Source organism: Pseudomonas sp. K2I15, from assembly GCF_002204795.1.
Taxonomy (GTDB): domain Bacteria; phylum Pseudomonadota; class Gammaproteobacteria; order Pseudomonadales; family Pseudomonadaceae; genus Aquipseudomonas.
In genome coordinates this window covers 56,954-99,932 of the sequence record NZ_NIXO01000020.1, presented here as the reverse complement: position 1 = coordinate 99,932, position 42,979 = coordinate 56,954, and the positions used below count along the sequence as shown (strand labels likewise).

Below are 42,979 nucleotides of genomic sequence, written 5' to 3'. Positions count from 1 at the left end.
GTCAATATTTCTGGCGACTGACACACCGCATTCGCGAGCAAGCCCGCTCCCACATTTTGACTGTATTCCAAATTCGAGCCGTATTTCGCTCGGCAATCGCTGAACGTTTCTCCCTCCCCGCACGTCATACCTTTCCTTGAGCTAGTGTAGGAAACACCTACCACTCGGCCCTGCGATTAGTCCTCAAACCCCTATCCATGTTTAACTTGACTGTTCGTTCAAGTTAAATCGGTGGTTCGCTGCCCGCTCACAACAGGAGGCTTACCTTTGCTGAGTCCGTTTTTTACAGCCACATCCCACACCCTTGAGGTGCGCCCTTCATGAGTGCATCGTCCACACCTTCCAGCGGTCAGGTCCGCATGAATCCGCCGGTGTTTTACTTCGCCGCGAGCTTCATCCTGCTGTTTGGCCTGACCGTCATCGCTATCCCCGAACAAGCCGGCGCCTGGCTGCTGGCGGCACAAAACTGGGCGGCCAATACGGTCGGCTGGTACTACATGCTGGCGATGACCCTGTATCTGGTCTTCGTGGTGGTCACCGCGTTATCGGGCTACGGCAAGATCAAACTCGGTGCCGACCACGACGAGCCCGAATTCAGTTACCTGTCCTGGGCTGGCATGCTGTTCGCCGCCGGGATCAGCATCACGCTGTTCTTCTTCTGCGTTTCCGAGCCGCTGACGCACCTGGTGCAGCCGCCCCAGGGCGAGGCTTTGAACGGTGATGCTGCGCGTCAGGCCATGCAGATCCTGTTTCTGCACTGGGGCCTGCATGGCTGGGGCGTGTTCGCCTTCGTCGGCATGGCCCTGGCGTACTTCGCCTACCGGCATAACCTGCCTCTGGCGTTGCGCTCGGCGCTGTACCCGCTGATCGGCAAGCGCATCAACGGCCCCATCGGGTATGCGGTGGATGGCTTCGGCATCATCGCCACGGTGTTCGGCCTTGGTGCCGACATGGGCTTTGGCGTGTTGCACCTCAACTCCGGGCTGGACTACCTGTTCGGCGTGGCCCACACCCAGTGGATCCAGGTCGGCCTCATCACCTTGATGATGGGCGCGGCGATCCTGGTGGCCGTCTCCGGCGTCGACAAGGGCGTGCGGGTGATGTCCGACATCAACATGCTGCTGGCCTGTGCGCTGCTGCTGTTCGTGTTGTTTGCCGGGCCCACCCAGCACTTGCTCAACACCCTGATCCAGAACATCGGCGACTACCTCGGCGCCTTGCCGACCAAGAGTTTCGACCTCTACGCCTACGACAAACCCAGCGACTGGCTGGGTGGTTGGACCGTGTTTTATTGGGCCTGGTGGATCGCATGGTCGCCGTTCGTGGGCCTGTTTATCGCACGTATTTCCCGCGGCCGTACCATCCGTGAATTCGTCTTTGGCGTGCTGTTGATCCCGCTCGGCTTCACCCTGGCGTGGATGTCGATCTTCGGCAACAGCGCCATCGACCAGGTGCTCAACCACGGCCTCACGGCGCTCGGCCAGTCGGCCATCGATGATCCTTCGATGAGCCTCTACCTGCTGCTGGAAACCTACCCGTGGAGCAAGACGGTCATCGCGGTCACGGTGTTTATCAGCTTCGTGTTCTTCGTTACGTCTGCCGACTCCGGCACCGTGGTGCTCTCGACCTTGTCGGCCAAAGGCGGCAACGCCGATGAAGACGGGCCGAAGTGGCTACGGGTGTTCTGGGGCGCGATGACGGCGTTGGTGACCAGCGCGCTGCTGTTTGCCGGCAGCATCGACTCGCTCAAATCCGCCGTGGTGCTGACCTCGCTGCCGTTCTCGATGATTTTGCTGCTGATGATGTGGGGGCTGCACAAGGCGTTCTACCTTGAGTCGCAGAAGCAGATCGCGCAGCTGCATTCCCTCGCGCCGGTGTCGGGCTCACGCAAGGGCACAGGCGGTTGGCGCCAGCGCTTGAGCCAGGCGGTGCATTTCCCGTCACGGGATGAGGTGTACCGTTTCCTTGAGACCACGGTGCGCCCGGCCATTGAAGAAGTGACGGCGGTATTCGTCGAGAAGGGCCTGAACGTGGTCGCCCAGCCGGACCCGGCCAACGACAGCGTCAGCCTGGAGATCGGCCACGGCGAACAGCATCCGTTCGTGTACCAGGTGCAGATGCGTGGCTATTTCACCCCGTCATTTGCACGGGGCGGCATGGGCTCCAAGCAGCTCAACAACCGCCGCTACTACCGCGCGGAAGTGCACTTGAGTGAGGGCAGCCAGGACTACGACCTGGTGGGCTACACCAAGGAGCAGATCATCAACGACATCCTCGACCAGTACGAACGGCACATGCAGTTCCTGCACCTGGTTCGCTAAACGGCTCAGGCCCTGTTCAATACCTCGAACAGGGCCTTTTTCGCTCCTTGTCTCTCCTGCGAACCCATCCGCCATTGGCGAGCTGAAGTGCTCGCCAACGCCCGCTAACCCCCGTGCTTGAGGGGTTTCTTAAACTTAATTTCATCCGGGTAAAGGGTGTTTTGACTCCGAACTGTCACATGGCCATCGCCTAATTGTGTGAAGCGTTTGACGCTTTCATTTCAGAACAGTGACGGAGACCGGTACCAATGAAGACGTTATTAAGCCCCATGGTGGGTGCCGCCATGGCGAGCTTTATGCTGTCCGCCCACGCCGATTTTATCGATGACAGCCACGCCGATGTGACCCTGCTGAACCGCTACCTCAATCAGCAGGGGCGCGATGTGGTGAACAGCAATGCCAAGGCCCACAGCATTCGTGATTGGGGCCAGGGTTTCGAGTTCAACTTCAAGTCTGGCTACACCGATGGCCCGGTGGGCTTTGGCCTGGACTTGCAGGCGTTCTACGGTTTGAAACTGGATTCCGGCGGCGACCTGGGCGACAAGGATCACCAGGGTCGCTACCCCGGCAGCATGTTCCCGCTGGATGACGGCAAGTCCGCCGACCAGTTCGGCGTGCTCAGCCCGACCTTCAAGATGCGCTTCGCCCAGGATGAATTGCGCGTTGGTACGCTGTACGGCAACAACCCGGTCCTGGCCAACACCGACGGCCGCCTGTACCAGCAGACCAACACCGGCGTGCAACTGGTTTCCAAGGACTTGACCGACTTCACCTTTACCGCCGGTGACATCCTCAAGACCAAGATCCGCAACGAAACCGGCGACCAGGGCATGATCACCGCCGGCGGCACCAAAGAGAGCGATCGCTTCCTCTACGGCGGCGCGGACTACAAGGGTTTGCCGGACACCACCGTCAGCCTGTGGTATTCGAACCTCGAGGATTACTACCAGCAGTTCTTCCTCGGTGCCAAGCGCCATGACGCCTTGCCTGTTGGCGCGATCGACACCGACGTGCGCCTGTACCGCAGCCTGGGCGTGGGTGAAAACGCCTCCGGTGACAAAGACTATTCCGCCGCCGGCCTGTACGGCGACGGCACCTCCAAGGGCCGCATCAACCAGTCCACCGTCAGCCTGCTGGAAAGCTACAGCCTGGATGGCCATACCGTCGGCCTGGGCATCCAGAAAAACAGCGGCGACAGCGACTTTCCGTATTTGGATTCCGGCCTGAACAGCGGTGCCAGCAACCAGGGACCGGGCTCAGGCGCCGACACCCCGGCACTCACCAACATGCAACTGAACAAGTTCCAGCACGCCGGCGAGCGTACGTGGCTGGCGCAGTACAAATATGACTTCGGCAAGCTCGGTCTCAATGGCCTGACGTTCGCCACTTCCTACGCACACGGTGATGACATCCGCACAACGCAGGGCACTACCAGCGAATGGGAACGTAACATCACCCTGGCCTACCAGGTACCGACCGGCACCCTCAAAGGCCTCGGCGTAACATGGCGAAATGCCCACGCCAGCCCGGACATTACCGGTGCCACTGTGCAAGATGAAAACCGCCTCTATGTGAGCTACATCGTTCCACTCTGGTAGGACTTTGCTGTAAAAGGGAAAGGCAGACTTAAGCGATTCAGCTGCTTAAAAGGCCCGGGAATATGCTTATTCCCGGGCCTTATTTGCCCCAAGTCCAAGAGAGGATTCGATGACTTACATTGCTGCCGAAAACCGCTATGAATCTATTCCTTATCGCCGCGTAGGTCGCAGCGGATTAGTGCTGCCGGCACTCTCCCTGGGGCTGTGGCACAACTTTGGCGACAGCACCCCGATCGACACCCAGCGCGCCCTGCTGCGCACCGCGTTCGACCTGGGTATCAACCACTTCGACCTGGCCAACAACTATGGCCCTCCGTACGGCAGCGCCGAGATCAACTTCGGCCGTTTGCTGCGCGAAGATTTCAAGCATTACCGCGATGAACTGATCATCTCCAGCAAGGCCGGCTGGGACATGTGGCCAGGCCCTTACGGCCAGGGCGGCGGTTCGCGCAAGTACGTACTGGCGAGCCTCGACCAAAGCCTGCAACGCCTGGGCGTCGACTACGTGGATATCTTCTATTCCCACCGTTTTGATGCCGACACCCCACTGGAAGAAACCGCCAGCGCGCTGGCCACCGCCGTGCAACAGGGCAAGGCGTTGTACATCGGCATTTCGTCCTATTCCGGCGTGAAAACCCGGGAGATTGCCGCGCTGCTTCAAGAGTGGAAAGTCCCGTTGCTGATCCACCAGCCGGCCTACAACCTGCTCAATCGCTGGGTGGAAAAAGACCTGCTGGACACCACCGAAGAACTCGGTGCCGGGGTGATTGCGTTCACGCCATTGGCGCAGGGTTTGCTGACCGACAAATACCTCAACGGCGTACCGGCTGATGCACGGGTGAACCGCCCGGGTGGTGGTTCGTTGCAGGCCAAGCATTTGTCCGAGGCCAACATCGCCCACGCACGTGCGCTGAATGAAATTGCCAAGCGTCGTGGCCAGAGCCTGGCGCAGATGGCGTTGGCGTGGACGTTGCGTGATCCGCGGGTCACCAGTGCCCTGATCGGTGCGAGCCGGCCGGAGCAGATCATTGAAAACGTCGGGGCGTTGCAGAATTTGAGCTTCAGTGCGCAGGAACTGGCGGAGATTGACGGGTTTGCCCGTGAAGGCGGGATTAACTTGTGGGAAAAGCCGTCTACGGCTGAGTAAACACCAACAAATGTGGGAGCGGGCTTGCTCCCACATTTGATCTGTGGCGGTCTTTCTAAAACGGCACATCCCCCAAAATCGTCGCCCGATGCATCACCCGCCGTTGCGGCCGGTAATCATCCACCGCGTAATGCTGGGTCACACGGTTATCCCAAAACGCCACGTCATTTTCCTGCCAGCGCCATCGAATGGTGAATTCCGGCCGGGTGGCATGGGCAAACAACAGTTTCAACACCGCCTCGCTTTCCGCCGGTTCCAGTTCGTTGATCTTGCTGGTGAACCCATCACTGACGAACAGCGACTTACGCCCACTCACCGGATGCGTACGAATCACCGGATGGGACAGTGGCGGGTTCTTGCGCCGGGCTTCTTCCCAGCGTACCAAGTCTTCCGGCGTGTTGCCGTAACGCTCCAGGGGAAATGAGCGCGTGAAGTCATGGGTCGCCGTCAAACCCTCCAACAATTTTTTAAACGGCTCCGACAACGCCTCATACGCCGCAATCCCGCTGGCCCACAACGTATCGCCGCCGAACTCCGGCAACAGCTTGGCGCTGAGTACCGCGCCGAGGGCTGGCGTTGGCAGGAAGGTCACGTCGGTATGCCAGATGGCGTTGTCGCGCACGTCGGTCACGGCGGTGTCGAGGATCAGCACTTCAGGCTGTTCCGGCACGTTGGGGTAGATCGGGTGAATGTGCAGGTCGCCGAAATTCGCCGCGAACCGCGCCTGTTGCTGCGGGTTGATCGGCTGGTTGCGGAAGAACAACACCGAATGCTTGAGCAGCGCCTGTTCGATGGCGTCGCGGTGTTCGATGTTCAGCGGTTGGGTAATGTCGACGCCACTGATCTGGGCGCCAAGGGCGGTGCTGAGAGGCGTAACGGTCAGGCTGGTCATACAGTTCTCGTCGAAGAGGTGCTTAGTGTGCCTGGCCATGCCAAGGCACCAATTTGCGCTGCAGGGCACGCAAGCCCATTTCCATGGCGAAGGCGATCAGCGCGATCACCAGAATCCCCAGTACCACCACGTCGGTGACCAGGAACTGCGCGGCGGACTGCACCATAAAGCCCAGGCCGCTGGTGGCGGCGATCAATTCTGCGGCCACCAGGGTCGACCAACCGACACCCAGGCCAATCCGCACGCCGGTGAGGATGTCGGGCAGGGCGCTCGGCAGGATCACATGGCGAATCAGCTGGGCACGGGTTGCGCCCAAGGACTGCGCGGCACGCAATTTGGCCGGGTCGACGGTGCGTACGCCGGTGGCGGTAGCGATGGCGATCGGTGCAAAAATCGCCAGGTAGATCAGCAGCACCTTGGACAGCTCGCCGATGCCGCACCAGATCACGATCAGCGGCAGGTATGCCAAGGGCGGAATCGGCCGGTAGAACTCGATCAGCGGATCGAGAATGCCCCGGGCGATGCGATTGGAGCCGATGGCAATGCCCACCGGCACGGCCGTCAGCACGGCAAAGCCCAGGCCCAGGCCGATACGCTTGAGGCTCGCGGCCAAGTGCTGCCACAGGGTGGAGTCCATGTAGCCGGTGGTCGCCAGCAGCCAACCTTTTTGCAGTACGGCCGAAGGCGGTGGCAGGAACAGCGGCTCGATCAGTCCGCTGGCGGTCACGGCCCACCAAATAGCGACCAGGGTGAGCAGGGTCAACACGCTGATCCAGCGGGTGCTCAGGCTGCGGCGCACCGGCACCACCGGGGTTTGCGCGGTACGGGTGGCCGGTAATTCGTAACTGCTCATGCGGACACCTGCCGTTGGGAGAACACCTTGCCCAGTACGTGTTCGCGGGTTTCGATAAAGCGCGGGTCGGACTTGATCGCCCGTGCCGACTCACCAGCGGCATAGCGCTGGCCGAAGTCCAGGCTCAGGCGCTCGACGATCTGCCCGGGGTTGGGCGCCAGCAGAATCAGATCCGTGGCGAGAAATACGGCTTCTTCAATGTCGTGGGTAATCAGGAAGACTGGTTTGGCCGTGCGCCGCCAGACTTGCAGCAACAGCTCCTGCATCTGTTCGCGGGTGAAGGCATCGAGGGCGCCGAAGGGTTCGTCCATCAGCAATACGCGTGGGTCGGCGGCCAACGCACGGGCCAGGCCCACGCGTTGCTTCTGGCCACCGGAGAGCTGCCAGATGCGGCGACTGTCGAAACCGGCGAGGTCCACCAGGGCGAGCATTTCCCGGGCGCGGATTTCGCGCTTGGCCTTGGGCACGCCCGCCAACTCCAGGCCGAAGCCGACGTTGGCCAGTACATCTTGCCAGGGCAGCAGGGCGTCGTCCTGGAACACCACGCCGCGTTCGGCGCTCGGTCCTTTCACCGGCACACCGTCGAGGGTGATGCGCCCGGCGCTGGGTTCGACAAAACCGGCAATCAGGTTCAACAGCGAGGTCTTGCCACTGCCGGAAGGGCCGAGGGCCACCAGCAATTGCTGGGGCCCAAGGCTCAGGGAAATATCTGCCAGTACTGGCTCCGGGCTGCCTGGGTACTGTGCGCTGATGCGCTCCAGTTGTAGCAAGGCCATCGCGGTTAACTCCTGGTATCAGTTAGTGATGAACTTCGGGCTGACGTACGGGGCGTAGTCCGGCAGTACGGCGTCGACCTTGCCTTGCTCCTTGAGGAACGCGGCGGTGTCGGTGACGGCCTTGGTGGTTGGTGCGCCGAGCAAGGTGACCTGGTCAGCCGCCAGCGGGTAGACGTTGCCTTGCAGCAGCAGCGGAATATCGCTGGCCTTGGCCCCGGAGAGCTTCACCAGTTTGTCGACATTGCCTTTGTCAGCCAGCCAGGCTTGTGGGTCTTTGCGGTAAGCGGCGTAGGCATCCAGGGTGACTTTGGCAAAAGCCGTGACGATTTCCGGGTGCTTCTCGGCAAAATCCTTACGCACGATCCAGGCATCGAACGTCGGTGCGCCAAACTTGGCCAGTTCGCCGGAGGTGATCAGCACCTTGCCGTTTTCCTTGGCTACACCCAGGGCTGGGTCCCACACGTAAGTGGCGTCGATATCACCACGCTTCCAGGCGGCGATGATGGCCGGCGGCGCGAGGTTCAGGATGGTCACTTTCGAAGGGTCGATGTTCCAGTGCTTCAACGCGGCCAGCAGGCTGTAGTGGCCGGTGGAAACGAACGGCACGGCGACTTTCTTGCCGATCAGGTCCTGCGGGCTGTTGATCCCGGAACCGTTGCGCGCCACCAGGGCTTCGGCGCCGCCGATCTGGGTGGCGATCAGGAAGGTTTCCACCGGGACCTTGCGGGTAACCGCAGCGGTCAGCGGGCTGGAACCAAGGTAGCCGATCTGCACGTCGCCGGAAGCGATGGCGGCGATGATGTCGGCCCCGTTGTCGAATTTGCGCCAGTCGATCTTGGCGTGGGTGGCTTTTTCGTATGCGCCGTCGGCCTGGGCGACTTTCGCCGGGTCCACGGTGGTCTGGTAAGCGATGGTGACGTCGGCGGCCTGGGCAAACAGGCTGGCACCGGCCAGGGACAACGCCGCCAAGAGGCGAAGGGGGAAGTGCAGTTTCAAGGGGGAAGTCCTCATCAGGCGGCCGGAGGTCGGCGTTTGAGAAGACTAAATGATCTAAGAATCCGAAAATAAATAACATTTTCGAATTAGCTTATGTAGGAGCGAGCTTGCTCGCGAAAAACGTCAACGGTAACGCGTGCTGTCTGGATGCACGCGTTGTTCTCAGGTTTTTCGCGAGCAAGCTCACTCCTACACCAGGTTGCGATTTGTTAGTTACTGATCGCCAGAATACTCGCCTGGTACGACCCGACAAACACGTCAAAATCGCCCACTTCGTTCTGTTCCAGTTCCGCCTGCTGCGCCAGCGAATTGCGCGCCAGCTCCTCAAAGCGTGCCTGTTCCTCAGCCTTTAACGGCTCGCTGCGGAAGTACTCGGCATGCACCTGGCTCTGATGCAGGGAGAACTGTGCAAAGCTCTCTTTACGCTCGCTCATCGCCGCCAACACCTGGGCTGACGGGGTCAGGGACGAATCCTTGACCTTCGCCAACTGGGCGTCCAGCGCCTGGCTGTGTTCAGTGATGCCCTGGCTCTGATCCAGCAGGGCTGCCAGCGGAGCAATCTGCTCCAGCAACTCGGCGGCCCATTCCTTCATGTCCACCGACTCGCCACGGCGCTGCAATTGCAGGCCCGGGCGACGACCTTCCTTGACCACACTGAGGAAGTTGGAGGTGGCGTTGCCGCACTCGTTGTTGGCGAACAGCGGGCTGTCATTCAGCGCGCAATACAGCAGGAACGCGTCGAGGAAGCGCGACTCTTGCAAGTCGATGCCCATCGGCAGGAACGGGTTGATGTCCAGGCAGCGCACTTCGATGTACTGAATGCCACGGGCCACCAGCGCCTGGATCGGCCGTTCGCCGGTGTAGGTCACACGCTTGGGACGGATGTTGGAGTAGTACTCGTTTTCGATCTGCAGGATGTTGGTGTTGAGCTGTACCCATTCACCGTCCTTATGGGTGCCGACTTCGACATACGGCGCGTAGGGCGTCGCCACCGCTTCGCGCAGGCTGTCGGTGTAGCTCGCCAGGTCGTTGTAGCACGGCGTCAGGCCGGCCTGGGCGTTGCTCTGGTAACCCAGGTCGCTCATGCGCAGGCTGGTGGCGTACGGCAGGTACAGGGTGTCGGCGTCCAGCACTTCGAGTTGGTGCGAGCGACCACGCAGGAAGCCCGCGTCCAGCGCTGGCGAGGCGCCGAACAGGTACATCAGCAGCCAGCTGTAACGGCGAAAGTTACGGATCAGCGCGATATAGGCCGTGGACTGGTAATCCCGGTCGGTGCCCACGAAGCCTTCGGCTTCCTTGAGCAGCGGCCATAGCGCTTCCGGCAGGGAAAAGTTGTAGTGGATCCCGGCGATGCACTGCATGGTCTTGCCGTAACGCAGGGCCAGACCCTTGCGATACACGTACTTGAGCTGTCCGATGTTGGAGGTGCCGTAGTAGGCAATCGGAATATCTTCCTCGGCCGGCAACGGGCACGGCATCGATGGACTCCACAGGTACTCGTTGCCGAGCTTGCTGTAGGCAAAACGATGGATCTTGTCGAGGCTGCTCAGGGTTTCTGCCGGGTCAGGCAGGGCCGGCGTGATGAACTCAAGCAGCGACTCGGAATAGTCGGTGGTGATTTGTTCGTGGGTCAGTGCAGCGCCCAACGCCTCGGGATGCGGCGTTTGTGCCAGTCGGCCCTCATCGGTGACGCGCAGGCATTCGCGCTCGATGCCGTGCAGGCATTGCTCGAGCAAAGAGAGGTGTTCGTGCTTGCCGAGCAAGGCCAGGCGGCGGTTGAGAAGTTCGCTCAAGTTGGATTCCTTCACGCGTCAGTCGCCCCAATATGGGGGTGGTCAGGACGGTCTACAAGGGTGAAGTGGAAACTGGCGTTATCGCCTGGTTTTTGAGCCGGATTGACCCACTCTGAAACAGCCGCCCTCGTCCCTGATTCTGGCCGTCGCGCACGAAGAAAAGTTCGGCGCAACTTTCGAAGCGCCGAAATTAACTCAAATCGATGACAGGGAGCTATAGGACAGCGAAGGTGCCTTGTGCTTTTGCGACCAGTTTTTCGTCCTGGTACACGTCAGCCTCGACCACCAACGTGCGCCGGCCGGGGTGAATCACCCGGGCCGTGCACAGCACATCGCCGTCGGAAACGGCGCGGATGTAGTTGATTTTGCATTCGATGGTCGCGCTCTGCTGGTCGAAACCATGGGAGCTGGAACAGGCCAGCCCCATGGCAATGTCCACCAGGCTGAAGATCGCCCCGCCATGGAGCTTGCCAGCGCGGTTGCGCAGTTGCGGTTCCAGGGTCATGGCCACCTCGGCAACACCGGTTTCCAGGCGTTGCAGGCGGCAGCCAATGAGTTCGCTGAAAGCGCTGTGGGTCAAACCGGCTGGCAGTTCCATTAACGTTTCTTCAGTTGTTTGGCGTTGGCGAACAGCGAAGCCATGGCGTTATTGGCCGGGGCTGGGGCTGCGGTTTCCTTGCGCGGTGCAGAACCTTGCGACTGGCGTGGCGCCGAGCCTGGGCGTGCGCCGCGGGCACCGTCGATTTTCTCGCCGGGGGTGTCGCTCATGCGCATCGACAGGCCGACGCGTTTGCGCGGGATGTCGATTTCCATGACCTTGACCTTGACCACGTCACCGGCTTTCACCGCTTCGCGGGGGTCCTTGATGAACTTCTCCGAAAGCGCAGAGATGTGCACCAAACCGTCCTGATGCACGCCGATATCCACAAACGCGCCGAAGTTGGTCACGTTGGTCACCACGCCTTCGAGGATCATGCCCAGTTGCAGGTCCTTGAGGTCTTCGACGCCTTCCTGGAACTCGGCGGTCTTGAACTCGGGGCGCGGGTCGCGGCCAGGTTTTTCCAGCTCTTGCAGGATATCGGTGATGGTCGGCACGCCGAAGGTTTCGTCGGTGTACTTTTTCGGGTCCAGGCGCTTGAGGAACGCGGCGTCGCCGATCAGCGAGCGGATGTCGCGGTCGGTTTCAGCGGCAATGCGTTGCACCAGCGGGTAGGCTTCCGGGTGAACAGCCGAGGAGTCCAGCGGGTTGTCGCCATTCATTACGCGTAGGAAGCCGGCGGCTTGTTCGAAGGTTTTTTCGCCAAGGCGTGCGACTTTTTTCAGCGCTGCACGGGTCTTGAACGCACCGTTTTCGTCGCGGTGGGTCACGATGTTCTGCGCCAGGGTGGCGTTGAGGCCGGAGATCCGGGCCAGCAGCGCGACCGAGGCGGTGTTCACGTCAACGCCGACCTTGTTCACGCAGTCTTCAACGACCGCATCCAGGCCGCGCGCCAGTTTCAACTGCGACACGTCATGCTGGTACTGGCCGACACCGATGGATTTCGGATCGATCTTCACCAGTTCGGCCAGTGGATCCTGCAGGCGGCGAGCAATGGACACGGCGCCACGGATCGACACGTCGAGGTCCGGGAATTCCTTGGAAGCCAGTTCAGACGCGGAGTACACCGAAGCGCCAGCCTCGGAGACCATCACCTTGGTCATCTGCATGCCTGGGTATTTTTTGATCAGCTCAGCCGCCAGCTTGTCGGTTTCACGGCTGGCGGTGCCGTTGCCGATGGCGATCAGGTCTACCGAGTGCTTGGCGCACAGGGCCGCCAGGATCGCGATGGTCTGGTCCCATTTGTTGTGCGGCACGTGCGGGTAAACCGTGGCGTGGTCGAGCATCTTGCCGGTGGCGTCGACCACGGCAACCTTGCAGCCGGTACGCAGGCCCGGGTCGAGGCCCAGGGTAGCGCGTGGGCCGGCCGGTGCGGCCAGCAGCAGGTCGTGCAGGTTATGCGCGAAAACGCTGATGGCTTCGGTTTCGGCGCCGTCGCGCAGTTCGCCCAGCAGGTCGGTTTCGAGGTGGGTGTAGAGCTTGACCTTCCAGGTCCAGCGCACGACTTCACTGAGCCACTTGTCCGCAGGACGATTCTGATTCTGGATGCCGAATTGTTGACCGATCATGCCTTCGCACGGGTGCATGGTGCCCGGCAGCTCGTCGCCGACCTTCAGCGCGGAGCTCAGAATACCTTCGTTGCGACCACGGAAAATCGCGAGTGCGCGGTGGGACGGCATGCTTTTCAGCGGCTCGTCGTGCTCGAAGTAATCGCGGAACTTGGCGCCTTCCTCTTCCTTGCCGGCGATTACACGGGCACTCAGAGTGGCTTCCTGTTTCAGGTAGCTGCGCAGTTTTTCCAACAGGTTGGCGTTTTCGGCGAAGCGCTCCATGAGGATGTACTTGGCGCCTTCGAGGGCCGCCTTGACGTCGGCGACGCCTTTTTCGGCATCGACAAAGCGTGCAGCTTCGCTTTCCGGGGTCAGGGACGGGTCGTTGAACAGGCCGTCGGCCAGCTCGCCGAGGCCGGCTTCCAGGGCGATCTGGCCCTTGGTGCGGCGCTTCTGCTTGTACGGCAGGTACAAGTCTTCGAGGCGGGTCTTGGTGTCGGCGAGCTTGATGTCGCGTTCCAATTGCGGGGTCAGCTTGCCTTGCTCTTCGATGCTGGCGAGGATGCTGATACGCCGTTCGTCGAGTTCTCGCAGGTAGCGCAGGCGCTCTTCCAGATGCCGCAACTGGATATCATCGAGGCTGCCGGTGACTTCTTTACGGTAACGGGCGATGAAGGGCACCGTGGAGCCTTCATCCAGTAGAGCGACGGCCGCTTCGACCTGTTGTGGGCGTACACCGAGTTCCTCGGCGATGCGGCTGTTGATGCTGTCCATAAAACCACCTGAAATTCTGAAAGCAGGCTCGCAGGCCCGGAAAACAAGGCTTGCGAGGCTGGTTGAGCGGCCCGACTGGCGCCGCTGCCTGGGTCAAGAGGCAGCCTATTGACCCTCGAAATCGAAAAAGTCACTACAAGCGGGTGAAAAAAATCCCCTGGCAGTAAACGGTAACGAACTAACGTTGCCCTGCACAAAGGCGCCGCATTATAACCAGCGTTCCGCGCTTGGGGGGATTGCGCCAATGGTTGTAGGGCGCGGGTTCGCTGGCGGTAGAGGAAAAATCTGCTAACAATGCACACGGTGCGTATAACGGCAGCTACGCCATAATGCGCGCCGAGATAAGAGGAGCATCTAATGAGCAGCACTGCACAAACTGCTGAAGGCGAAAAAATTCTCATCGTTGATGACGATCCGGGGCTGAGCAGCCTGCTGGAGCGTTTCTTCAACTCCAAGGGCTACCGTGCCCGCGCGGTGCCAAACACCGAACAGATGGACCGCCTGTTGGGACGTGAAGTCTTCAACCTGGTGGTGCTGGACCTGATGCTGCCCGGCGAAGACGGCCTGACCGCCTGCAAACGCCTGCGCGGTGCCAACAATCAGATCCCGATCATCATGCTGACCGCCAAGGGCGATGAGCTGAGCCGCATCAAGGGCCTGGAACTGGGCGCCGACGATTACCTGGCCAAGCCGTTCAACCCCGATGAGCTGATGGCGCGGGTCAAGGCCGTACTGCGTCGCCAGGCCGCCCCGGTACCGGGCGCTCCAGGCAGCGAAGACGAAAGCGTGACCTTCGGTGACTACGAGCTGTCTCTGGCCACCCGTGAGCTAAAGCGTGGCGATGAAGTGCACATGCTGACCACCGGCGAATTCGCCGTGCTCAAGGCACTGGTGATGAACGCTCGCCAGCCGCTGACCCGCGACAAGCTGATGAACCTGGCCCGTGGCCGCGAGTGGGACGCCCTTGAGCGCTCCATCGACGTACAGATCTCCCGTCTGCGCCGGATGATCGAGCCCGATCCATCCAAGCCACGTTATATCCAGACGGTGTGGGGCGTGGGTTACGTGTTTGTGCCGGATGGCACTGCAACCAAGTGACCGATGATTTGCAGAAGCGGGCCTGCCGGTGTTGACTCGATAAGAGTCAGCCGGTTGCCCGGCGTTTGCAATTCTGCGAGCCTCGCTCGCTCCTGCAAGGTGTCTAGCTGTCTTCTATGAAAACCCCGTTGTGGTTCCCACAGAGTTTCTTCTCACGCACCCTTTGGTTGGTGCTCATCGTCGTACTGTTTTCCAAGGCCCTGACACTGGTTTATCTGTTGATGAACGAAGACGTGCTGGTGGACCGACAGTACAGCCACGGTGTCGCCCTGACCTTGCGCGCCTATTGGGCCGCAGACCCCGAGAACCGCGAGAAGATCGCCAAGGCCGCCACCCTGGTCCGGGTCGCGGGCGCAGGCGTGCCCGAGGGCGAGCAACATTGGCCCTACAGCGAAATCTACCAACGCCAGATGCAAGCCGAGCTGGGTGAAGACACCGAGGTGCGGCTGCGTATGCATGTGTCGCCGGCGCTGTGGGTGCGCGCGCCCAGCCTGGGCGAGGACTGGCTGAAAGTGCCGCTGTACCCGCATCCGCTGCGGGGGCAGAAGATCTGGAACGTACTGGGCTGGTTCCTGGCGATTGGTTTGCTTTCCACCGCGTCTGCCTGGATTTTCGTGCGCCAACTCAACCAGCCACTTAAACGGCTGGTGTTTGCTGCACGGCAACTGGGTCAAGGCCGCAGCGTGCGCCTGCCCATCAGCGACACACCGAGTGAAATGACCGAGGTGTACAGCGCGTTCAACCAGATGGCCGAGGATGTTGAACAGGCGGGCCGCGAGCGCGAGCTGATGCTGGCGGGAGTGTCCCATGACCTGCGCACGCCGCTGACGCGCTTGCGGCTGTCCCTGGAGCTGATGGGCAACCACACCGACCTTACCGACGACATGGTGCGCGACATCGAGGACATGGACGCGATTCTCGACCAGTTCCTGGCGTTTATCCGCGATGGTCGGGACGAAGTGGTGGAAGAGGTCGACCTGACAGACCTGGTGCGTGAGGTGGTCGCGCCCTACAACCAGAACGGCGAGCAGGTGCGCATGCGCCTGGAGCCTATCCAGCCGTTCGCGTTGCGTCGGGTGTCGATGAAGCGCTTGCTGAACAACCTGATTGGCAACGCCTTGCATCATGCCGGTTCCGATGTGGAAGTGGCGGCGTATGTCTCCGGGGATACCAGTGCGCCTTACGTGGTGCTGAGTGTCATAGACCGTGGCGCAGGTATCGATCCGGCGGAGCTGGAAGGCATCTTCAACCCGTTCACCCGTGGCGATCGTGCCCGGGGTGGCAAGGGCACCGGCCTGGGGCTGGCGATTGTGCGGCGGATTGCTTCAATGCATGGCGGCAATGTCGAATTGCGCAACCGCCCAGATGGTGGGCTGGAAGCGCGAGTGCGCTTGCCGTTGGGGCTGATGTTGCCTAGAGACGCGGTCTAATGTGGGAGCGGGCTTGCTCGCGAAGGCGGTGGGTCAGTCCATAGAAATGTCGACTGATTCACCGCCTTCGCGAGCAAGCCCGCTCCCACACTAGTTTTGCGGTGCTTTATAGGTCGGGTGTATTCAACCCTTGCCTTTGGTGCGCGTCATATTCGGCCCACCACTCTTCTCCAAATGCTGAATGATGATCCCCGCCACATCCTTGCCGGTGGTGGTCTCAATTCCTTCCAGGCCTGGTGACGAGTTCACCTCCATCACCAGCGGCCCGTGGTTGGAGCGCAAGATATCCACACCCGCCACACTCAACCCCATGACCTTGGCCGCCCGAAGGGCCGTCATGCGTTCTTCCGGGGTGATCTTGATCAGGCTGGCGCTGCCGCCACGGTGCAGGTTGGAGCGAAACTCCCCCGGCTTGGCCTGGCGCTTCATCGCGGCAATCACCTTGTCGCCCACCACGAAGCAGCGGATATCCGCACCGCCGGCTTCCTTGATGTACTCCTGCACCATGATGTTTTGCTTGAGGCCCATGAACGCCTCGATCACCGACTCGGCCGCTGTCGCGGTCTCGCACAGCACCACGCCGATGCCCTGGGTGCCTTCCAGCACCTTGATCACCAGCGGCGCGCCGTTGACCATCTCGATCAGGTCGGGAATGTCGTCCGGGGAGTGCGCAAAGCCGGTCACCGGCAAGCCAATGCCCCGGCGCGACAGCAACTGCAGAGAGCGCAGCTTGTCCCGCGAACGGGCGATGGCCACCGATTCATTGAGGGGGAACACCCCCATCATTTCAAACTGGCGCAACACCGCGCAGCCATAAAACGTCACCGAAGCACCAATACGCGGGATCACCGCATCGAAGCCTTCCAGCGGTTTGCCCCGGTAGTGGATCTGCGGCTTATGACTGGCAATGTTCATATAGGCGCGCAACGTATCGATCACCACCATCTCATGGCCACGTTCGGTGCCGGCCTCGACCAGGCGACGGGTGGAATACAGACGCGGGTTACGCGACAGCACAGCGATCTTCATGCAACACCTGTGGCAGAGGTAGTAGAGACCGGGAACACCGGCTTGTCTTGAACGTATTTGAGGCCGGGATTGACCACCAGTTGGCCGTCAATCAGAGCTTTGGAACCCAGCAACAGGCGGTAACGCATGGCCTTGCGGCAGGCGAGGGTGAACTCCACCCGCCATACCCGATCACCCAGGGCCAGGGTGGTGCTGATCACGTACCGCACCTGGGCCTGGCCGTTGGAGCTCTTAATGGTTTTCATCGCCACCAGCGGTGCTTCACAGCGCCGGTGACGCAGTTGCACCACGCTGCCCAGGTGCGCAGTGAAGCGCACCCACTTTGCACCGTCGCGCTCAAATGGCTCGATCTCGGTGGCATGCAGGCTTGAGGTACTGGCGCCGGTGTCGATCTTTGCGCGCAGGCCCGCCACTCCCAAGTCGGGCAGTGCCACCCACTCACGCAGACCCACAACGGTCAAATGGTCAAATGTCTTCAATATGAATAACCAGCAATTAAGTCGCCCAGGCGTCGGGTGATACCTCGGCCAGGGCTTTGAATGCAGGCTTGGCGAACCAGTAGCCCTGCATCAGAAATATTCCACAGTCGGCGAGAAAGTCCCGCTCACCGGCACTTTCGATGCCCTCGGCGATGACAGTAACGCCCAACTGCTCACAGATTGTGACAATCCCCCGGACGATCACCTGACGGACACGATCACGGTCGACATCGCGGATCAGCGCCATGTCGAGTTTGATCAAGTCAGGTTGGAAATCGGCCAGCAGATTCAGCCCAGAATAGCCCGCCCCGAAATCGTCGATGGCGGTCTTGAAGCCGAATTCGCGGTATTCACGCAGAATATTCGTCAAATGGCGATAGTTATCTACGTGCTCGCTTTCCAGTGTCTCGAAAATCAGCCGATCCAGCGGAAAATTGTGCGCGCGGGCCGCTTCCAGGGTGCTGCGAATGCACAGTTCAGGCCGGTAGACCGCGTTGGGCATGAAGTTGATTGAAAGATGCGTCTGCATGCCCAGTGTCGAGGCGGTGGCAATCGCCTGAGTTCTGCAGCGCTGGTCAAAGCGATAGCGGTTGCTGTGGTTGACCTGATCAAGCACCGACAGCGCGCCTTCACCATTGACGCCGCGTACCAAGGCTTCATGGGCAAAGATCGACTGGTCCCGCAGGTCTACGATAGGTTGATAGGCGAAGGCAAACTCAAAACCCAGCGGTTCGCTTTGCTGACAACCCTCACAGCCTTGTTTGGGTGAGGTGAGTGAAACAGGAAAGTCGGTCACACGTTAACCTCGCGAAAACAGGATGCTACCTGGCGTATCTTAGGTGAGCTCAAGGGTTTATGCGTTGAAGGGTTTCAACGGTAAAGTTGCGACATTTGTCAGAGCGAGGAATTCAAGTGGCTCAGAAGCAGGAAGAGGAAGAAAAAGTCCGTTTGGACAAGTGGCTGTGGGCGGCGCGCTTCTTCAAGACCCGTGCCTTGGCCAAGGCGGCTATCGAGAGTGGCAAGGTGCATTGGCGTGGCGAGCGTTGCAAGCCCGGCAAGGAGCCTCGCATTGGCGATGAGTTCCAGATTCGTGTCGGCTTTGATGAACGAACCGTGGTGGTGCAGGCACTTTCAATTGTGCGAAAAGGTGCCCCCGAGGCACAGGCGCTGTATGCCGAAACCGAAGCCAGCATCGCCAAGCGCGAAAACGCGGCGACGATGCGCAAGGCCGGCTCCCTGGGCATGACCACCGACGGCAAGCCGAGTAAGAAACAGCGTCGCGACCTGTTCAAGTTTCGCGGCAGTGGCAACGACGATTGAGTCCACCGGTAATCGCCCAGCGTGCGGACTGGCTTGGAACAAACCGGGATTGTTCATAAACTGTTGCATCTTTGCGTTAAAACTCCCCAATTTCAGATACCCAGACCTATGACTGATCTACCGGATACCGACTTCACCCAACGCTTCATCTTCGACGACAGCGACGCCCGCGGCGAACTGGTCGCGCTGGAGCGAAGCTATGCCGAGGTCCTCGCCAAGCACCCCTACCCGGAGCCGGTTGCGCAATTGCTCGGCGAGCTGATGGCCGCCGCCTCGCTGCTGGTGGGCACCCTGAAGTTCGATGGCTTGCTGATCCTGCAGGCCCGTTCCGAAGGCCCGATCCCGCTGCTGATGATCGAGTGCTCCAGCGACCGCGAAATCCGTGGCCTGGCCCGTTACGACGCCGACCGGATCGCCCCCGACGCGACCCTGGCCGACCTGATGCCCGACGGCGTGCTGGCGCTGACTGTCGACCCGACCGTAGGCCAGCGTTACCAGGGCATCGTCGACCTCGACGGCGAAACCCTGTCTGACTGCTTCACCAACTATTTCGTGATGTCCCAGCAAGTGGGCACCCGCTTCTGGCTCAACGCCGACGGCAAGCGCGCCCGTGGCCTGCTGCTGCAACAACTGCCGGCCGACCGCATCAAGGATGAAGAAGATCGCGCCGAGAGCTGGGCACACATCACCGCTTTGGCTGGCACCTTGAAAGCCGAAGAACTGCTGGGCCTGGACAACGAAACCATCTTGCACCGCCTTTACCACGAAGATGCCGTGCGCCTGTTCGACGTGCAATCCCTGCGCTTCAACTGCAGTTGCTCCCGCGAGCGCTCGGCCACAGCCCTTGTCAGCCTGGGCCTGGAAGACGCGCAGGATCTGGTGGTGGAACACGGTGGCAACATCGAGATCGACTGCCAGTTCTGCAACCAGCGCTACCTGTTCGACGCCGCCGATATTGCTCAATTATTCGCCGGCGCAGGCGTAGATACCCCATCGGGCACCCGCCACTAAAACGTTTAAGCACAGGTAAATCACCTGACAAACGCCGGATTTCCGCCGTTCTGACCGGAGGGCCCTACTCTTTTTGGGCTTTTCTGGCATAATCCGCCCCACTTTTTTCGCGGTAGTAGTGCGCAACTTTCTACTACAAAACGTTTGGAGCACTCGGCCACTGGCCGACGGGGAACCTCATGACGCAAGCCAATAACGCCGTATACACCGACCTGAGTGTTGACGATCTGGTCAAAGAAGCCCTGCAGCGCGGTGAAGGCGAGCTTGCCGATACTGGCGCGCTGGTCGTACGTACCGGTCACCGTACCGGCCGTTCGCCGGTCGACCGTTTCATCGTTGAAGAGCCTTCCACCCAGGCAGCCATTGCCTGGGGCCCGATCAACCGCAAGTTCCCGGCCGACAAGTTCGACGCCCTGTGGAACCGCGTTGAAGCCTTCATCGGCGAGCGCGAGCGTTTTGTATCCCACGTTCACGTAGGCTCCGATCCAGCGCACTACCTGCCGGTCAAAATGACCACCGGTACCGCCTGGCACAACCTGTTCGGCCGCTGCCTGTTCATCAACCCGGAAGCTGGCCAGTACAACGCCGGCGGCAAGGGCGAGTGGCAAATCCTCAACGTTCCGGAGTTCGTCTGCGAACCTGAGCGTGACGGCACCAACTCCGACGGCACCGTGATCATCAACTTCGCGGCCAAAAAAGTGCTGATTGCTGGCATGCGCTACGCCGGCGAAATGAAAAAAGCCCTGTTCTCCGTACAGAACTTCCTGCTGCCGGCGGCCGACGTGCTGCCAATGCACTGCGCCGCCAACATGGGCGAAGAGGGCGACGTCACGTTGTTCTTCGGCCTGTCGGGCACCGGTAAAACCACCCTGTCCGCCGACGAAAGCCGCTACCTGATTGGCGACGACGAACACGGCTGGGGCGTGGGCGTGGTGTTCAACATCGAAGGCGGTTGCTATGCCAAGTGCATCGACCTGTCCGAGAAAAACGAGCCGGTCATCTGGAAAGCCATCCAACATGGCGCAGTGTTAGAAAACGTCGTACTTGATGCCGACAAAAAGGCCGACTACGCCGACGACAGCCTGACCCAGAACAGCCGCGCGGCTTACCCGCGTGAACTGATCGAAAAACGCGCACCGAAAAACCTCGGTGGCGAGCCAAACGCCGTGATCTTCCTGACCTGCGACCTGACCGGCGTACTGCCGCCAGTCTCGATCCTCAGCGAAGAACAAGCGGCCTACCACTTCCTGTCCGGCTACACCGCACTGGTGGGCTCGACCGAAATGGGTTCGGGCGCCGGCATCAAGTCGACCTTCTCTACCTGCTTCGGCGCACCGTTCTTCCCGCGCCCGGCTGGCGAATACGCAGAGCTGCTGATCAAGCGCATCCGCGGCTTTGGCTCCAAGGTCTACCTGGTCAACACCGGCTGGACCGGCGGCGGCTACGGCGTTGGCAAGCGCTTCAACATCCCGACCACGCGTGGCGTGATTGCAGCGATCCAGAGCGGTGCGTTGATTGATGCTGAGACTGAGCACCTCGACACCATCAACCTGGACGTGCCGTTGGCTGTGCCGGGCGTTGATACTGGCCTGTTGAACCCACGTAACACCTGGGCTGACAAGGCTGCTTACGATGAAGCGGCGAAAGCGCTGGCGGGTCTGTTTGTTGAGAACTTCAAGAAGTTTGAAGTGAGCGACGCGATCAAGGCTGCGGGTCCGAAGTTGTAAGATTCGGCAGTTATGAAAAAGCCGCCCCTTGTGGGCGGCTTTTTTGTGGGCGAAGGATTAGTCGACGAGGTGCAAAACCACGGCGCCTACTAAAACCAGCACCACGCCGGTTATTTGCACCGCTGACAGGCGTTCTTTGAAAAACACGAACCCTAGAATCGCGGCGATCCCGCCGGATAAGGTACTGATCACGGTTACTACCGAAACCGACCCTGCCATTGCGCCCCACGAGAATGCCGAGAACCCGCCAAGGTTCATCAGGCTGGCTCCGGTCAGCGTTGCGCAGTTTTTCAGCGGTGGGATTTTCAGGCCGTCTTTGACTTTAAGTACCATCAATACCAGCACGCACAGGCCGACCAAATACCCAAGCCAAAGCATCGTGACGGGGCCCAGTGTCGGCAGGGTGTAGCGGCCTTGCACCCAAAAGCTGGTTCCGTACAAAAGTGCAGCGAGCATCGCGTAGGCGATCGAGCGACTGGAGCTGTTGTGAGGCACGCCGTTGTACTTGTGGATGCTGGAGAGGATCACACCCATCACGCATAGAGCGATGCAGCCGAGTTGGATCAAGCTGATGTGTTCGCCGCTGGCCCATGACAGCAACGTAGTGACGACGCCGTAGGACGTCACCAGAGGCGCGACGATGGCTGCTTTACCCAATGCGAAGGCCTTGGACAGTGCGAGTGCGCCAGAGACGGTCAGCAGCGCTGCTGCGGCTCCCAGGAGCCACACACTCAAAGGCGCTGCGAGGGATTTGACGAGGAAGGTCGGGAATATGAGCAGCAGCAGGGTCATGATCAGGAAGCCCAAGGCCTGGCCGAAGTACACCGCGCGTTTTACGCCGACGGCTCGGGCGTTGAGGCCCACGAGGAAGTCCGTGCCGCCCCAGAGCAGGGCGGCCAACAGGCCCATTAGTACGTCCATGTAAGGTCCTTGTTATTTTTGATGGCTGCGGTGTATCAGGTCATAGATGTATCGACTGCTTGGGCCTCATCGCGAGCAAGCTCGGCTCCCACATTGATCTTCAGCGTGTTTGAGGGCTGTGTTCGCTCGGGATTTCCAGGGCTTGCGTGTCCCAGCGTTGGGCCTTGATAGCCAGGTAGAGCATGCCGATGGTCAGCGGGATTTTATCGCCGCGACCTTTGGCTCGGCGTTTCAGGAACACATCGAAGACCGGAGGCTGGAAGTAACGATAAGCGTCGTAGTCGTTCAAGTCGACGGCGAAGTCTTGTTCCAGCGCCTCCATGAATTGCTTGGCCTCGGTGCCGTCACAGCCCAAGTCCAGGTTGATTGAGGTTTCGAGGCGGATGGTTTTGTGTTTGGGCAAGCCGATTTCGTCGTGCAGCAGTTGCAGGAGTTGCTGCATGGCGGCGTCTTCGGGGAAGTGGGGGGCCAGGTTCATGGTGGGGGCACGCTGGAGTGGGTGAGGAGGGCGGTTACGTTTCCGGCGGAATTTATTTCGTGTGATGAACAGTGCCAAGCCTATCAAGAACAGGGCGATAGGGAGGAGTTGAATGCTGAGAATGATGGCCACGTAGGGTAGCCAGAAAGTCAGGATTAGCGCCGTCGTTAGAAAGATGAGGGCAAATCGCGTTCTGATTGTGGCGTCGGTGATTTGGTAGTGCAGCAGCAGGTAAGCGGCGAAAAAGCACGCTGCTTGTAAGTAGAGCATCTGACTATGACTCATTTGAGTACACGTGCATTGAGGACGTAGAGTGTTGAGGGCCGATTCCGCCTTTAACTTGAGCGTCTATACCGATGATGATGTCTGCGCTATGGAAATTACGAAGCTTGCGAAATATCAAATCGCTGACGGCATTCTCCACCATCGATTTTGCGTGTTCAGAAATGATCCCCATGGGTGCTGCGACAGCCCCTGAAACCGTTTGCTTGATCAGATTATTTCGACTGTTTAAATATTCTGCCTGTTTCCGGGTCAACGGTTTTGAAATCGCTACGGTCATCAGGCACGGCAGATCCCGAGCCAGCATTTTTTCGTACAGGTTTTGTAGTCGAAGGCGAACCTCCATAGCAGAGGTTTGTGCGTCAATCAGGCACAGAGTGGCGAGTTTGTGTCGGTTATGGGGTGTTACGGTAAATCGGATCACGGTGAACGTGACGCCATAGTGGCCGATGTATTGAGTCCTTTCGAGGTTCACGGGGTTTTTGCCGAGTAGATGACGGAGCGCTAGTTTCGGTCAGGCTGCGGTGAGTTCTATAGAGGGATTGGCTGGTGCGGGAAGCAGTTTGGGAAGGATATGGCATGGCGCTCGGCGTTTTCTTACGGCCTTATCCTGGATTTGCAGTGGATTGATACTTCGCAGGCGACTGAATCAAAAGTGGAGGCCGGGCTTGCCCGCGATGGCGGTGTGTCAGTGGTAGAAGTGTTGTCTGACACTCTGCTATCACAGGCAAGCCAGCTCCCACATTTTTAGCTCTGCGACTGCTCAGATGGCGTTCGCTTTACGGCGTCGGTGGTGGTGAGTTGCATCATGCCGGTTTGGGCGGCTTCCAGCAGGTCGCAACCGTCTTGGACGAGCAGGTACAAGGCGTTGGTGATATGGGAAATGTCTTTGAGGTCGGCCTGTTCGAAGGTCAGGCAGGAGAAGGTTTCGAGCAGATCGGCTGCAGCGCGGATGCGTTGGTGGGCTGCGGACTGGATATCTTCGGCGGCGGCTTCGGTGTCGATGAGCAGGGGGTGGGTATCGGTGAAGTTGGTGCCAAGTGGAAGGTAGCGGTTTATCGCTTCAGGTGTTTGCATTTGAAGGTACTCGGTTTGCTGTTAAGTAACCATCATCACCGTGGCCAAACGATGGGTGGCGGACTGTGCGCAGGTTGGCCAACCGGAAACAGCAATCCGGCACGTCCGAGGACGTCCCACACACAGCCGCCATAACATTGCGCTGAGAAGACGATAGACGTCCGCCAGACAAGTGATGGCACTTATGTGTGCTGTTTTCGAGTGACCAAACCCGGTCGCTGAATTTGCAACGACGGGGCGAACCTTGGCGGGAGTGCGGGGCGAGAGCAATAAACAGATCGTTACCAGCTTTAACGATCAGGGGCTAGCGCGGGGTGCTGATACACCGTTCGAAAATCGCCTCCAACCCCCGGTAATCACACGCCACCGCATCGATGTTCGCCGGTATCCACGCTGCGTTCTTCACCAGCCACCAGTTCACTGAAAACCCGGCATTCACGATGATCTGCTCGAACAGAATCCGTTGCGCCCGGCCATTCCCTTCGCGAAACGGGTGGATCACGTTGAGGTCGCCATAAGCCTCGGCGATTTGCCTCACCAACTCTGCCTGCGTCAACCCGATAAACCAGTTGGCCTGTGCCATGTGCTGGATGATCTTGGCCGCCTCGGGCGGAATACGCTCCGGCGTGCAAAACAATGTGTCGCCCTTCTGAATGTTGACCGTACGCAGCTCGCCGGCCCATTCGTAGATGTCCCCGAACAGGGTGCGGTGGATGTGTTGCAGGCGTTCAAGGTCGTAGGGCGGGGGATACAGCGGAAGGCTGCCTACGGCAATTTCAGACAATTCCCGCTCGGCCTGGTGCAGGCGCTCTTCATCGAACAAATCGAGGCGGTTACGCAGGACGCTGCTACCGGGGTAGCAGTACGGGTCCTGGCCCACGCCGTATTTGTCGAGCATCAGCGTTCAGTGTTGCGGTACTTGGCGAGGACGGCTTCGCGGGTCGGCAGGGGTTTGTCGACGTCGGCGGGCTGGGTGTCGAACCCTTCCAGGCGCAGGCTGGCCAGGTAGTTGGAACGGCGGATCTTGTCGTAGTGATCCTGCTTTTGCTCAAACGTCAGTTCGCTCATGACAGCGTTCTCCTGGGTGGCAAGGCTAGATTGTAGCGCAATGCGTCTGGGCGTAGGCAGGATAAAACCCACGTCACATTTTGCATAAATTTTCGGCAAAACCCCTGAATTCAGCGTATGTTCCACCGCGAAATCTTACAGGACGTTTCGGTCCGTATCTTAAAGGGAGTTAAACATGGGTTTGCTTCGTGTCGCCTCGGCGATGTCATTGTGTGTGGCTGCGTTTTCGGTTCAGGCTGAGCAATTGCCGATCGAAGTGTTGAGCGCCGTGGTCAAGGACCAGAAGATTGCCGACGCCGAAGTGCTGCTGCAACGCAACGGCGCACAGAACGTGGTGGGCCGCACCAACGCCCAGGGTCAAGTCACCCTGACCAGCGAAGCCGCCGATGACGCCAGCAACCTGCTGATCATCAAAAAACCAGGCTACTCCAACCTGGTGGTCAAGTGCCCGTGCAAGGGCATGACCTACGCCGTAAGCCCGGTGATGGAAAACCTCGACGGCCTCCGTGTAGTGCTGACCTGGGGCCGCACGCCATCCGACCTCGACTCCCACATGATCTTCCCGGGCAACAACATCTACTTCCAAAGCAAGACCGGCACCGACGCCGAGCTGGATGTGGACGACACCGACAGCTACGGCCCGGAAACCATCACGCTGCAGAAGAAACATTACGGTGAAAGCTACGTCTACGCCGTGCATGACTTCACCAACCGTGGCAACCCGGGCTCGCGTGAACTCTCCGACAGCGAAGCCAAGGTGTTTGTGTACATGGGCCAGTCGCTGGTGCGCACCTACTATGTGCCGCAAAACCGCAGCGGTAACCTGTGGACCGTGTTCCGTATGACCGGCAATGGCGACTTCCAGGATATCAACACTTTCGCCGGCGTGAATGTCGAAGCCAAGAACGTGCTGAACGAAGTCAAGCCGCTGCTGGATGACAGTGTGGCGGTCGATGCAGTAGTGGTGAGCTCCGCCTCTCAAAGCGATGCGAAGAAACTGAACATCAAGGGCGAAGCTGCCTACCAGGCCGGTAACCTGGATCAGGCGATTGCCTACTTCCGCCAGGCTATCGACCTGGACAACGCCTTCGGCAAAGCCTACGGCAACCTCGGCCTTGCCTATCAGAAGGCCGGCAACACCGCTGAATCGATCTGGGCCAACCGTAAGGCGATCGCCTTGGCGAGCGGGCCGACGGCGGCCACCGTACGTGCAGGCTCGTACTACAACATTGCACGCATCTATGAAGCGGCAGGCCAATTCTCCGATGCGCTGCGTCACTACCAGTTGGCCAAGGAACAGAAGGCTAACCCGGTGTACGACACCGCAATCGAGCGCGTACAGAACCGCTGATTCAGCAACACCTCTTGGTACCCACAACGCGCCTTTTGGCGCGTTGTTCATTTCTGACCCGGCTCATTTCCTATTCCCACAACACCCGTCGAATAATGCTGAATCGGCCCTGGGCCATCCCGTACCCTGTGTATCATCCTGTCTCTTTTTTCCTTGCGACCTTTCTCGATTCGCTGAGTGCGCTGGTCTATGTTTTGGGCTCGTTCAGCGGTCAATGGAGTGACAGCTTATGCACAACACCCTCCAACAGGTCTTTGGTTATCCACAGTTTCGTTTGGGCCAGGAGGCGGCGATCAGCGCTGTGCTGGCCGGCCGTTCGGCGGCGGCGATTTTCCCCACCGGCTCCGGCAAGTCCCTTTGCTATCAACTGTCCGCCGTGTTGCTGCCGCACCTGACGCTGGTGGTGTCGCCGTTGCTGGCGTTGATGCAGGACCAGTTGGGTTTCTTGCAGCGCCACGGCATTTCCGCGGGCAGCATCGACTCGGCCCAAAGCCGCGATGACGCCAACGACGTCATGGCCCGGGCGCGTTCGGGCGAGCTGAAAATCCTGATGGTTTCCGTGGAGCGCTTGAAGAACGAGCGCTTCCGCAATTTCCTGCAAAGCGTGCCGATCTCGCTGCTGGTGGTGGACGAGGCTCACTGTATTTCCGAATGGGGCCACAACTTTCGCCCGGATTACCTGAAGCTGCCGGACTACCAACGCCAGTTCCGCATCCCCCAGGCGCTGCTGTTGACCGCTACGGCCAAGCCCAAGGTGATCGCCGACATGCAGGCCAAGTTCGCCATTGCGCCGGACGATGTGATCACCACAGGCTTCTACCGCGCCAACCTCAACCTGCTGGTGGAGCCCGTCGCCGGCCAGGACAAGCGTCGGCGCCTGGTGGCGTGGATGAACGAGCGGGCCAATCAGCCGAGCATCGTCTACGTCACCCTGCAGAAAACCGCCGAACATATTGCCGAGCATTTGAATCGCAACGGCATCCAGGCCGAGGCGTATCACGCGGGCTTGGCCCACGATAAGCGGGAGGGTATCCAGAAGCGATTTATGGGCGGCCAGTCCAATTGCATCGTTGCCACCATTGCCTTTGGCATGGGCATCGACAAGAGCGATATCCGCAACGTGGTGCACTTCGACCTGCCCAAATCCATCGAGAACTACAGCCAGGAAATCGGTCGCGCCGGGCGTGATGGGCAGCCGTCTGACTGTCTGGTTTTGGCTAACCGCGACAGCCTGAATGTTCTGGAAAACTTTGTGTACGGCGACACGCCGGAGCAGGAAGGTATTCGCCGTGTCCTGGATGAAATACAGGCGGTTCGTGGTGATGGGCAATGGGAGTTTTTGCTTCGGTCACTGTCGGACCACAGCAATATCCGTGAACTGCCGCTGAAGACTTTGCTGGTGCAACTTGAGCTCAAGGGTGTGATCGCGCCGCGCTACGCGTTTTACGCCGAATACCGCTTCAAATACCTGATTGAACCTGAAGCATTGCTGGCGCGTTTTTCCGGCGAGCGGCAGCAGTTTGTCGCGGCGATTATCCAGGTCTGCAAAAGGGCAAAAACCTGGGCGACGGTGGATTTCGACGCGCTGTATCAACAGCATCAGGCCGAGCGCAGCCGAGTGGTGAAGGCCCTGGATTACTTCCAGGAACAGGGCCTGATCGAGATGGAAAGCAAGCAGATGACCGAGGTCTACGGCCTGCTGAATCCCGACTTTGATCCACAGGCGCTGAGTGCGCAGTTATACACAGGCTTCAAGCAGCATGAGGTGACGGAGGTGGCGCGGATTCACGCCATGCTGGATTTGTTCGCTACAGTGGAGTGCCTGGGTTACCGCCTGGCGCATTATTTCGGCGACGAAAACGCGCCCCGGCAATGCGGGCATTGTTCGGTGTGCCACGGTAACGTCGCGCACTTGCCGGCGCCGCCAAGCTTGCCGCCGCTTGTGGATAAAAACTTCCAGGCGCTGTGCGGTGAATTTATCCACAGGCATCATGAGTACAACGGCCACGTGCCGGGCGCTGAACGTCTGACGCGGTTTTTAGGCGGGATCAGCGTGCCGTTGTTTACCAAACTGAAGGCGCGAGCCATACCTGGCTTCGCAGCGCTTGAGGAATATCCCTACGCCGAAGTGCGGGAATGGGCTGAAGCTCATTTGAGCGACCTGTAAATTCACTTACCCGAGATTTGTCCATGTCTGACTCTATGCCGCAGCGCGTCGATTACCGTCACTTCCAGCCGATCATCACGCGCTGGCACGACAACGATGTGTATGGCCATGTGAACAACGTCACCTACTACAGCTTCTTCGATACGGCGGTGAATACCTACCTGATCGAGCAGGGCGGGTTGGATATTCATGACGGCGAAGTGGTGGGGTTTGTGGTGAGTTCGGCGTGCGACTACTTTGCCTCGATTGCCTTTCCGGACCGCATTGAGATCGGCCTGCGGGTGGGCAAGTTGGGCAACAGTTCGGTGCAGTATGAGTTGGCGGTGTTCAAGGCTGGCGAAGAAGACGCCTGTGCCGCGGGGAGGTTTGTGCACGTGTTCGTGGATCGGGCGTCGAACCAGCCGGTGACGATTCCAGAAGCGCTGCGGGGTGCGTTGCAGCGCTTGGTACTGTAGGAGCGAGCTTGCTCGCGAAAAATCTGAGGGCACAGCGGGGGGTCAGGTTTCCATCGTCATCGTTGACGACCCTCGCGAGCAAGCTCGCTCCTACAGAAGCGGGGCCTTAGCGGTCGCGATAGTGATGCTTATTCTTGCGATGCCCATAAGCATGCCCGCGCCCGCGATGATCATCGCGGTCATAACGGCGGTTATCGCCCCCACGGTAACGACGATCATCGTTATCGCTCTTGTTGCCCATGTAGTTGCCCAGCGCGCCACCGGCACCGCCGCCGGCTGCTGCGCCGATCAGGCTGCCGGTGCTGCCGCCAACACTGCGGCCCACCACGTTGCCGCCGGCTGCGCCCAATGCGCCGCCAATGGCTGCTTCGCCACGGCTGCGTTTGTCTGCGCCGACCGCACTGCCGCCTGCGCCACCGAGGGCCGCACCGATAGTCGAACCGGTGTTACCGCCCAACTGCTGACCTACGACCGAACCTAAAACCCCGCCCAATGCGCCGCCCACACCGGCTTCGGTGGTGCCACCGGCCATGGCTGCGCCACTGACCAGGCCAAGGGACAACAAGAGAATCGAGGAGAACTTCATAGAGGAACCTCAAGAGGATGACGGCGCGATCCTGAGGTTGTATCGAGACGGTGACAATCGAAACCCGACCAGTGGTATAGGTTGTATACAATTATCTAAGTTGCTGTTTTTTATACGGAACTTAAGTCGATTTTTCGAGTCTTTAGTTACTTGGGAACGGCCGCTTTTATGCAAAAGCGGCCTTTTTTGTGTCTGTGAAAAAGCTTGGGGTGCTTCCTGTGGCGAGAGAGCTTGCTCCCGTTGGGCTGCGCAGCGGCCCCAAAATTTTTACGGGCGCTACGCACCCGAACGGGAGCAAGCTCCCTCGCCACAATGAGGTGTTGCTTAGGCCGACTTCGCCATGATCAACCCGGTCGCACTCGCTGCCTCCAACCGAATCGCCACGAATTTCGAGGTTGGCGTATGGCTGCCATCACCAGTGCTCTCCAGCGGCACCAGCGGGTTCACTTCCGGGTAATACGCCGCAGCCTGCCCAGCCGGAATATCAAACGCCAGCAAGGTAAAGCCCTTCACCCGACGCTCGCGCCCGTCATCCCAGATCGACACGATATCGGCCTTCTGCCCCGGCTTGAAGCCCAGACGGATGATGTCGGCTTCGTTGACGAACAGCACATCGCGCTGGCCCTTGACCCCACGATAGCGGTCATCCAGGCCATAAATGGTGGTGTTGTACTGATCGTGAGAACGCATCGACTGCATGATCAGGTCCGGCAACTGCCCGGTGTTGCGGGTGCGTTCGTGCACCAGGTCTTTGGGCAGGATGTTCGCACGGAAGTTGGCGCGGCCCGACGGTGTGTTCCAGCGACGTGCACCGGCTGAGTTGCCGAGGTAGAAACCGCCCGGGTTTTTCAGGCGTTCGTTGAAGTCCTTGAAGCCCGGGATGGTGTCGGCGATCAGGTCGCGAATGCGGTCGTAATCGGCCATCAGCCAGTTCCAGTCCACCGGCTTGCTACCCAAGGTCGCAGCGGCAATACCGGCCACAATCGCAGGCTCGGATTTCATCTGCTTCGACAGCGGCTGCAGCTGGCCATTGGACGCGTGGACCATGCTGAACGAGTCTTCCACGGTCACTGCTTGCGGGCCTTCGGCCTGGATGTCGATGTCGGTACGGCCCAGGCACGGCAGGATCAGTGCGTCCTTGCCGTGCATCAGGTGGCTGCGGTTGAGCTTGGTGCTGATCTGCACGGTCAGGTCGCAATTGCGCAGGGCTTCAAAGGTGCGCGGGCTGTCCGGTGTGGCTTGGGCGAAGTTGCCACCCAGGCCGATAAACACTTTGGAGCGGCCTTCGAGCATGGCGTGAATTGCTTCCACCACGTTGTGGCCATTGTCGCGCGGTACCTGGAACTGGAAGCGACGCTCCAGGGAATCGAGGAACGCCACTGGTGGCCGTTCGTTGATGCCCATGGTGCGGTCGCCCTGCACGTTACTGTGGCCACGCACGGGGCACAGGCCTGCGCCTGGGCGGCCGATGTTGCCGCGCAGCAGCATCAGGTTGGCGATTTCCTGGATGGTCGGCACCGAATGGCGATGCTGGGTGATGCCCATCGCCCAGCACATGATCACGTTTTTGCCTTTGGCGTACATGCGCGCCGCTTGCTCGATCTCCACCAGGGTCAGGCCGGACTGCTCGACGATTTCATCCCATGAGGTGTCGTCGATCTTGCCCAGGTAATCCAGCACGTTGGCGGTGTGTTCGTTGAGGAAGTCGTGGTCGAACACGGCTTCTTTCCCTTCAGCCTGGGCCTGGCGTTCCCACAGCAGCAGGAATTTGGCCATGCCGCGCAGGATGGCCATGTCGCCACCCAGTGCCGGGCGGAAGTAGGCGGTGTTGGTCGGCTTGTCGCCGTTGGTGAGCATTTCCAGCGGGTGTTGCGGGTGCTGGAAACGTTCCAGGCCACGCTCTTTCAGCGGGTTGATGCACACCACCTGGGCGCCGCGTTTCACGGCTTCGCGCAGTGGCTCCAGCATCCGTGGGTGGTTGGTGCCGGGGTTTTGGCCCCAGACGAAAATTGCGTCTGCATGCTCGAAGTCATCGAACGTCACGGTGCCTTTACCCACACCCACGCTTTGCGCCAGGGCGACGCCGCTGGCTTCGTGGCACATGTTCGAGCAGTCCGGGAAGTTGTTGGTGCCGTAGGAGCGCACGAACAGTTGATACAGGTAAGCCGCCTCGTTGCTGGCCCGGCCCGAGGTATAGAACTCGGCCATGTCCGGGTTTGGCAGTGCGTTGAGGTGCTTGCCGATCAGGTCGAAAGCCGACTCCCAGCTAATGGGCTTGTAGCGGTCGGTTTCGGCGTCGTAGCTCATCGGCTCGGTCAGGCGGCCCTGATATTCCAGCCAGTAGTCGCTCTGCTCCAGCAGCGCGCTGACGCTGTGCTTGGCGAAGAATGCCGCGTCGACCCGGCGCTTGGTGGCTTCCCAGTTGACCGCCTTGGCGCCGTTCTCGCAGAACTTGACCATGCCGCTTTCCGGCGAGTCGCCCCAGGCGCAGCCCGGGCAGTCGAAGCCGCCGTTCTGGTTGGTCTTGAGCATCATGCGGATGTTTTTCAGCGCGTTGTCGCTGGTCAGCCAGGCTTGCGCCACGCTGATCAGTGCACCCCAGCCACCGGCCGGGCCTTTGTAGGGCTTGTAGCGCGGGGTTGGTTTGTCGTCGGCTTGGTGATGAGTGCTCACGCTTGATTCTCCATCGCAGGGCTATAGACCCGCGGCGCACTTTTCTGCGGCAGGTGGATGAGATTGAGGTTGTGCCGGCGGGCCCATTGCAGGGCCAGGCCGGTGGGTGACGACAGGCTGACCAGGGTCTGGATGCCGGCGCGCAGTACTTTCTGGATCAGTTCGAGGCTGCAGCGACTGGTGACAATCGCCAGGCCGCCGTCGGTCGGAATCTTTTGGCGGATCAGCGCGCCGATCAGCTTGTCGAGGGCGTTATGCCGGCCAATGTCTTCACGGCCCAGCAGCAATTCGCCCTGATTGTTCATGAACACCGCCGCATGCACCGCGCCGCTGTATTGGCCCAAGGGCTGGAACGCGCTGATGCGTTGGCGCAGGCCGTCCAGCCATTCGGCAGGCGGCAAAGGCGCGCCGGGCAGCACCTTGAGGTTGGGCAGTGCCTGTTCCACGGCTTCCACACCGCATAGGCCACAGCCGCTGGTGCCAGCCAACTGCCGGCGCTGCTGCTTCATATTCCAGAAGGCGCGGCTGGAAATCTGCACCTGGGCGTATTGGGTCGAGCCCGAGCCGCTGATTTTCAGGTCATAAATGTCGCTAACGTCTTCGATAATGCCGCTACCGATGCTGAAGCCGAGAATAAAGTCTTCAAGGTCGGTGGGCGTCACCAGCATCACCGCCTGGCTGATGTCGTTATAGGCAATCGCCAACGCCACTTCCTCGGCGAGCGCGGTGCTGGCCGATTCGGTGTGTTCGAGATTACAAAACTGGTAGCTCTGGCTGGCGGCGGGCGCGGGCGTTTCAAGGGCGGGCGCCGCGCAGACTGGGCGCTGGGCGTTCATTGGGCATTACCACCGGGAGTATTCAGCTGTAAGACTAGGCGCGACAAAGGGTCGCGTCTAATCGTCAGTACTGATCTACCGATAGATGCCGTCGATCAAGGCTCCAGTAGCGATTTCTGGTACAGCGCAAAACACGCTTCCGCCAGCGCCGAGCGTGGTGCGCTACGCCGCATGATCAGCCCCAGGCGGGCCAAAGTGTGAGCATCTTCAATGGGTTGCAGCCGCAGGTGCTCGGTGAGGGCATCAAGGCCGCCGTCCAGGGGCATCACCGCGCAGCACAGCCCGCCATGCACGGCTTGTAACAATTGATGGACGGCATCCGTCTGCAACAGCGGCTGCGGGTTGAGGCCGCGGCTGTGGAAGTTGTGGTCGATGGACTGGCGAAAGTGCATGCCGCTGGTGAGCATTCCCAGGGGCAGTTCGATCAGCGCTTCCCAGCTCAGGGGCTTGTCGCCGAAGCTGAAGAACCGTTGGTCGTACAGCAGGCCCATGCGGGTTTCGCCCAGGGCCAGGGAGTCGAAACGCTCGGCGTCCAGGCGCTCCAGGTATGACACGCCGAGGTCCAGGCGGTTGCTGGCCAGTTGTTCGAGGATTTGCTCGGAGCTTAACGCTGACAATTCGAAGCGCAGGCTTGGGTGTTCCTTATGCAGCTTCTGCATCAACGCCAGCGGATCAAAACTGGACAGCGGCACCACGCCCAGGCGCAACGTACCCACCAGATTACCGCGACAGGCCGCCGCCTCGGCCTGCAAACCGTCATACGCCGCCAGCACCGTACGCGCCCAGGCCAATACGCGCTCACCCGGAGCGGTAAAACCTTCGAAACGCTGGCCGCGATTGACCAATGGAAGATCTAACTCTTCCTCCAGGCTGCGCAGGCGCATCGACAGGGTCGGCTGGGTGATATGGCAGCGTGCCGCTGCCTGGCCGAAGTGACGGGTTTCGTCGAGGGCGATGAGGAATTTCAGCTGTTTGATGTCCATCTTCGCTCCAGGGCGTGGTCCAGGCGGGGATTCTAGCGCGTTTGGGGTTGGGGCCAGGAACGGTAGGAATTATCCGGTCTTTGGACGGGCAGGAACCCAATTCTGCAGGACTGGTCTAGTCTTTTGCATCTGGAATTCATATCCCAAGGAGAGCGCACCATGAGTATTTTTAGTTTTGTTAAGGAAGCGGGCGAGAAGCTGGTCAAGCTGTTGACGCCGGGTAATGCCAACGCCAGTGAAGATCTGAAAAAGCATATTGAGGATGTAGGGCTGGGTAACCCGAACGTTCACGCTACCGTCGAGGGTGACAAGGTCACGATTTCCGGTGAGGTGGCGACGCAGGAAGAGAAAGAAAAAATCATCCTGGCGGCAGGCAATATTGCCGGTGTTGCGAGCGTTGAGGACCAGATCACCGTGTCCGGTCCGGTTGTCGCTGCGGCCCGCTTTGTTGTGGTGAAAAAGGGCGACACCCTGAGCGCGATTTCACTGGCGGTGTATGGCAACGCCAACCAGTACAACAAAATCTTCGAGGCCAACAAGCCGATGCTTAAAGATGTGAACAAAATCTACCCAGGGCAGACGCTGCGTATTCCTGAGTAATACGCGGACTAAATGTGGGAGCGGGCTTGCTCGCGAAAGCGGTGGATCAGTCAATATATTCAGTGGCTGACACACCGCCTTCGCGAGCAAGCCCGCTCCCACATTGGATCTTCAGCGTTGTTACAAACCTACAATCAACTCCCTGTACTCCCCAACCGCCGCAAACTCCGCCGTGTCCTTAGGCCCCTTCCGGCTGTCCGGTTCCTTCACCGCCAGCAAATGCCCCACGCCAAAATCCCGGGCGCTGCGCAGGATCGGCAAGGTGTCATCGATAAACAGGCTACGGGCCGGGTCGAAGGCGATGTCGGCGTGCAGGGCGTCCCAGAACTGCGGGTTTTCCTTGGCAAAACCATAGTCATGGGAGCTGATCAGCCGCTCGAAATAGGGCGCCAGCTCGATGCGTTCCAGCTTCAACGACAGCGAATCCCGATGGGCGTTGGTGATCAGGATCACCCGCTTACCCGCCTGTTTGATCGCCGCCAGGAAGGTATCGGCATCCGGGCGCAAGGCGATCAGGTGCGCGGTTTCCAGCTTGAGCTCCCGCACCGGGATCTTGAGTTCGGCGCTCCAGAAATCCAGGCAATACCATTGCAACTGTCCGGCGTTACGCTCGAACAGCGGCTGCAGTTCCATCTCGGCCATGGCCCGGCTCACGCCATGCAGTTCGGCATAGCGCTGGGGCAGGTGCTCCATCCAGAAATGGTTGTCGAAGTGCAGGTCGAGCAAGGTGCCGTCCATGTCCAGCAGGACGGTGTCGATGGCGTGCCAGGGCAATGGAGGCATAAAGAACACTCATGTAAGAAAAGATATCCGACACAGACAATCGGAAAAGCCACGGTATAGTAACCCGATCACGCCAAGGAGCCGCTCATGCGCCAGAAACCCACCGTCCTCGCCCGCGAAATAGTCGCCAGTAGCCGTTTGTTCCGCGTGGAGGAAGTGCAATTGCGCTTTTCCAATGGCGTGGAGCGGACCTACGAGCGCCTGGTGGGCAGAGGCGCCGGTTATGGCGCGGTGATGATCGTGGCAATGATCGACGCGGACCATGCGCTGCTGATCGAAGAATATTGCGGCGGCACCGACGAGTATGAACTGTCATTGCCCAAGGGCTTGATCGAGCCGGGCGAAGACGTGTTGGCGGCGGCCGACCGAGAGCTCAAGGAAGAGGCCGGGTTTGGCGCCCGCCAATTGGAACACATCACCGAGCTTTCGCTGTCTCCCGGCTACATGAGCCAGAAAATCCAGGTGGTGCTGGCCACTGAGCTGTATGAAGAACGCCTGGAAGGCGACGAGCCGGAGCCGATGCGCGTCGACCGGGTCAACCTGCGGGAGCTCTCGCAGTTGGCGCAAAACGAGCAGTTTAGCGAGGGCCGCGCCTTGGCGGCGCTGTATCTGGTGCGCGACTTGTTGACTCAACGTGGAGCGTTCCAGCCATGAGCGAACTGTTCCTGGGTCACCCGTTTATTGCCCCTGTGATTGAATTGGCCCGCCAGGCCGGTGAGGTCATCCTGCCGTATTGGCGCGCTGATGTTGCCGTGACCACCAAGAGCGATGATTCACCGGTCACCGCCGCCGACCTGGCCGCCCACCATCTGATCCTCGCCGGGCTCACCGCCCTGGACCCGAGCATTCCGGTGCTGTCTGAAGAAGACGCGGATATCGACCAGAGCGTGCGCGCCGGTTGGCAGCGCTGGTGGTTGGTGGACCCGCTGGATGGCACCAAGGAGTTTATCTCCGGCAGCGAGGAGTTCACCGTCAACATCGCCTTGATCGAACAGGGACGGGTGGTGTTCGGCGTGGTGTCGATGCCTACCAGTGGTCGTTGCTACTTCGGTGGCGCAGGGCTGGGCGCCTGGCGCTCCGATGTGAGTGAGCCGCCCAAGCAGATTCAGGTGCGCCAGACGCCAGCGGCGGGCGAAGCGTTTACGGTGGTTGCCAGTCGTCGGCATACCAGCCCGGAGCAGGATCGTCTGCTGGCGGGCTTGAGTGCGGGATTGGGCGAGCTGAAGCTGGCGAATATCGGCAGCTCGTTGAAGTTTTGCTTGTTGGCTGAGGGCAGCGCCGATTGTTATCCGCGCCTGGCGCCGACCTCGCAGTGGGACACGGCGGCGGCACAGGGCGTGCTGGAAGGGGCGGGCGGTGAAGTGCTGGAGCTGAATGGACAACCATTCAGTTATCCGGCGCGGGAATCACTATTGAATCCGTTCTTTTTGGCATTGCCGGCCAAGGCCGAATGGCGCGAACGGTTGCTGACCCTGGCTCGTTCTTAGACACAGCACCGATCAAAAATGTGGGAGCGGGCTTGCTCGCGAATGCGGTGGATCAGCCAATACATCTGGTGACTGACACACTGCCTTCGCGAGCAAGCCCGCTCCCACATTTGTTAGGTGTGCAGGACATACTGCCCGGTAAAGGTCACGGCCCGCTCTTTACTGTCCTCATTGACGATCCACGTCTCCAGCGCCAACCGCGCCCGGCCATAACGCTTATAGGTCGCCACAAACCGCTTCCACACCTTCTCTTCCGGTGCCTGGCAAACCACCACCGCATCCCGCGTCACCGGCAGCGGATAACTGATCTGCCCTTCCTGAATCACGATGTGCCCGTCTTCGATCCCTTCCTCACGCAACTGCAAATGCAGCCAGCCCCAGCCCGCCAGCACGGCACCGCAATACAGGCTGCCGCCAAACATGGTGCTCTTGTGGTTGATGTTGGCGCCGAGCGGCAAGCGCAGTTGCAGTTGCCGGTCCTGCCAGTCGAGCACCTTGAGGCCCATTTCCCGGGTCAGGGGAATGTCGTGGTGAAGGATCGATTCCAGGTAACGGCTATCGCGACTCATGGTGGCCTCGTGGCAGGGGGGAAAAGGTCATTCGTCGTCAGCGTGGCTGTTGCCGCTGTCGGCGAAATTCAGTCCGTGCTTGCGCAGTTTGTCGTGCAGGGTTTTACGCGGCACGCCCAGTGCCTCGGCGAGGCTGCGCATGGAGTTGTGGGTGCGTGCCAGCTCTGCGGCGATCAGGCTTTTTTCGAACTGTTCGACCTGCTCGCTTAAACCGCCGGGCGTGCTGGTCAGGACGCCAGCCGATGGATTGTCTTGGGTGCTGTCCAGCGCCAGTTCCAGGCCCAGGGCAAAACGTTCGGCGGCGTTTTGCAGCTCCCGCACATTGCCCGGCCAGCTGTGACGCAACAACAGCGCGCGTTGCCCCGGTTGCAGCTCTTTCATCGGCAGCCCGTGGCGGGTGCTGGCCTCATCGGCAAAGTGCTGGAACAGCATCAGCGCATCCTCGCCTCGCTCGCGCAGTGGCGGAATACGCAGCGGTGCGACGTTGAGGCGGTAATACAAGTCGGCCCGGAAGCGCCCTTGGTCGGCAGACTGGCGCAGGTCTTCCTTGGTGGCGGCAATGATGCGGATATCCAGCGGGATCAGTTGATTGCCGCCCAGTCGCTCCACCACGCGCTCCTGCAACAGGCGCAGCAGCTTGACCTGCACATCCAGGCTCATGCTTTCGATTTCATCAAGGAATAGCGTGCCGCCGTTGGCAAATTCAAATTTGCCGATGCGCCGCTTCTGGGCCCCTGTAAAAGCCCCTGGCTCATGCCCGAACAACTCGCTTTCCACCACCGACTCAGCCAGGGCACCGGCGTTGATCGCCACAAACGGGCCTGCGCGGCGGTTCGACAGGTCGTGCAGCGCGCGCGCCACCACTTCCTTGCCGGCGCCGGTTTCGCCGAGGATCAGCACGTCGGCCTTGGTTGCCGCCAGCGCACCAATCTGCTCGCGCAGGCGCAGCATCTGCGGTGAGTGCCCCACCAGGCGCGTGCTCAATTGCTGACGGTCGCTGAGGGCCAGGCGCAGGCTGCGGTTGTCCAACACCAGGCGGCGCAGGGCCAGGGCACGGCGCACGCTGTCGAGCAGGGCGTCGCTGGCGAAGGGTTTTTCCAGGAAGTCGTAGGCGCCGGTCCGCATGGCCTGCACTGCCAGCGGCACGTCGCCGTGGCCGGTGATCAGCAGCACCGGCAGCTCCGGGTCTTGGGCGTGGAGTTCCCTCAGCAGCTCCAGGCCGTCCATGCCGGGCATGCGGATGTCACTGACGACGACTCCCGGCCAATCCCGGGACAATTGCGCGGTCAGCCCCTGGGCTTCGCCAAGGGTCAGGACTTTCAGCCCGGCCAGGTCCAGGGTCTGGCACAGGGCCTGACGCAGGTGTGGATCATCGTCGATCAACACCACCTGAATCTGGTTATCAATACTCATACACTGCGGTCCTCGGACGGTTGCAGACTGACACCCGGAGCCCCGGCGCGCAGTTTCAAGGTTAACAGTGCGCCACCTTCCTTGTGGTTGGCGAACAACAGTTCACCGCCAAAGGCGCGCATCAGGGTGTCGCAAATCGCCAGGCCCAACCCCAGGCCCTGGGTGCGGGTCTTGGTGGTGTAGAAGGGCTCGCTGGCACGGCCCAGGGCTTCCATGCAGAAACCCGGGCCGTTGTCGCGAATGTACAGGTTGACGCCCTGTTCAGTGGTTTGGGCACTCAACCAGAGTTTGCGCGGCGGGCCTTTTTCAGTCAGGGCGTCGAGGGCGTTGGCCAGCAGGTTGCCCAGCACCTGGCGCAGGCGGGTTTCGCCGGCTGCGACCCACAAGGTTGCTTCGGGCAGGTCGCGGATCAGTTCCACCTCCATTGCCCGACGTCGTTTGGCCAGCAGCGCCAGCGCATCGTCCAGCGCCGGTTGCAGGGCCACGCTTTCCGGCGCATGCCGGTCGCGCCGGGCGAAGGCGCGCAAGTGGGCGATGATTGAGGCCATGCGCCCGGTCAATTCGCTGATCAGCTTGAGGTTGCCACGGGCGTCGTCGGTGCGTTGGTGATCGAGCAAAATCTCGGCGTTTTCTGCGTAGCTGCGAATCGCCGCCAGCGGCTGGTTGAGTTCATGGCTGATGCTCGCCGACATGGTGCCCAGCGCCGACAGTTTGCCAGCCTGCACCAGGTCATCCTGGGCGCGCACCAGTTCCTGCTGGGCGTGTTCGCGCTCCAATACTTCCTGTTTCAGGCGCCGGTTGAGGCCTTCCAGGTCGCTGGTTCGCTCGATCACGCGCATTTCCAGCTCGCGGCGGGCCTTGGCTTCGAAGGCGATGCGCTCCAGGTAATGGCGACGGCGCTGCATCATCAGGCCGAGCAACAGCATCACCACCAGCAAGGTGGCGCCACCCACGGCGACCACGGTGCGCACCGGGCGGCTGATCAAGGTGCGTGGTGCGAGAATCTCGACCTTCCAGCCGGTCTCGGCAATGTCGGTGGCCTGGCGCACCCAGGCGGTGGAGCTGAGGTTCAGCGGCTGCGGGTCGCGGGTCGGGTAAGGCTGGATGGCAATGATGGCCTGGCGTTCTTCGTCGGTCAGCCGCCGGGTGGCGCGAAAGCGCCATTGGGGGCGCGAGGTCAGGATCACCACCCCGTTGTGATCGGTCACCAGCAGTTGTTCGGGTGTGTTGCCCCACAGGCTTTCGGTGTGGTCCAGGTCGACCTTGACCACCAGCACGCCGATGATTTTTTCGCCATCGCGCACGGCGGCGGCGAAGAAGTAGCCGCGCTTGGCCGAGGTGGTGCCCAGGCCGAAGAAGCGGCCCAGGCGCCCGTCCATGGCTTCACTGAAGTACGGGCGAAAGGAAAAATTACGCCCGACGAAGCTGTCCTGCTTGTCCCAGTTGGACGCGGCCAGCGTTTTGCCGGTGGTGTCCATCAGGTACATCACTTCCACCCCGGCCTGGGCGGCGACGTCCTTGAGCAGGTGGTTGGCGTTGACCAGGTTGGTGCTGACGTGGGGCGCATCGATCGCGGTGCGCAGCGCCGGCAGGTCGCCGAGGATCTGCGGCAACACTTCGTAGCGGTGCAGGGTGCCCAGCAGGTTGGCGACGTACAGGTCCAGTGTCTGGCGGTTCTGCCCGGCCAGTTCGCTGCGGTAATAGCGCTCGGCCAAGTGCTCCAGCGGCCACAACAGCGGTGCCAGGCACAGCGCCAGCAAGGCCAGGCTGCGCCAGCGGGGTCTTCGCGGAAGGGGTGAAGTCATGGGAGTCGTGCGCCTGTGGGTACAGGCGCATTATGCCTAGTGCTGCTCTGCAAGACACTCGCGCAATGCGTCGTGCCACTGCGGCTGCGAGACGTGCCACTGTTGCTGCAGGCGGCTGCAATCCAGACGCGAGTTCAGCGGGCGCTTGGCCGGGGTTGGATAGGCGCTGGAGGGAATTGCTTCCAGTTCGGCGCAAGCCTTGCCTTCGATGCGCAATTGCTCACCGATAGCCTGTGCGAAGCCGAACCACGAGGTCTCGCCTTGGGCGGTGAGGTGATAGACACCCCAATCCCCGGCCTGGCCCGCTTGCCAGTGTTCGATAAGAGCACGGGTGCTGTTGGCGATGGTTCCGGCCCAGGTCGGTGCACCGATTTGATCGGCGACGATGCGCATCTGCGGCTTTTCCTGCAGCAGGCGCTGCATGGTCAGCAGGAAATTTTTGCCGTGGGTCGAGTAGACCCAACTGGTGCGCAGAATCAGGTGCTCACCGCCGACTGCTGCGATAGCTTGTTCACCCGCCAGCTTGCTCGCGCCGTAGACGCCCAGCGGGTTGGTGGCGTCGCCCTCGTTGTAGGGCGCGGCCTTGCTGCCGTCGAACACGTAGTCGGTGGAGTAGTGGATCAGCGGAATGCCCAGCGCCTTGGCTTCCTCGGCAAAAATGCCGGGTGCGGTGGCGTTGATGGCGAAGGCCACGTCCGGCTCGCTTTCCGCTTGATCGACGGCGGTGTGGGCGGCGGCATTGATGATCAAGCCCGGACGATGGGCACGTACTTGCTGGCGGATCTGCTCGGGATGCGTCAGGTCCAGCTGGTCACGGCCCAGCACGATCAGCTCGCCCAGGCCCTGGAGCCGCAGTTGCAGCTCCCGGGAAACCTGGCCGTGTTGCCCGCTGATGAGGATTTTCAAGGGCGCACTCATGGGAACAGATCAGCTTCTTGCAGGCTCTTGCCCACCAGGTCCTTGGCGGACAGTTGCGGCGCCTCGGTCAGTTCCCAGTCGATGGCCAGCGTCGGGTCGTTCCAGAGGATGCTGCGCTCGGCGCTCGGCTGGTAGTAATCAGTCGTCTTGTAGAGGAACTCGGCGTAGTCGCTCAGCACCACAAAACCATGGGCAAAACCTTCCGGTACCCACAACTGGCGATGGTTATCGGCGCAAAGCCGCACGCCCACCCATTGCCCGAAGTTGGGCGAGCTGCGACGAATGTCGACGGCCACATCCAGCACTTCGCCGGCGGTGACGCGCACCAGTTTGCCCTGGGTATGTTCAAGCTGGTAATGCAGGCCGCGCAGCACGCCTTTTTGCGAGCGCGAGTGGTTGTCCTGCACGAAGTCACGCTTGAGCCCGGTGGCCTCTTCGAAGGCGCGGGCGTTGAAGCTTTCGTAGAAAAACCCGCGCTCGTCACCGAACACTTTCGGTTCGATGATCAGCACGCCTGGCAACGAGGTCTCGGTGGCTTTCATTTACGCTCCCCGACCAGTGAGTACAGGTACTGGCCGTAACCGGTCTTGCCAAAGTACTTGGCCCGCTCCAGCAAATGGTCGCGGTCGATCCAGCCGTTCTCGTAAGCGATTTCTTCCAGGCATGCCACTTTCAGGCCCTGGCGGTGCTCGATGGTCTGCACGTACTGGGAGGCCTCCAGCAGGCTGTCATGTGTACCGGTGTCGAGCCACGCGAAACCCCGCCCAAAACGTTCTACATGCAGGTCACCGCGCTTGAGATAGGCGTTGTTGACGTCAGTGATCTCTAGCTCGCCACGGGGCGATGGCTTGACCGCCTTGGCGATCTCGATCACGTCGTTGTCGAAGAAGTACAGGCCGGTCACCGCATAGCTGGATTTTGGCTTGGCCGGTTTTTCTTCGATGGACAGGGCTCGGCCTTGTGCGTCGAAATCGATTACACCGAAACGCTCGGGGTCGTTGACCCAGTAGCCGAACACGGTGGCGCCGGATGGCCGTTCGGCAGCGGTACGCAGTTGTTCGCCGAAGTGCTGGCCGTGGAAGATGTTGTCGCCCAGGATCAGGCACACCGGATCATCACCGATAAACTCTTCGCC

At 60.5% G+C, this 42,979-nt stretch carries 41 protein-coding genes and 1 pseudogene (1 of these 42 only partly in view); 14 read left to right on the top strand and 28 right to left on the bottom strand.

All coding sequences use genetic code 11. From position 1 onward, the window contains the following. Positions 1 to 359: 359 nt before the first annotated feature. From betT to mgrA, 3 genes are all read left to right on the top strand, one after another. The gene (betT, locus tag CEC48_RS14530; protein ID WP_218192532.1) at positions 360 to 2,321 is read left to right on the top strand and encodes a choline transporter BetT; all 1,962 of its coding nucleotides are present in this window, start codon (positions 360 to 362) and stop codon (positions 2,319 to 2,321) included. A 269-nt stretch (positions 2,322 to 2,590) separates the two neighbouring features. After that, positions 2,591 to 3,919: an OprD family outer membrane porin gene (locus tag CEC48_RS14525; protein ID WP_088424399.1), complete on the top strand. Its 1,329-nt coding sequence runs from the start codon at positions 2,591 to 2,593 to the stop codon at positions 3,917 to 3,919. A 109-nt stretch (positions 3,920 to 4,028) separates the two neighbouring features. Next, positions 4,029 to 5,066 carry an L-glyceraldehyde 3-phosphate reductase gene (gene mgrA, locus CEC48_RS14520; protein WP_088424398.1) on the top strand — a complete coding sequence of 346 codons (1,038 nt, stop codon included), beginning with the start codon at positions 4,029 to 4,031 and terminating at the stop codon, positions 5,064 to 5,066. Between the two features lie 55 nt (positions 5,067 to 5,121). Here the strand turns inward: mgrA and tauD are convergent, their stop codons facing one another. From tauD to CEC48_RS14485, 7 genes are all read right to left on the bottom strand, one after another. Next, positions 5,122 to 5,958: a taurine dioxygenase gene (gene tauD, locus CEC48_RS14515; RefSeq protein ID WP_088424397.1), complete on the bottom strand. Its 837-nt coding sequence runs from the start codon at positions 5,956 to 5,958 to the stop codon at positions 5,122 to 5,124. A 22-nt stretch (positions 5,959 to 5,980) separates the two neighbouring features. Continuing rightward, positions 5,981 to 6,811, bottom strand: coding sequence for a taurine ABC transporter permease TauC (gene tauC, locus CEC48_RS14510; RefSeq protein ID WP_088424396.1), 831 nt, complete (start codon positions 6,809 to 6,811; stop codon positions 5,981 to 5,983). Next, the gene (tauB, locus tag CEC48_RS14505) at positions 6,808 to 7,587 is read right to left on the bottom strand and encodes a taurine ABC transporter ATP-binding subunit (protein WP_088424395.1); all 780 of its coding nucleotides are present in this window, start codon (positions 7,585 to 7,587) and stop codon (positions 6,808 to 6,810) included. Before tauB ends, tauC begins: the two co-directional genes overlap by 4 nt. A gap of 18 nt (positions 7,588 to 7,605) precedes the next feature. Further along, entirely contained in the window at positions 7,606 to 8,583 is a 978-nt protein-coding gene (tauA, locus tag CEC48_RS14500) for a taurine ABC transporter substrate-binding protein (protein WP_088424394.1), read from the bottom strand. Positions 8,584 to 8,792: 209 nt separating this feature from the next. Then, complete coding sequence (gene gshA / locus CEC48_RS14495; RefSeq protein ID WP_088424393.1) at positions 8,793 to 10,376, bottom strand: glutamate--cysteine ligase; 1,584 nt, start codon at positions 10,374 to 10,376, stop codon at positions 8,793 to 8,795. A gap of 214 nt (positions 10,377 to 10,590) precedes the next feature. Then, positions 10,591 to 10,974, bottom strand: coding sequence for a PaaI family thioesterase (locus tag CEC48_RS14490; RefSeq protein WP_008435797.1), 384 nt, complete (start codon positions 10,972 to 10,974; stop codon positions 10,591 to 10,593). Next, positions 10,974 to 13,298, bottom strand: a complete 2,325-nt coding sequence (locus CEC48_RS14485; protein WP_088424392.1) for a Tex family protein — start codon at positions 13,296 to 13,298, stop codon at positions 10,974 to 10,976. The genes CEC48_RS14490 and CEC48_RS14485 overlap by 1 nt, the downstream gene beginning before the upstream one ends. Positions 13,299 to 13,655: 357 nt before the next feature. On the opposite strand from CEC48_RS14485, the gene ompR reads away from it, so the two are divergent. Then, positions 13,656 to 14,396, top strand: a complete 741-nt coding sequence (gene ompR, locus CEC48_RS14480; protein ID WP_003213175.1) for a two-component system response regulator OmpR — start codon at positions 13,656 to 13,658, stop codon at positions 14,394 to 14,396. Between the two features lie 116 nt (positions 14,397 to 14,512). Next, the gene (locus CEC48_RS14475; protein ID WP_088424391.1) at positions 14,513 to 15,826 is read left to right on the top strand and encodes an ATP-binding protein; all 1,314 of its coding nucleotides are present in this window, start codon (positions 14,513 to 14,515) and stop codon (positions 15,824 to 15,826) included. Between the two features lie 123 nt (positions 15,827 to 15,949). Here the strand turns inward: CEC48_RS14475 and rimK are convergent, their stop codons facing one another. Genes rimK through CEC48_RS14460 form a run of 3 tightly spaced genes read right to left on the bottom strand, consistent with a single transcriptional unit; the run spans position 15,950 to position 18,130 of the window. Further along, the gene (rimK, locus tag CEC48_RS14470; protein WP_088424390.1) at positions 15,950 to 16,855 is read right to left on the bottom strand and encodes a 30S ribosomal protein S6--L-glutamate ligase; all 906 of its coding nucleotides are present in this window, start codon (positions 16,853 to 16,855) and stop codon (positions 15,950 to 15,952) included. Then, positions 16,852 to 17,316: an ATP-dependent zinc protease gene (locus CEC48_RS14465; RefSeq protein ID WP_017478110.1), complete on the bottom strand. Its 465-nt coding sequence runs from the start codon at positions 17,314 to 17,316 to the stop codon at positions 16,852 to 16,854. Before CEC48_RS14465 ends, rimK begins: the two co-directional genes overlap by 4 nt. 34 nt (positions 17,317 to 17,350) lie before the next feature. After that, positions 17,351 to 18,130, bottom strand: a complete 780-nt coding sequence (locus CEC48_RS14460; protein ID WP_088424389.1) for an EAL domain-containing protein — start codon at positions 18,128 to 18,130, stop codon at positions 17,351 to 17,353. 116 nt (positions 18,131 to 18,246) lie between these two features. Between CEC48_RS14460 and CEC48_RS14455 the strand changes: the two genes are divergently transcribed. The 3 genes from CEC48_RS14455 (at position 18,247) to CEC48_RS14445 (ending at position 21,392) form a co-directional block, all read left to right on the top strand. Continuing rightward, positions 18,247 to 18,654 carry an RNA-binding S4 domain-containing protein gene (locus CEC48_RS14455; RefSeq protein ID WP_088424388.1) on the top strand — a complete coding sequence of 136 codons (408 nt, stop codon included), beginning with the start codon at positions 18,247 to 18,249 and terminating at the stop codon, positions 18,652 to 18,654. Positions 18,655 to 18,762: 108 nt separating this feature from the next. Beyond that, positions 18,763 to 19,665, top strand: coding sequence for an Hsp33 family molecular chaperone HslO (hslO, locus tag CEC48_RS14450; protein WP_088424387.1), 903 nt, complete (start codon positions 18,763 to 18,765; stop codon positions 19,663 to 19,665). A 179-nt stretch (positions 19,666 to 19,844) separates the two neighbouring features. Next, positions 19,845 to 21,392: a phosphoenolpyruvate carboxykinase gene (locus CEC48_RS14445; protein WP_088424386.1), complete on the top strand. Its 1,548-nt coding sequence runs from the start codon at positions 19,845 to 19,847 to the stop codon at positions 21,390 to 21,392. Between the two features lie 57 nt (positions 21,393 to 21,449). Here the strand turns inward: CEC48_RS14445 and CEC48_RS14440 are convergent, their stop codons facing one another. From CEC48_RS14440 to CEC48_RS14415, 6 genes are all read right to left on the bottom strand, one after another. Further along, positions 21,450 to 22,301, bottom strand: a complete 852-nt coding sequence (locus tag CEC48_RS14440) for a DMT family transporter (protein WP_088424385.1) — start codon at positions 22,299 to 22,301, stop codon at positions 21,450 to 21,452. A 112-nt stretch (positions 22,302 to 22,413) separates the two neighbouring features. Further along, complete coding sequence (locus CEC48_RS14435; RefSeq protein WP_088424402.1) at positions 22,414 to 22,791, bottom strand: DUF1493 family protein; 378 nt, start codon at positions 22,789 to 22,791, stop codon at positions 22,414 to 22,416. A 274-nt stretch (positions 22,792 to 23,065) separates the two neighbouring features. After that, the gene (locus CEC48_RS14430; protein WP_088424384.1) at positions 23,066 to 23,548 is read right to left on the bottom strand and encodes a hypothetical protein; all 483 of its coding nucleotides are present in this window, start codon (positions 23,546 to 23,548) and stop codon (positions 23,066 to 23,068) included. Positions 23,549 to 23,820: 272 nt separating this feature from the next. Further along, positions 23,821 to 24,150, bottom strand: a complete 330-nt coding sequence (locus CEC48_RS14425) for a hypothetical protein (protein ID WP_088424383.1) — start codon at positions 24,148 to 24,150, stop codon at positions 23,821 to 23,823. Between the two features lie 304 nt (positions 24,151 to 24,454). Beyond that, on the bottom strand, positions 24,455 to 25,048 hold the full coding sequence (locus CEC48_RS14420; RefSeq protein ID WP_088424382.1) for a putative adenosine monophosphate-protein transferase Fic: 594 nt from the start codon (positions 25,046 to 25,048) through the stop codon (positions 24,455 to 24,457). Beyond that, complete coding sequence (locus CEC48_RS14415; protein ID WP_088424381.1) at positions 25,048 to 25,218, bottom strand: YhfG family protein; 171 nt, start codon at positions 25,216 to 25,218, stop codon at positions 25,048 to 25,050. The genes CEC48_RS14420 and CEC48_RS14415 overlap by 1 nt, the downstream gene beginning before the upstream one ends. Positions 25,219 to 25,393: 175 nt before the next feature. On the opposite strand from CEC48_RS14415, the gene CEC48_RS14410 reads away from it, so the two are divergent. The 3 genes from CEC48_RS14410 (at position 25,394) to CEC48_RS14400 (ending at position 29,191) form a co-directional block, all read left to right on the top strand. After that, positions 25,394 to 26,569, top strand: a complete 1,176-nt coding sequence (locus tag CEC48_RS14410; RefSeq protein ID WP_088424380.1) for a tetratricopeptide repeat protein — start codon at positions 25,394 to 25,396, stop codon at positions 26,567 to 26,569. A gap of 229 nt (positions 26,570 to 26,798) precedes the next feature. Continuing rightward, a complete protein-coding gene (locus CEC48_RS14405; RefSeq protein ID WP_088424379.1) occupies positions 26,799 to 28,736 on the top strand; it encodes an ATP-dependent DNA helicase RecQ in 1,938 nt (645 codons plus the stop codon). Positions 28,737 to 28,759: 23 nt separating this feature from the next. Further along, the gene (locus tag CEC48_RS14400; RefSeq protein ID WP_088424378.1) at positions 28,760 to 29,191 is read left to right on the top strand and encodes a thioesterase family protein; all 432 of its coding nucleotides are present in this window, start codon (positions 28,760 to 28,762) and stop codon (positions 29,189 to 29,191) included. Here the strand turns inward: CEC48_RS14400 and CEC48_RS31845 are convergent. The 5 genes and pseudogenes from CEC48_RS31845 to CEC48_RS14380 form a co-directional block, all read right to left on the bottom strand. Further along, positions 29,184 to 29,273 (bottom strand): annotated as a pseudogene (locus tag CEC48_RS31845) (outer membrane lipoprotein carrier protein LolA); the annotation flags it as partial. The gene CEC48_RS14400 and the pseudogene CEC48_RS31845 overlap by 8 nt on opposite strands. Before the next feature lie 24 nt (positions 29,274 to 29,297). Next, the gene (locus tag CEC48_RS14395; RefSeq protein ID WP_088424377.1) at positions 29,298 to 29,777 is read right to left on the bottom strand and encodes a glycine zipper domain-containing protein; all 480 of its coding nucleotides are present in this window, start codon (positions 29,775 to 29,777) and stop codon (positions 29,298 to 29,300) included. 324 nt (positions 29,778 to 30,101) lie between these two features. Then, positions 30,102 to 32,450: an FdhF/YdeP family oxidoreductase gene (locus CEC48_RS14390; protein ID WP_088424376.1), complete on the bottom strand. Its 2,349-nt coding sequence runs from the start codon at positions 32,448 to 32,450 to the stop codon at positions 30,102 to 30,104. Continuing rightward, complete coding sequence (gene fdhD, locus CEC48_RS14385; protein ID WP_088424375.1) at positions 32,447 to 33,286, bottom strand: formate dehydrogenase accessory sulfurtransferase FdhD; 840 nt, start codon at positions 33,284 to 33,286, stop codon at positions 32,447 to 32,449. The genes CEC48_RS14390 and fdhD overlap by 4 nt, the downstream gene beginning before the upstream one ends. Before the next feature lie 95 nt (positions 33,287 to 33,381). After that, a complete protein-coding gene (locus CEC48_RS14380) occupies positions 33,382 to 34,269 on the bottom strand; it encodes a LysR family transcriptional regulator (protein WP_088424374.1) in 888 nt (295 codons plus the stop codon). A gap of 159 nt (positions 34,270 to 34,428) precedes the next feature. On the opposite strand from CEC48_RS14380, the gene lysM reads away from it, so the two are divergent. Next, positions 34,429 to 34,869, top strand: coding sequence for a peptidoglycan-binding protein LysM (lysM, locus tag CEC48_RS14375; protein ID WP_088424373.1), 441 nt, complete (start codon positions 34,429 to 34,431; stop codon positions 34,867 to 34,869). 120 nt (positions 34,870 to 34,989) lie between these two features. Here the strand turns inward: lysM and yrfG are convergent, their stop codons facing one another. Then, on the bottom strand, positions 34,990 to 35,652 hold the full coding sequence (yrfG, locus tag CEC48_RS14370; RefSeq protein ID WP_088424372.1) for a GMP/IMP nucleotidase: 663 nt from the start codon (positions 35,650 to 35,652) through the stop codon (positions 34,990 to 34,992). An 87-nt stretch (positions 35,653 to 35,739) separates the two neighbouring features. Between yrfG and nudE the strand changes: the two genes are divergently transcribed. Together nudE and cysQ are read left to right on the top strand one after the other, a co-directional pair. After that, a complete protein-coding gene (gene nudE / locus CEC48_RS14365) occupies positions 35,740 to 36,306 on the top strand; it encodes an ADP compounds hydrolase NudE (protein WP_088424371.1) in 567 nt (188 codons plus the stop codon). Further along, positions 36,303 to 37,139 (top strand): 3'(2'),5'-bisphosphate nucleotidase CysQ, encoded by an 837-nt coding sequence (gene cysQ / locus CEC48_RS14360; protein WP_088424370.1) that lies wholly within the window; start codon positions 36,303 to 36,305, stop codon positions 37,137 to 37,139. The genes nudE and cysQ overlap by 4 nt, the downstream gene beginning before the upstream one ends. A gap of 113 nt (positions 37,140 to 37,252) precedes the next feature. Here the strand turns inward: cysQ and CEC48_RS14355 are convergent, their stop codons facing one another. The 6 genes in view from CEC48_RS14355 to rfbA are tightly spaced (at most 36 nt apart) and all read right to left on the bottom strand, a layout consistent with a single transcriptional unit that may run on beyond the window. Beyond that, the gene (locus CEC48_RS14355; protein ID WP_088424369.1) at positions 37,253 to 37,708 is read right to left on the bottom strand and encodes a thioesterase domain-containing protein; all 456 of its coding nucleotides are present in this window, start codon (positions 37,706 to 37,708) and stop codon (positions 37,253 to 37,255) included. Between the two features lie 27 nt (positions 37,709 to 37,735). Next, positions 37,736 to 39,121 (bottom strand): sigma-54 dependent transcriptional regulator, encoded by a 1,386-nt coding sequence (locus CEC48_RS14350; protein WP_088424368.1) that lies wholly within the window; start codon positions 39,119 to 39,121, stop codon positions 37,736 to 37,738. Beyond that, complete coding sequence (locus CEC48_RS14345) at positions 39,118 to 40,926, bottom strand: ATP-binding protein (protein WP_088424367.1); 1,809 nt, start codon at positions 40,924 to 40,926, stop codon at positions 39,118 to 39,120. The genes CEC48_RS14350 and CEC48_RS14345 overlap by 4 nt, the downstream gene beginning before the upstream one ends. Positions 40,927 to 40,962: 36 nt before the next feature. Beyond that, positions 40,963 to 41,844 (bottom strand): dTDP-4-dehydrorhamnose reductase, encoded by an 882-nt coding sequence (gene rfbD / locus CEC48_RS14340; RefSeq protein WP_088424366.1) that lies wholly within the window; start codon positions 41,842 to 41,844, stop codon positions 40,963 to 40,965. Next, positions 41,841 to 42,386 (bottom strand): dTDP-4-dehydrorhamnose 3,5-epimerase, encoded by a 546-nt coding sequence (gene rfbC / locus CEC48_RS14335; protein WP_088424365.1) that lies wholly within the window; start codon positions 42,384 to 42,386, stop codon positions 41,841 to 41,843. Before rfbC ends, rfbD begins: the two co-directional genes overlap by 4 nt. Continuing rightward, positions 42,383 to 42,979 carry the 3' portion of a glucose-1-phosphate thymidylyltransferase RfbA gene (rfbA, locus tag CEC48_RS14330; RefSeq protein WP_088424364.1) on the bottom strand. Its footprint extends 279 nt past the window's final position, so only the last 597 of its 876 coding nucleotides appear in the window; the start codon falls outside the window, past its right edge; its stop codon occupies positions 42,383 to 42,385. Before rfbA ends, rfbC begins: the two co-directional genes overlap by 4 nt.

Excerpts from the sequence above, each read along its gene's own strand:
- CEC48_RS14350 (WP_088424368.1), bottom strand. The coding sequence starts at position 39,121 with ATGAGTATTGATAACCAGATTCAGGTGGTGTTGATCGACGATGATCCA.
- CEC48_RS14420 (WP_088424382.1), bottom strand. The coding sequence starts at position 25,048 with ATGCTCGACAAATACGGCGTGGGCCAGGACCCGTACTGCTACCCCGGT.
- betT (WP_218192532.1), top strand. The coding sequence starts at position 360 with ATGAATCCGCCGGTGTTTTACTTCGCCGCGAGCTTCATCCTGCTGTTT.
- CEC48_RS14355 (WP_088424369.1), bottom strand. The coding sequence starts at position 37,708 with ATGAGTCGCGATAGCCGTTACCTGGAATCGATCCTTCACCACGACATT.
- CEC48_RS14485 (WP_088424392.1), bottom strand. The coding sequence starts at position 13,298 with ATGGACAGCATCAACAGCCGCATCGCCGAGGAACTCGGTGTACGCCCA.
- tauD (WP_088424397.1), bottom strand. The coding sequence starts at position 5,958 with ATGACCAGCCTGACCGTTACGCCTCTCAGCACCGCCCTTGGCGCCCAG.
- rimK (WP_088424390.1), bottom strand. The coding sequence starts at position 16,855 with ATGAAGATCGCTGTGCTGTCGCGTAACCCGCGTCTGTATTCCACCCGT.
- CEC48_RS14345 (WP_088424367.1), bottom strand. The coding sequence starts at position 40,926 with ATGACTTCACCCCTTCCGCGAAGACCCCGCTGGCGCAGCCTGGCCTTG.
- tauC (WP_088424396.1), bottom strand. The coding sequence starts at position 6,811 with ATGAGCAGTTACGAATTACCGGCCACCCGTACCGCGCAAACCCCGGTG.
- CEC48_RS14525 (WP_088424399.1), top strand. The coding sequence starts at position 2,591 with ATGGTGGGTGCCGCCATGGCGAGCTTTATGCTGTCCGCCCACGCCGAT.
- CEC48_RS14395 (WP_088424377.1), bottom strand. The coding sequence starts at position 29,777 with ATGAAGTTCTCCTCGATTCTCTTGTTGTCCCTTGGCCTGGTCAGTGGC.
- mgrA (WP_088424398.1), top strand. The coding sequence starts at position 4,029 with ATGACTTACATTGCTGCCGAAAACCGCTATGAATCTATTCCTTATCGC.
- CEC48_RS14405 (WP_088424379.1), top strand. The coding sequence starts at position 26,799 with ATGCACAACACCCTCCAACAGGTCTTTGGTTATCCACAGTTTCGTTTG.
- CEC48_RS14410 (WP_088424380.1), top strand. The coding sequence starts at position 25,394 with ATGGGTTTGCTTCGTGTCGCCTCGGCGATGTCATTGTGTGTGGCTGCG.
- cysQ (WP_088424370.1), top strand. The coding sequence starts at position 36,303 with ATGAGCGAACTGTTCCTGGGTCACCCGTTTATTGCCCCTGTGATTGAA.
- nudE (WP_088424371.1), top strand. The coding sequence starts at position 35,740 with ATGCGCCAGAAACCCACCGTCCTCGCCCGCGAAATAGTCGCCAGTAGC.
- ompR (WP_003213175.1), top strand. The coding sequence starts at position 13,656 with ATGAGCAGCACTGCACAAACTGCTGAAGGCGAAAAAATTCTCATCGTT.
- CEC48_RS14400 (WP_088424378.1), top strand. The coding sequence starts at position 28,760 with ATGTCTGACTCTATGCCGCAGCGCGTCGATTACCGTCACTTCCAGCCG.
- hslO (WP_088424387.1), top strand. The coding sequence starts at position 18,763 with ATGACTGATCTACCGGATACCGACTTCACCCAACGCTTCATCTTCGAC.
- CEC48_RS14415 (WP_088424381.1), bottom strand. The coding sequence starts at position 25,218 with ATGAGCGAACTGACGTTTGAGCAAAAGCAGGATCACTACGACAAGATC.
- CEC48_RS14435 (WP_088424402.1), bottom strand. The coding sequence starts at position 22,791 with ATGAACCTGGCCCCCCACTTCCCCGAAGACGCCGCCATGCAGCAACTC.
- CEC48_RS14440 (WP_088424385.1), bottom strand. The coding sequence starts at position 22,301 with ATGGGCCTGTTGGCCGCCCTGCTCTGGGGCGGCACGGACTTCCTCGTG.
- CEC48_RS14380 (WP_088424374.1), bottom strand. The coding sequence starts at position 34,269 with ATGGACATCAAACAGCTGAAATTCCTCATCGCCCTCGACGAAACCCGT.
- CEC48_RS14425 (WP_088424383.1), bottom strand. The coding sequence starts at position 24,150 with ATGCAAACACCTGAAGCGATAAACCGCTACCTTCCACTTGGCACCAAC.
- tauB (WP_088424395.1), bottom strand. The coding sequence starts at position 7,587 with ATGGCCTTGCTACAACTGGAGCGCATCAGCGCACAGTACCCAGGCAGC.
- CEC48_RS14490 (WP_008435797.1), bottom strand. The coding sequence starts at position 10,974 with ATGGAACTGCCAGCCGGTTTGACCCACAGCGCTTTCAGCGAACTCATT.
- rfbC (WP_088424365.1), bottom strand. The coding sequence starts at position 42,386 with ATGAAAGCCACCGAGACCTCGTTGCCAGGCGTGCTGATCATCGAACCG.
- rfbD (WP_088424366.1), bottom strand. The coding sequence starts at position 41,844 with ATGAGTGCGCCCTTGAAAATCCTCATCAGCGGGCAACACGGCCAGGTT.
- CEC48_RS14475 (WP_088424391.1), top strand. The coding sequence starts at position 14,513 with ATGAAAACCCCGTTGTGGTTCCCACAGAGTTTCTTCTCACGCACCCTT.
- CEC48_RS14445 (WP_088424386.1), top strand. The coding sequence starts at position 19,845 with ATGACGCAAGCCAATAACGCCGTATACACCGACCTGAGTGTTGACGAT.
- yrfG (WP_088424372.1), bottom strand. The coding sequence starts at position 35,652 with ATGCCTCCATTGCCCTGGCACGCCATCGACACCGTCCTGCTGGACATG.
- fdhD (WP_088424375.1), bottom strand. The coding sequence starts at position 33,286 with ATGAACGCCCAGCGCCCAGTCTGCGCGGCGCCCGCCCTTGAAACGCCC.
- lysM (WP_088424373.1), top strand. The coding sequence starts at position 34,429 with ATGAGTATTTTTAGTTTTGTTAAGGAAGCGGGCGAGAAGCTGGTCAAG.